This is a genomic window from Muricauda brasiliensis (assembly GCF_003057865.1).
In the GTDB taxonomy this organism is placed as follows: Bacteria; Bacteroidota; Bacteroidia; order Flavobacteriales; family Flavobacteriaceae; genus Flagellimonas; species Flagellimonas chongwuensis.
This window is the reverse complement of the sequence record NZ_QBTW01000003.1, coordinates 57,672-115,342: the sequence shown is the minus strand read 5'-3', so window position 1 is coordinate 115,342 and position 57,671 is coordinate 57,672. Positions and strand designations below refer to the sequence as shown.

The window sequence follows — 57,671 nt, the reverse complement described above, 5'->3', positions numbered from 1 at the left end:
AAAGAACGCAGGATTGCTCAACTACCGTTGGGAAGAATCCACCTCTGGGCCACCACGTAAATATTACGCGCTCACCGAAACAGGCCAATTGTTCCTTAACGAACTCAACGGCACCTGGGACGAACTTAGAAATGCAGTCAATCTGGTAACCAACACAAAATAGTATCAAAAAATGAACAAGACAGTAAATATAAATTTAGCAAATACGCTCTTCCATATAGACGACGATGCGTATAACAAGCTGAGACGGTACTTGGAGTCCATAAAACGCTCCTTTTCCGGTACCAAGGGAAGCGACGAGATCATTGCCGATATTGAGGCAAGGATAGCAGAGCTCTTTCTCGAAAAAATGGAGAACGAGCGACAAGTAATCACCCATAAAGAAGTTGATCAAGTAATCGATGTAATGGGCCAGCCCGAAGATTACATGGTGGACGAGGATATTTTTGAGGACGAACCCAAAAGGAGCTACGCTGAACCTACTCCAGGCAAAGCTAAAAAGCTCTACAGGGATATCGACCACAAATATATTGGTGGTGTCTGCGCAGGTTTGGAACACTATTTGGGCATCGATGCCCTTTGGGTAAGACTCATTTTTATTCTATTGGCCGTATTTACAAGTGGTTTTGGGCTTATCGCCTATATACTACTTTGGATTTTGGTCCCCGAAGCAATTACCACTTCCCAAAAGTTGGATATGCGGGGGGAGCCCGTCAACATCAGCAATATAGAACGCAAAGTTAAAGAGGGGTTTGATGATGTTGCCGACAAGGTAAAAAGTGTTGACTACGAAAAGGTGGGCAACAGGGTCAAAAGCAGCTCCAAGACCTTTTTTGATACTATCGGGGACATTATCCTGTTCCTATTTAAATTATTCGGTAAGTTCATCGGTATTATATTGGTACTGGTCGGTGCGGCAAACCTAATTGCACTGTTTATCGCCATAGTAACGCTCGGCGCATTCGATGCTTCCAATTTCCCGATCATAGACCTTTACAATACTATTATCGAGGCTGGTATAATTCCAGTTTGGGCCACCTTGTTATTCGGTTTCTTCGCCTTTGGGATTCCATTCTTCTTTGTGATGTACCTAGGGTTGAAGATCTTGGTAACCAACCTAAAGTCCATCGGGAACATTGCAAAATTCTCCTTGCTGGGACTTTGGTTGATCTCTATAGGAGCATTGATTGCCCTCGGAGTGAAGCAAGCTGCCGAATTTTCATACACCGGAAGCGTGAACCAAAATGAAGAAGTCAACTTTACTGTTCCATCGGATACCTTGATCATTACCATGAAAGATGCCGATATGGATTACGATCGTGATGATATTCATTTTGGTAGGATGACCTTCGGTTATGACGAAAACGACGACCGAATTTTAATGTCCGACGAAATTGATATCAAAATAAGAAAATCGGATACGGATTCCATCAGTATTAATATTAGAAAGGATGCAGATGGAAGCTCTACACCAGCAGCACGTGACCGTGCTAGGAACATAGAGTACGCCTACACGGTAGATGGCAATGAGATTGTCTTGGACAAATATTTGACCACCGAGATATCGAACAAGGCCAGAAACCAAGAGGTTACCGTAACTATTTATGTACCAGAATCCATGACGGTCCACTTTGATGATAACACAAGCCGATATATTGGTAGGGGAATTGATAACGACCAAGGTTTTTATAGAAGTGGCATGGCCGGCCAACACTGGTTAATGAACAATGATGGGGAATTACAGTGTTTGGATTGCCCCGAAGATGACACCGATGACGATGATTCTGATGGAAATGGAAGAATAATCATCAATGAAGATGGCATAGATATTAACATTCAGGATGCTGAAGATTCCGTTCAATTGAAAATCGATGAAAACGGGGTAAATGTTAAAGCCAAAGAAAAAAGTAACAATTGAGTCACTTAATTCGTCAATTCAGTAGATCATTATTTAAAACGCACACATAAAAACGGACATTTACACTGAAATTATTTTCAGAAAACACTAATTATCACAATCAATCAATACTAAAACAACAATCATGACAACACTAGCAAGATTAGCAATCGCCGCACTCCTATCCCTCTTTGCATCCTCATGCATGATGGATGTGAACTTCGGCAACGGAAAAACAGGTAACGGCGAAGTCGTAGAAGAGAGTCGAGATGTAAAAGAGGATTTCGACGTCGTATCCGCCTCGGAAGGTATCGATGTATTCGTGACCCAAGGCTCTGACTTTCACATTACCGTCGAAGCCGACGAGAACATCATCGACCTAATAGGTACCGACATTAAAGATGGCAGATTAAAAATCCATGCTATTGAAAATATCGGACGTGCGACCAAAAATGTATATGTGACCCTACCGGAAATTACTGCTTTGGAAAGTTCCAGTGGTGCAGACCTTATCGCCCAAAATGTGATAAAGTCCGAGAATATTGAATTGGATGCCAGCAGCGGTGCCGATTTACATGTTGAGATTATGGCCGGCGAAGTTTCCGCCGATGCCAGTAGCGGTGCCGATATTAGAGTATCAGGTCAGGCAGATGCCCTTTTTGCGGATGCAAGTAGCGGTTCTGATATTAAAGCGCAAGATCTAATTGTAAAAAGATGTAACGCTGATGCCAGTAGCGGAGCCGATATTTCCGTGAATGTTTCGGAATCCTTAGTGGCCGATGCCAGCAGTGGAGCGGATATCAAGTACACTGGTGATGCCAGCGTTCAGACCAAAAAATCCGTTTCGGGCAGTGTAAGCAAATATTAATCCAATTCCCTTTACATATGCAAAGGCCCATTGATTTTTCAGTGGGCCTTTGTTTTTATAATGTTTGTGTGAAACCCTATCTTAGCATGATTACAATACCAAAAAACTATGCAGATAAAGCTCAAAAAATATATCCTTCAACTAGCACATACCTTTACCATTTCCAGAGAGTCCCGGGACGAGCAAGACACCTTGATTGTTTGTCTTTCTTTAGATGGAAAAACGGGTTATGGCGAAGCCACTTCCAATCCGTATTATAAAATTACCATTGAAGGGATGATGGCCGAGATAGAAGCGGTCCAAGATCAAATTGAAAATTATGAATTTGACTCTCCCGAAAACTTTTACGAGTTTTTGGAGTCACTCGACCTTCATAAATTTACGCTTTGTGCCTTGGATTTGGCCGCGAACGATCTTTATGGCAAGCTAAAGGGCAAACCGCTCTACGAAATCTGGGGAACTTCCAACGAGAAATATCCAATGACCAACTATACCATCGGAATAGACACCATCGATAAAATGGTGGCCAAACTCCAAGAGAAACCATGGCCGTTGTATAAAATTAAGTTAGGAACTTCGGATGATGTTGCCATAGTTCGCGAATTGCGCAAACACACCGATAGCATTTTCAGGATAGATGCCAACACCGCATGGAGCGCAGAGGAAACCATTAAGAATGCGCCGTTATTGAAGGAACTTGGCGTAGAGTTTTTGGAACAGCCACTCAAGGCCGATGATTGGGAAGGAATGTCCTTGGTGAAGGAGCAATCCGTTCTTCCGGTCATCGCCGACGAAAGTTGTATTATAGAGAGCGATGTGGAACAATGCGGAGGTTATTTTCACGGTATTAACATTAAATTGACCAAATGCGGGGGGCTCACCCCTGCCCGCCGCATGATCAAAAAAGGGCGAGAGCTTGGGTTACAACTTATGGTGGGCTGCATGACAGAGTCTACAGTAGGCATTTCAGCCATTGCACAACTATTGCCACAGTTGGATTATGTGGATATGGATGGTGCCATGCTCCTAAAAGGTGATATCGCCAAAGGTGTTGAAATTTTAGAAGGTGGAAAAGTGGTGTTCCCCAAGTTACCCGGTAGCGGCATAGAATTGCTCTAATGGCCTATCCCATTCAAAGCATACCTGATAGACAAATCCTAGTGAACGGAAAACTCCATTTATATTTTGGGGGTACCTCCTATTTAGGTTTGCAAAACTATGAACCGTTCAAAACATTGTATTTAAAAAATGTATCCAAATACGGACTGCATTATGGGGCTTCCAGAAAATCGAATGTACAATTGGACATTTACGAAGAAGCTGAAAATTATTTGGCGAACTGGGTTGGCAGTGAAGGTTGTTTGATCATGTCCAGCGGCTATTTGGCAGCGCAATTGGTCGTACACAAGCTATTAGCCCAGGGCCATCCCGTATTTGCGGCACCCAATGCCCACACCGCACTATTAATACATGGTGTGGAACAAGCCAGGGACTTTGAACAGCTTTTAAACGCTGTGTCAACGGCAACAGATTCCGAGAAATTGCCTGTAGTTCTTTTTGACACCATAGATTTTTCCGGTAAACAATTTCCTAATTTTCAGGATTTGCAAAAACTGCCTTTGGAAAAGATAATTCTAGTGGGGGATGATTCACACGGTATTGGCATTATTGGAAATCATGGGAATGGTTGTTATCAAACCCTAAAGAAATTGAAGCCGGCGAATCTTTTTGTATGCTGTTCCTTAGGAAAAGCGCTTGGCATACAGGCAGGAGCAGTGTTTGGTGATAAAGCCGGGATTGAAAACCTCAAAAACACTCCCTTTTTCGGGGGGGCAAGTCCTGCATCACCAGCATTTATGGCAACACTGTTAGGAGCCGAACAAATATACTTCGGACGCTTACAAATACTTGAGGAAAACCATCGGTACTTTATAAGTTTATTGAAAAACCACTCCTTTTTCTCGCACATGGAGGGACATCCTACTTTTGAGTTTCAGGATATCGGAATGGCAACAGCCTTGAACAAAGATGGGTTTGTTTTTACCAACTTCAATTACCCTAATGAAAATGGGCCTTTGGTAAGTCGTATTGTGCTTAGCGCCTATCATAACAAAAACGACATTGAAAAATTGATTAGAAGTGTTAATGAGCATGTTAGTTGAGAAGCATTTCTCTTTTATTGATTAATTTGCGGATACCAACACATTTTAAATACTAACTCACAGAATGAAATTTACCCACTCCCTAAAAACTGGAATGCTACACCTAGCATTGACAAGCCTTCTTTTTATATCATGTCAACAAGAGAAAGCCGAAGAAGCAAATAAAGTTGATTCAATTATAAACTCGGTGAAAGAAACCTATGCACCAGACAAGCGCGTAGCTCTTTTTGATATTCAATCTGAGAAGAATTCTTCGGGTTATGTTATAAAGGGCAAAACCAACCTTCCAGAAGCCTTGAGTGCTTTTAAAAAAGAGTTGGATTCCCAAAAAATAGCATACACGGACAGTATTGAGGTATTGCCTTCAAAAAAGTTAGAGGGAATGATTTACGGGGTAATCAATAATTCCGTTGCCAACCTGCGGTCAAAACCTGCCCATTCTGCAGAATTGGTCACACAGGGCACCTTGGGAATGCCTCTAAACGTATATCAAAAAGAGAGAAGCTGGTACCTTATCCAAACTCCGGATAAGTATCTCGGGTGGGTCGATGCTGGTGGTATTGAATTGATGAACAAGGAGGACTTTGATGCCTGGCAAGCAACTGACAAGGCAATCTATACGAATACTTATGGGAAGTCTTACACCTCAGCTGATGTTGGTTCTGAAGTCGTTTCCGATGTAGTTGCCGGGAATATTTTCAGTTTGATTGCCGATAGCGGCAATTTTTATCAAATAAAATATCCGGATGGACGGGAAGCATATCTGCCAAAAGAGGAAGCTAACACTTTTAACGAATGGAAATCCGGCTTGGCATTTACGAAGGAAAGTTTGGTCGAGACCTCCAAAACAATGCTCGGTGTACCCTATTTATGGGGAGGTACTTCCACCAAAGGTGTGGATTGTAGTGGTTTTACCAAAACTGTTTATTTAATGAACGGAATGATCATCCCCCGAGATGCTTCACAACAGATTCATGAAGGAACTTTGGTTGACGATTCAAAAGATTTTGACAAACTGATTGCCGGAGACCTTTTGTTCTTTGGACGCAAAGCCACTGATTCCACTTCGGAACGTGTAATCCATGTGGGAATGTGGATTGGCGACAACCAGTTTATTCACTCCGCCGGAAATGTCCATATAAGCACTATGGACCAAAATTCTGATGATTTTGATGAATATAATTATAATCGCTACCTACGCACCAAACGTATTTTAAATGAAACAGGTGAAGGGCTATTGTACCTGACCAAAGAGGATGTTTTTTAATTCTAGACAAATCTACAAATATCAAAGGCCATCCGATCGGATGGCCTTTTTTCATTAAAATATATAATCAAGTCTATTCGTCCCACCAAACTGGAACTACAGGTTCCTGTTGGTTGGCGAGCACATTTGCTTCGTTTCGGTTCAATTCTGTGGCTGGGTAATTGGCTCTTCTGAACCATTGTCCCTGAAACTCGGTGTCGGCGCTTTCTTCTTCGCTTCTAATCTCTAAGCCGGTGAAAACATCGTCAGAAAAATCATATCGTCTGTAATCCACAAAAGTTTCCGGGTTCAAAAAGTTGTGTATATACTTTTCCTTCATAATATGGTGCAACATAAGAGACCCTTGCCCCACATCCACAGCCCCATCGGTCATATAGTCGGTTCCGTCAACATCGTACATTTCCATACTTGCGGCAATCCCATCCATATAGGCGGAATAGGCGGCCGCCGTCGACCCCATACTTGTTTCATCGCCACCATTGGCCAAAAATTCGGCCTCTGCTTTAATGAACATTACTTCTGCATAGCTTATAAGGATAAGTGGTGAATCTATGCTGGTGTAAAAACCATCCTCTCTAAATCTCGCGTTGGCATCTGTTCCATCTGGAGCTACTCCTGCTCCCCCGCTTACAAATCCTTTATATTCAGCTTCATCTCCATTCTCCGCAAACAAAGGTAGTCTAGGGTCTATCTCTACCAATCCGTCTTGAAAAGGATAATAATCTCCGTTCATAGAGCTTACCAACTGACTTGCAATATCCTTGCTCAAGTTGCCTGTACGTCTTGCCAAGATTTCTTCTGAATACCAAGGATTAATGTTCCTATCATCATAGTACATTGTGAAGTTATCCTCGTTGGAATCAAACCCATTTTCTACCGATGCCAATACCTCGGCGGGAGTAACCACCCCTTTGTTTACCAAGTGTAATTGATAACGTGCTTTTAAAGAATAAGCCAATTTTAACCACTTTTCTGAATCACCTCCATAAATTAAATCAGATGAACCCAGGTCAAAACCCGAATTGTCCGGTCCTCCTAATTTAGAGATTGCACCATCCAGTAGAGCAAAAATCTCTGTATAAATTTCCTGTTGGTCATCAAACTCTGGAAAGTTGTTGTCGGGCCCGTTACTAGCCTCAGAATAGGGTATATTGTCCCATGTATCTGTTGCTATGCCAATATTGGCGGCTAAAAGTATATCCGCTACCGCATCTATATGAGTGGCTCCAACCTCATCTGCCTTAGATTTTATAGCATCTAGATTTGGCAACACATATAGATATACCTGTTCCCAAAGACCGGCTGCAGATGTCTGTCCTGCGGCACCGCCCCCCGTGGTAACAAAATATTGAACATAGTTTCCAAAGGAAAGCTCTGCGGATCGCTGTCCCTCCATAGTACTATGAATTACAGGTGCCATAAGGTCCTGCATCCTTAAATCCTCCAAGGGAGCCGTATTGGATGGCGTGTTTACATCAAAATAGTCTTCACTGCAACCTGTAGCACATACAAGGGAGAACAGTAAAAGTGTTTTTATTATACTTACTTTTTTCATAATTCCTTTTTTTAAAATGCAACGTTCAATCCCAATGTATAACTCTGACTAAGCGGGATGTTCAATCCTGTAAAACCATATACGTTGCTTCCCGCGCTATATTGGTTTCCTTCTGGGTCATATCCATCAAAAGGTGTCCACAAAAGTATGTTGTTGGCACTTGCTGATATACTTACCCTTTCCAAATTGAGGTCCTTGATCAAATTGCTTTTGATATCGTAGGACAATGAAATATTTCTCAATTTCACCCAAGAAGCATCTTGCACCAATACTTCCGACGCCCTGTTATATGCATTTGAGTTTCGGTAATAATTTTGGTCTATGAGAGCTTCCGTTGTATTGGTTACGAAGCCACCGTTTCCATCATCCATTACACCGTCCAAGACTACATTTACATCTCGCTGCAAGGTGCTTAACGGATTACCATTTCTAATGGAGTTTCTTAATCCTGCATCATACAAATCTCCGCCCTTTTTCCATTCTAGCAAAAAGTTAAGACCAATGCCCTTATAGTTGAAATTACTTCCTATGGAGGATATAAAATCCGGAAAGGCATTACCGACAATGACCCTCTCATCCAAGTTGATTACTGGGTAACCTTCTGAATCCAAATACAATTGTCCGTTTTCATAAGTCCATGTGTAACCATACAGATTACCCATTTTATCACCTTCCCTAACTTCCGAGGTTACTCCTGCAAAACCAGAGTCGGCAAATATGATGGATTCTACATCATCTGGGATATCCAGCACTTCCCCTTCACTGGTGGACCAGTTTAGTATTACTTCCCATCTAAGATCTTGGTTACGGATAATGTCCGCGCTCAATAGAAATTCATGACCAAAGACTTCATAATCCCCTGCATTTCTAATAATCCTGGAATAACCGGAAGAATAAGCGGTTCCTACTCCGAATATCTGATCTTTGACCCTGGTATTAAAATAAGCGTAATCCAGCCTTATTCTATTGTCCAAGAACCTGAGGTCGGCACCAAACTCAGTAGATTGGTTTCTCTCCGGAACTATTTCAAATCCTCTGGACGTACTTCTTCGGTAACCACCAACTCCTGCAAAGGGAAAGTCGCCATCCACTACAAAATACTGACCATCTTGCCCAAAATCGGGTCCTTTTCCTACTTCCGCCCAAGAAGCTCTTAGCTTCCCAAAAGTGAATACATCGTTCTCCCCAAATAGGTCGGATACATCGTAGGCCAAACTTACCGATGGGTAAAAGAATGACCTTCCATCCTTGGACAAGGTTGAAATCCAGTCATTTCTTCCCGTAACGGATAAAAACAGTTTATCCTTGTACCCCAGTTTTAATTCTCCAAATAGACCAACAATTCTATTTTGCTCTACTGTTTTGTTGATAAAGTAGTTGGTTGTATTTCCAAGCTCATTTATTCCCGGCACATTCAAGCCTTCTCCGCGAGCCTCTAGGTAAGTTCTTTTTGCATCAGATAACTGGTGACCAACGGTAAGGTCAGTTGTAAAATCCTCTGACCAAGATTTATTGAATGCCGCCAAAAAGTTAGATTCAATTCCTGTAAAATTGATATTCTGCTCCAGAATAAACCCGCCAACTTGTGAACCACCGTCCAAATCCGGCCCTACGTAGCGATTACGAGCATCGGAGTAATTGTCAATTTGTGCAGCATATGTAAAAGTGACCCAGTCCTTCGGAGACCATTTAAGAGTAGTATTACCTATCCAACGGTTTACATCATCTTCCAAACTACTTGTTTCCATCAAATATCTCGGGTTGTCGATAATCCCGAACGAATAATCCCTCTCACTCCCATCAGGATTCATATAATCGTTTATTGGAAATGTACCAGAGTAATAGGACAATGCACTCATAACTGATTTATCACCCCCGTTGGCCCTTCTTCCTCCTGAATTGGAAAAGGCAACCGAGCCTTCAATACTAAAATTATCGGTAACCTTATAACCCGCTTTAAGTCTGAAATTATTTTTTGTGTAATCTGTATTGGGCAATATTCCTTGTTCATTATTATTACCCATAGAAAAGAAATAATCCAACTTTTCGTTGGCCCCGCTCAAACTAAGGTTTAACTGTGAATTGAAACCAGTTCTAAAAATATCGTACGGACTATAAAATCTATCATCAGAAAGGTCAACTATGTTACCTTCTCCCAAATCAATGGAATCAACAGAATAAGCTGGTCCCCATGAGTAAAATGATGTGGCATTTTGCACACGGTTGAATCCTGTCTCAGAATCTGGGTCGTACAAAGTTCTTGGTTGGCCATTAAAACCCTCTCTGTACGTAGTTTGCAATGAGGGCGTTGTCTTAACATTTCTAAAGGTAGTCGAAGCCGTTAGATTTATTTTTGCCTTGCCCTGTTTTCCTTTTTTTGTAGTGATTATGATAGCGCCATTGGCAGCTCTTACTCCATAAAGTGCAGTTGCAGCTGCTCCCTTTAAAATATTGAAACTCTCGATATCCTCTGGGTTTAAATCCCCTGCCCTATTGGAAAAGGCAAATTGCTCCGAGCTGTTTGGCGAATTTGATCCTGCACTTGGCCTAACTTCTCCAGAAAATGTATCGTTGTTCAAAGCGAGTCCATCTACAATGATCAATGGCTGGTTACTTCTATCCGGATTAATTGATGTAACTCCACGAATCAAAATATCAACCCCTCCACCGGAAGAACCGGAAGACCTATTTATTTGAACACCGGCAACACGCCCCTGCAAGCTTTCTACAGGATTCGCCTGACCTGCCAAATTGAGGTCTTCCGTATCAACTTTAGTTACAGAATACCCAAGGGATTTTTGCTTTTGCTCCACCCCGAACGCGGTCACAACAACTTCATCCAACTGTGTTGAATCTTCTTCCAAAACAACATTGACTGTGGTTTCGGAACCTACAGTAACATCTTTTGCCTTCATCCCTATATAGGAAAATCGTAATACTTGCCCGCTTGAGGCACTAATGGAGTAGTTTCCATCAAAATCGGTAGTGGTTCCAATATTTGTACCACCCACCACTATGGTCACACCTGGTAATGGTGTCCCTGATACATCGGACACGGTACCCGTAATGGTTTGACCATATGCGACAATGCATAAGAGCATTGCAGCAAACGTAAAAAACATGCTTTTCATTAGGTTAGGTTTAAGTGAATAAGGGCGAAAAGTGGTTATTTTTTTTTACAAATCAAACATTTTAACAAAGAAATGTTTGATTATTGATAATTTCAGACCATTGAATCAAGTATCTTCAAATAGTAACCCTTTTTTCTGAAAATATATCATAACACACCTTGTTCTTTAGTTTCTGCATTGTACGAGATGTCTTTTGAATATTGTGAAAATGTTAAAGTTAAGCACCCAAAAACTTAATTTTATCAAAAATTATTCCTATCTTTTAGAGACTTATTAAACCTTAAAAGTAGGGCATTATGAAAAAATTAGTTTTACTTTTCACTCTTGTTTTCGTTTTCGTGATAGCAGGAAGTTTCACGGAGCACGAACCAAAGGACCCAACTATTGAAGGAACATGGGAGCTTCAAAGTTTTTACAACTATGACGGGGAAAACGTTATAGATACCATAGAAAAATCGGATGGATACAGACAGGTTAAAATGTACTCCAAGGAAAAAATTATGTGGACCCGATACGTTCCGGACGATCCTAATGGAAGGTTTGGCTATGGATCTTATAGAGTTACGGACAATTCTTTGATAGAAGTAATCGAATATGGTGACGATGATATGATGAAAGCATTGGATACCATGCGAAACTTTACCTTCGAACTTATTCTCAAAGAAGACACCTTCAGCCAAATCACAGTTGATTCTGACGGAAACAGAACATTTTCAGAAAATTACAAGCGGATTGATTAAACACAATTACAATCATGAAAAAAGGCACTGAAATTTCAGTGCCTTTTTTTATATCCAGCATTAAACTTGCTATGAGGCCAACACTTCCTTGCTCTCCACAGCTGCTAAATAGCGCTCTGCATCCAAAGCTGCCATACAGCCTGTTCCTGCCGCAGTTACCGCTTGTCTGTATATTTTGTCCTGTGCATCACCACTTGCAAAAACACCTGGCTTATTTGTTTTAGTGGATTTAGGTTGGGTAATAATATAGCCAGTTTCATCCATGTCCAACTGTCCTTTAAACACATCGGTATTGGGTTTATGCCCTATGGCTATAAACAATCCTGTGATAGAAATCTCTTCTTTCTCTCCCGTTTCATTGTTTACAATTCTTAGTCCTTCCACAACTTGGTCTCCAAGAACTTCATCTACCTCCGTGTTGTAACGGATTTCAATATTATCGATACTGTTTACCCTATGCTGCATTGCTTTGGATGCTCTCATATGATCCTTACGCACCAACATGGTGACTTTGGAGCATATATTCGCCAAGTATGACGCTTCCTCGGCAGCGGTATCTCCTGCACCAACGATGGCCACTTCTTGACCTTTATAGAAAAAGCCATCACAAACGGCACATGCAGATACACCTCCACCTCGCAAGCGTTGCTCGCTGGGCAAATTCAAATATTTTGCTGATGCCCCTGTTGATATAATTACCGTTTCTGCTTCGAGTTCCGTAGAATCGTCCACCGTAATTTTATGGATTCCCCCTACTTCATCACTTAATTCAACTGCCGTTACCATTCCTATTCTTACTTCGGTACCGAAACGTTCGGCCTGCTGCTGCAATTGCATCATCATGGTAGGCCCATCAATCCCTTCTGGGTATCCGGGAAAGTTATCCACTTCTGTTGTTGTGGTCAATTGCCCACCGGGCTCCAGCCCTGTATACATTACTGGTTTTAAATCTGCCCTTGAGGCATAAATGGCTGCAGTATACCCTGCCGGTCCTGATCCAATAATCAATGTTTTGATTCTTTCCACTTGTTCTGTCATATATCTTCTTCCTGAAATGTTACATTACAAAAGTAGGTTTTTTGTACAAAAACTTACACCCTTGGTTTTCTACGCTTCCTAAAAAGATGTGAACAATTGTGAATGAGAAGTTAGGCGTTTATCATTTTGAGCTCATCCAAATAAAAAAGAGCCGTAAAAACGGCTCTTTTCCGAAAAAGTAGGTCAAATTTATGGGAACATATATTTGATCTTAGAAAACCGTTACAACCAAGGGGCTCAACCTCAAAAACCCCTTGGAGCAACGTAAACCTTTTTGCAAATAAGATATTAAGGTTAAGAACACAAAGTACCCCATAATCACCCCATCCTATTTAAGGTTTATAACGAAAGCTTAAAAGCTTAGCGTTAACTGGGACAAACATACAACGGCTATGTGATTTTTTATGGGTACAATTTACGAATGGGGCATTTGGTTTAACGAATGCCCCTTTTCAATTTATATTCGTGATTTTCGAGGTCTGTGTAGGAAGTTATTTACAAAAATAGCAATCTGTTGATTTTCAACAAATTGAATTTTTCAAGCTATTTAGTGCTTATATTTTAACTTTCTTTCGATGGTTTCGATCATTACATTGGCAATGTCTTTTCCTGTGGTATTTTCGATACCTTCCAATCCTGGTGATGAATTAACCTCTAAAAGAAGGGGTCCTTTATTGGATCTAATCAAGTCCACACCGGCAACGTCCAAATTGAATACTTTTGCAGATTTTATGGCCAGTTTGCGCTCTTCGGGGGTTATTTTGACCTTAGATGCCGCTCCCCCTTGATGGATATTCGCCCTAAACTCTCCTTTTTGTGCCGTTCGTTGCATGGAGGCCACAACCTTACCATTAACAACAAAACAACGAATATCATGTCCGTTGGCTTCTTTAATAAATTCTTGAACCAAGATATTGGTCTGTACACTTTTAAAGGCATTGATCACACTCTCGGCGGCCTTATTGGTTTCGGCCAACACAACTCCCTTGCCTTGAGTGCTCTCCAACAACTTAATGATCAATGGGGCACCGCTGACCATACGAATAAGGTCTTTGGTATCCATTGGTGATTTGGCAAAACCTGTTGTAGGTATGTGAATATCGTTTTTGGAAAACAATTGGGATGCAAAAAGCTTGTCCCTTGACCTACCTATGGAATCCGCAGAATTTAAACAATAAACCCCGAGGGTATCAAATTGCCGTAACAGAGCACAGCCGTAAAAGGTAACCGCAGGTTTTATCCTTGGAATAACAGCATCGAACTTGTCTAGAATATTTCCGCCTCGATATCTGATCTCGGGTGTGGATGCATCCAATTTCATATATACATGCTCCACGTTCAAAAAAACCACTTTATGCCCACGCATCTCGCCTGCTTCAATGATTCTTTTATTACTGTAAAGGTTTGGATTACTGGCCAAAAGTCCGATTCTTAACCCCTTTTTTTCGGTGGTATAGGGCTTGTATTTTTGTTCGAGTTGTTCCTCAGTAATATCGCCCTGAATAAAGCTTTCGGAAGGATTCACCAAAAACCTATCGTTCATAGCCTCACGTCCCAGCAACATACGGTACTCCATAGTGTCCCTATTGGCCAAGGTCAGGTCTATTTCATAACTCTTTCCGGCAATGTTGACCGACGTTCTTATTACGGGGCGCTCCTCCGCGATGCCCTGAGAACTTTTTACATTACGGACATCGACCAGTTTGGCCTGACATAATATGGATATGCTTCTATTATCTTGAACGGGATTCACCTCGAACCGGACCCATTCTTCCAATCCTTTGTTAAAAACCTTGATTTTACTGGCTTGAATCGATGATGTTTTTGCGCCGGAATCCACTCTTGCCTTTATGGCCGGAATTCCTAAATCATCAAAACGACACCATTCTTCGCTACCCAATATTTTTAAATCGTCCAAAATAACTATTTATTTAACTGATTAATCTCATTATAAACAGGTCAACCACCTCGACCAAGATCAAAATAATAATGATCCATTCCAGTCTACTGCTTTCCCTATGATCCATAATATTCATGAACAGACTAAGGTTCTCTTTGATTACAATACCTTGCTCCTTTATATTTCGGTACCTTTCCTTGAGGTCAAAGATTTGTTTTAGGCCCTTGTCCAGTCGGTCCAGTTCCAAATCTTCCCACACTACTTCGTGTGAATCAAAAATATAGAGGTTCTCGGAAATTTGGTTGTTGATGTTCAACACTTTTGCAATGTGGCGCTTCAACTTCTTTCCTCCCAAGTCCAATTTGCCATTTTGTTCCAGATAGGTGGTGTGCTGCCGAGTCTCTTTCATGGCTTGTTCCGAAAGGCCGGCAAAATAATCCAAGGCAACTGACTGGGATAGATGCAACAAAGCCAAACGTATACCTTCTACATTAGATTTTGGCAGTATAACCTTATCATTATCTATTGTTGCCTTTTCTCGATCAGAAACGAGTTCCATATCCATGGTCTCCGTAATATCCGATTGACGCCATTCTTCACAAAATGGCTTGATTTCCATCAAAATCTCTGATATTTCGTTCTCAGCGTATCCGAAAAAGGAAACTACACCATATCTGAAAATATAAAGGTAACGTGATGCATCGGAATAAAAAAGTTCATCACGATCTCCATAAACCAGTTCTTTGCTCAAGGCGTTCCTGCAAGCAGGTATGTTGATGCTCGCAGCGAGGTGAAGCGCCATTGCTTTTGATTCCATCTTTAATAAGTTAGTCTAACCAACAAGGTTATTCTTCTTCGGAACTTTCCAGTTCATCGGTATCCAAATCGGAATCTTCGCTGTCGTCATTGTCCGAATCATCAAAATCCTCCATGGCCATTACCAAACGCTTGCTCACTTTTATAAGATAAGCCGTGTCCTCTGTTCTCACTTCAACACATTCCACTACTTCGTTGCTGGCGTTTCTGTATGTTACTATATCATCGTCGTCATAACCATCGGGGAATTTCTCAACAAGAAGGTTGAGTATGTTATTATCCAACTTTTTATAATCAACGATTACACGTTTTAAAACGGGGGTTTGTCCTTTTCTCATGGTTACATGTCTAATAAGTAAGCAAAAATCAAAGGCGCCACAATGGTCGCATCCGATTCTACAATAAATTTGGGTGTATCGATATCCAGTTTGCCCCAAGTGATTTTTTCGTTGGGAACCGCACCTGAGTATGATCCATAACTTGTGGTGGAATCACTGATTTGGCAAAAGTAGCTCCAAAAAGGAGTTTCTGTCTGTTCCAAATCCTGATATAGCATGGGTACAACACAAATCGGGAAGTCTCCTGCAATACCTCCACCTATTTGGAAGAAGCCAATGCCCTTTTCTGAATTATTCATGTACCAATCGGCCAAGAAGGTCATATACTCGATACCTGATTTCATCGTGCTTGCCTTCAATTCGCCTTTGATCACATAACTGGCGAAGATGTTGCCCATGGTGCTGTCTTCCCATCCTGGCACTACAATCGGTAAGTTTTTTTCGGCAGCAGCATACATCCAGGAATCCTTGATATCGATTTCATAGTACTGCTCCAAGATACCAGATAGCAAAAGCTTGTACATATATTCATGTGGAAAATAGCGTTCTCCCTTTTCTTCGGCATCTTTCCATATATCATAAATATGTTTCTGCAATCTTCTAAAAGCTTCTTCTTCCGGAATACAGGTATCGGTTACGCGGTTAAGGCCGTTTTCCAACAAATCCCACTCTTCCTGTGGTGTAAGGTCCCTATAGTTTGGCACTCTTTTGTAATGGGAATGTGCCACAAGGTTCATTAAATCCTCCTCAAGGTTAGCTCCCGTACATGAAATAATGTGAACCTTGTCAGTACGGATCATTTCGGCAAATATTTTCCCTAGTTCCGCGGTACTCATCGCTCCGGCAAGGGACACCAACATTTTGGAACCCTTGTTCAATTGGTCTTCATACCCTTTGGCGGCATCCACTAGGGCTGCCGAGTTAAAGTGCAGAAAGTATTTTTGTATAAATTGTGATATTTCTCCTTTGTTACTCATCGTAATCTTCTAAATTATTTTTGGATTTTTTGAAGTCGTCATCGTCCTCAAAGTTTTCATCCATGAATTCATTATTGTTTGAAAATTTGTAGCTCAACATCTTGTAATACAGTTTCGCTGCTAAAAAGTCGGATGATTTATCATTTTTGTTGGGGCATAACTCCACAATATCAAAACCGACCACGTTTTTTTCTTTAAAGACTCTTTTTAAAAAGTCAAGGGTCTCGTACCAGAAAAGTCCACCTGGCTCCGGAGTTCCCGTTGATGGCATTATCGATGGATCTAGTGCATCGAGGTCAAATGTTATATATACATCATCTGTCATTAGGTCCAATGCAGAGTCCATCCAAAAATCATCGGAAATCATTTCGTGGGCAAAGAAGACATTGTCCCTGTCCATTACCAAGGTTTCGGTATAATCCATACTACGAATCCCAACTTGGACCAGATTTGTGGTTTCCTTGGCCTCGTACATTGCACAGGCATGATTGTACTTGGATCCCAAATATTCTTTTCTAAGATCGGTATGGGCATCTAGCTGAAGTACGGTCAAATCTTCGAAACATTCACTGAACGCCCTTATAGCTCCTATGGAAATGGAATGTTCACCACCTATCATGGTAACCAACTTATTGCGTTTAATGTAATCTTTGACCGTTGTATGAACAGCCTCTACCATTTCTTCAGGGGAATCCAACTCGGTTATCGCATCTGCAAGATAAATTCCTTGTTTGTACACTTCGCTATCGGTCTCGATATCATAAGTCTCCATGTTTTCGGAGGCTTCCAAGAAAGCTTCTGGACCTTTGTCCGAACCTTTGCCCCAAGTACTGGTACCATCGTAAGGAACGGGCAACAATACCACTTTAGCCTTTTCGGCCGAACCGTATTCCTTTGGAATTCCGGCATAAGTTTTTTCTGTTTTCATTTTTATTTTTAATTCCTTTTTCAATTTTTGCTTGGCTCCTGAAGGTTTTCTGCCGCTACCAATACATCAGAATCTTTTTTGCTTTCATAGCCCAATATGGACAAAAACTCGCCTGCCGTTTGTTGTTTGGCGAATACCGATGTAGTTATGTTGCCATCCTCATCCTTATTGATCAAAATATGTTTAGGGTGTGGAATTAAGCAATGCTGTAGGCCTCCAAAACCTCCAATAGTCTCTTGGTAAGCCCCTGTATTGAAAAAACCTATGTACAGTGGTTTATCCTTTCTATATTTTGGCAAATAAATGGCGTTCATGTGCTGCTCCGAATTGTAATAATCATCGCTGTCGCAGGTTAGGCCACCTAATAGGATACGCTCATATTCATCGTTCCACCTATTAATTGACAACATGATGAAACGCTTACTAATTGCCCAAGAATCGGGCATGGTGGTAATGAAGGACGAATTGATCATATTCCATTTCTCCCTATCGTTCTGTTGTTTTTGATAGAGCACTTCATAAATATTTCCTCCACTCTCACCTACGGTAAAGCTTCCGAACTCGGTAAAAATATTGGGGACTTCCACTTCTGCCTCATCACAGGCCTGACCAATTTGGTGAATGATCTCATCCACCATATACTCATAATCGTATTCAAAGGCCAAAGAATTTTTTATGGGGAAACCACCGCCAATATTAAGACTATCCAATGTTGGGCAGACCTTTTTAAGGCTTATATACACCTTTAAGCATTTCATCAATTCGTTCCAGTAATACGCAGTATCACGGATTCCTGTGTTGATAAAGAAATGAAGCATCTTCAGCTCCACCTGCTCATTTGGTTTTATAGATTGGTTAAAGAATGGAACTATGTTCTTGTAACCTATCCCCAATCTTGATGTATAGAACTCAAATTTTGGTTCTTCTTCCGAGGCGATACGGACACCAATTTGGAACTTGCCATCGATTTGTTCGCTCAAGAGATTGATTTCCTCATAATTATCGATTATCGGAATACATTTTTTGTGTCCATTGTTAATTAGACGAGCTATGTTCTGAATGTACTGATCTCTTTTGAATCCATTGCAAATCACATAATTGTCCTTGGTGATTTTTCCAGTCTTTTTTAGATGTTCCACAATATTTATATCAAAAGCTGAAGAGGTTTCGATATGGATATCATTTTTGAGCGCTTCATTCAAAACATGCTCAAAGTGCGAACTCTTGGTACAATAGCAATAATGATATTTACCAGCATATTTATGCTTTTTTATAGCCGAATTGAACCATCCCTTCGCCCTTTGGATATTATCCGATATTTTGGGTAGATAGGTAAACTTTAAGGGAGTCCCGTATTTTTGGGCAAGTCCGTACAGGTCTATACCATGAAATTGTAATTTGTTGTCCTCCAATTGAAATTCCTCTTGTGGAAAATCGTAGGTCTGCTCGATAAGATCGATATATTTTGTTTTCATTTAAATTTCGTAATTGTATTAAAAGATAATGAGAAAAATAGAAGTCTAAAAATCAAAATTTCTCAGATACGAAATTCAAATACGGTATATGGTACAAAATAGGGATTCCGTGAAAAATCACGGTTATAATGATGTAGTTCTTCGAAAGTCAGCCCGTGTATTCGGTGTCTTGATCTTAAGACGGCTTTTTGGGTAGACTTTCTTATCCCCAAAAGCCCGAACATGAAAAAATTCTTCAAAGCTTATAGGCAATGAACCCTAATTCTTCGGATTCATTTTATGGGGGCAAACATAAATAAAAATCCAATACTGCAACTTTTTTTGCATATTTTTTTAATTACGATAACTATTTGATTACATGAGTTTTATATGTGTTTAAAATTTATTTTACATCATTTCAAAATAAAAATGGCCAGTAATTTGGAAATTACCGGCCATCTTAAACAGATTATTTTATGCTTGTCTATATCAACCCACTAATGGTGGTTTGTCATTAATAAACGGCTGCTTGTAATAACGCCTTCCTGTAGCCTTATACAAAGCATTGGACAACGCTGCAATTGCAGGCGGCAAGGATGGCTCTCCCAGACCTGTTGGGTCAATTCCATTGTCTACAAAATGAACCTCGATATTTTTTGGAGCTTCGGAATTACGGATAAGTCGATAGGTATCAAAATTGGACTGCTCTGGCTTACCATCCTTAAATGTCATGGCACTGTATGTAGAGTGTCCTATTCCATCGATCATACCACCTTCTATCTGGTTTTTGGCCGCCAATGGGTTGATTACGATTCCACAATCCACCGCACACCAAATATTATCTACCCTAGGTATATCTCCGCCATCTTCCAATTCTATTACTTGAGCCACATAAGAGTTATGGCAATAGTAAGCCGCCACACCTCTGGCTTTTCCAGTATCGGTTCCCCAATTGGCTTTTTCTTTGACCAATTTAAGTACTCCAGCATATCGTGCAGGGTCGTAATCGTTGCTTTCCGGGTCACCAACTGGATTGTTTATGGCCCTATCAAATAGTTCCAATCTGAAATCCAATGGGTCTTTGCCCGCAGCTTCGGCCACCTCATCAATAAAAGCTTGTTCTGCCCCCGCAATAAAATTGGAACGGGGCGCTCTCCAAGCACCTGTGGTAACATTGGTCTGTAAACTATGTTTTTCGGCCAGATAATTGTCCACTGCACCTGCCGGGAATCGGTTTTCAAAAATCAAATCATCGTTGGTACCGGCTCCCCTCACATGCCAGGCAATCAAATTGCCTTCATCATCAAGTCCTGCTTTGAACTTAACTTTGTATGATGGTCTATAAGTACCTTGGGTCATATCGTCCTCCCTTGAGTATACCAATTTAACAGGAGCGTTCATTTTTTGGGAAATCACAGCTGCTTCTATCACAAATGGGCCATAGAGTCGGCGACCAAAACCACCTCCCATACGGGTCATCATAATATCTATTTTTTCTACTGGCATTCCCAAACGCGCAGCTACTGTTTTCTCGGTAAACTCTGGTGTTTGTATAGGTCCCAGCAATTCGGCTTTCTCAGGTGTGACATGCGCAAAGAAGTTCATCGGCTCCATGGTATTGTGTGCCAAATAAGGTGCTGAATATGTACTCTCCACAATTTTCGCGGCAGTGGCAAAAGCTGCATCCACATCGCCATCCTTTCTTGCGGGTGTTTCCGTTGGTTTTTCCAACAATGCCGCCAATTCCTCTTCATGGTACGCAGTACTTTCGGCAGTTGAATCTTGCTCCCAATCTACTTCTAAAGCCTTTTTTGCCTGCATGCATTCCCAAGTACTGTTCCCAACAATGGCAACCAATTCGGCAATACCCCCTTGATCGGACCATTGCTTTTCAATGCCTTCGGGATATACTTCAAAATGGAAAACATCCTTAATTCCGGGCATGGACTTAACCTCATCGGCATTCATTCCTTTATATTTCATACCAAATGCTGGCGGGTGCACGATCATGGCGGTCAACATACCTTCTTTATAGACATCGAGACCAAACAATGGTTTCCCTGTAACTAATTTGGGCCCATCCACGTTTTTCTTGTCTGTTCCAATTATGGAAAAAGTTCCATTGTCTTTCAATTGCACCTCTTCGGGCACTTCTATACTTGTGGCAGCGGAGGCCATTTCACCATAGCCAGCTGAATTTCCACTGGCTTCGTGGGTCAGGACACCATCTTTGGTTGTGATTTCGTCTACAGGAACTTCCCAAGCTTGGGCAGCGGCTTCCTTCAACATTTGCTTTGCAGTGGCCCCGGCCATACGCAGACTTTCCCATCCTTGTCGGATAGATTGGCTACCACCGGCCAATTGACGGGTAAATATATCCGTGTTGAGCGGCGCTTGTTCTACTATTACATCTTTCCAAGCTATGTCGAGCTCTTCGGCAACAATCATAGGCATGGATGTTTTAACGTTTTGGCCGATTTCAGGGTTTGGCGACATTATGGTCACCATACCGTTATCACCTACTTTTAGAAAACCGTTCAGGTCGAACCATTCTTTGGGTAAATTATTTACCTGTTCGGGAGTCATTTTACAAGAAGCCAACCAGCTGAAGCCTATCACAAGCCCACCACTAGCTAATCCTGTATTCCGAATAAAGGCACGTCGTCCTATTTTAGTCTTTACAAGTGTCATTGTACTAGTTTTATGGATTATGATTTAGCCGCTAGTTTTACGGCTTTTTTGATTCTTGTGTAAGTTCCACAGCGGCAGATATTACCGTTCATGGCCATTTCAATTTCTTCGTCAGTTGGATTTGGATTTTTTTCAAGGAAGGCAGAAGCTGTCATAATTTGACCTGCTTGACAATACCCGCATTGTGGCACGTCTACTTCCAACCAAGCTTTTTGTACAGGGTGGTCTCCCTCTTCCGATAAGCCCTCGATTGTAGTAATTTCTTGGTCTCCTACAGATGAGACGGTCAACATACAGGCTCGAGTTGCCGTGCCATTCAAATGAATTGTACAAGCACCGCATTGTGCGATTCCGCATCCGTATTTTGTCCCAACTAAATTTAAGTGATCTCGTAAAACCCAGAGCATTGGAGTGGATGGATCCACATCAACCTCTTGTTTTGTTCCGTTGATGTTAAGTGTATAAGTTGCCATAAAGTTGATTAATTCCTTTGAAGTTAAATATTTCTGCGAACAATTTTGGAAACTCTCTTAAAACACCCCTAAAAATTAACATTGTTTTTGGGTTTTTTGAGCTTACTTAAAATGGATATAAATAACTGGACGGCATTATTGGTTCCAAAAGTCAAATAATCGGATAATGATAGATGATTTAAAAGTCTTGATTTCAATACTTCAACCGGGCAAAAACAGGTAAATGGTCGGATGGGTATCGTGTATCCTTGGAATCACTCAAAATGGCACTTTTTAAAACCTCAAATTCATCGGAGACAAAGATGTAGTCAATTCTATTTTTAACCGGTTTGTTAAATTCAAAACCATTAAAGGTTCCATCTGGCCCGAATGCATTTTCGCCTGCTGCCATATGGGTATCTTTCATTTTGGTCAAAATTACTTGAACACCAGGGCTATCACTTTCCAGATTAAAATCTCCTGTGACCACTACCGGATAATGCTCCGTGTTCAATTCTTTTATTTTTGCAAGAATGAGCTTGGAACTTTCTTCACGCGCCTTCACTCCCACATGATCAAAATGGGTGTTGAATACTATAAATTTTGTACCATCTTCCTTATTCTGAAAAATCCCGTAAGTACAAGTTCTTGGCAAGGCCGCATCCCATCCTTTGGATGGTTCTTTGGGAGTTAAGGATAACCAAAATGTAGATTCTTCAAGTAGCTCAACCCGTCCGGTATTGTAAAAAACGGCTGTATGCTCCCCTCTTTCATCACCATGATCTCGGCCCACACCAAAATAAGCGTAATCCTTCAATCCTTGATCAATTTCTTTTACCTGATGAATCAATCCTTCTTGAATACCAAATACATCAGGATTGTAAAAATTGAGTTGCGAAATGAGAAAGTCTTTTCGGTTGTCCCAATTATTGGGGGCATCATCCGGATTATCGTATCGGATATTATAAGAAATAATGTCAATGGTTTGACTTTTAGCAATTGAAACAGAAAGCATTGCAACTAAAAAGAGTACTAATTTTTGCATTGGTATAGGGTCATCAAATTATATTAAAGATATGCAAGCTATCCAATTTCTGAAGTATAGATGTTATTATATCTTTATTTTAACGCTTCGCAAATCTGTTCCACTCCATAACATGATAACTATCAGAAAAATAAAGTGGAATTTATGTTTCCTTAATCTAAATTAATCGTTCAACAACCATCTTACCTTTTTCATAATATCTTTTGGTAATCCCTTAATCTTCGATAGCTGGCCAGAGGTCTATTTTAGCCTGCAAATCTTTTACAAACAAACCATTATCAATCACAACCAGTATTGCCTAACGGGCAATCCATCCAATTCAAATTATGATATTACACCAACAATTAAATTCCTTAATTCCCGATTGGGATAAAAAACTAGGAAGGACAATGCGGCTATTGGGGATAGTGATCGCAATTATTACATCTGAAGCACTATACGCACAAACTCCCTCCGATGGGCTTATGATGCCTTCCAAAAACATCTGTGTTCTTCTCTCTTATGACATGGGCACTTTTGATAGATATTGGGAAGGTTCCTATCTACGGTCCAATGAGACCATAGCTACTGTTGACCGAAATATGGTACTTCCCATGGCTGCCATAGGTATTTTGGACAACTTAAATTTTTATGTGAGCCTACCTTTTATCAGCACCGAATCTTCAGAACCTAATGGAGGTTTTTTTACCGGGGCCAGAGGGTTTCAGGACATTGGTTTTGCCTTGAAATACAGGCCAATTCGAACGGAATGGGGACCTGGTCGGATTTCCTTCTTGGGAACCGCAGGGTTTAGCACTCCCTTTACCAATTATCTTTCCGATTACCGGCCTTACAGTATTGGTGCAGGAGCGCCGGAGTTTTCCCTGAGGGCAATAGCTCAATATGAACTTAAAAATCAACTTTATTTCCGTGCTTCTGCAGCACACCTGTGGAGAGGGTATACCGAGGCAGAACGCGATTATTATTATAATGATGGGAGCTATTACACGGCTTGGATGGATGTCCCCAACGCATGGACCTATGAAACCATTCTGGGAAAGTGGTTGTTCGACACCTCCTTGAAGCTGGAATTGAGTTACTCCAGCCTCACCTCTACCAGTGGCGACGACATTAGAGCCTATAACGCGGCACAACCTACCAACAAAGTTGAAGTTGACAGATTGGGGTTCTCGGCTCAATACTATTTTAAGTCCATTAAAGGATTGGGCGTCGTAGCCTACCACAATCGAGTAATTGATGGACGAAACGCACCAAAATTGAGCAATACCGGCTTTGGACTGACCTATCAATTCAACGTAATCAAAAAACAAACTGATGAAGAAAATACGCAATAATATAACTATACTGCTTTTGGCCGCATTGGTCATCAGCTTAACATCCTGTGAAAAGGATACCCCGCAATACCTACCCTATGAAGGATACACCTATGCCGAACTTAATACAAATGGCGGAGATTGGGTTCCCGTGCTCCAATCTTCCGGCGATGCGATAGACATTGCAGCCCCCATCGCAACTGATTCGCAGGAATATTTGAATGAAATTCAAGAATTGAAAGAGGCCGTGTCAACCATGACTTCCAATCAAAGAAAAGCTATAAAATATTGGACGAACAACCCTGCGATTCGTTGGAATGAAATAGCTCTGGAACTCATTGCCAAATACAATTTGATTCCCGGACCCAATGCCGATGGCACCTACACATTGCCAAACCCATCCAATCCAGAAGGTCCGCCTGCATTTCCATTTGCCCATCCGCCGTATGCCAGTAGAGCCTTGGCCTATATGTCCGTGGCACAGTTTGATGGACTTATATCTGCATGGCATTACAAATACGAATACAATCGGCCAGCTCCATTTCAACTGGATGAGACCATTGATTATGCCTATGAAGAGAATGACCTTCCATCCTACCCTTCCGACGGGGCCGTAGTTGCAAGGGCTTCCAGAAACATTCTTTCTGCTATGTTTCCTTTGGAAGTGGAATACCTTCAAAAAATGGAAGAGGAACATCTTGTAAGCCTGTTGCTATCCGGTGGCAATGTTATGAGCGATATTACTGCAGGACTGGAAATAGGTGATGCCGTGTCGGAAACGGCGTTGACAAGGGCATCCAACGATGGAATGAAGAACGCACAAACACCGAAGGCCGTATCCGATTCCATCAAACAAGCTGCCTATGACCGGTTTGGTTGGGCCTGGGACAATCTGGAAATACCTGTACGACCCGTAGGGCTAACCCCTCTGTTTGGCAAGGTGACCATGTGGAGTATTGATGATGTGGAAAGTGTGCGCCCCATTCCACCTCCACAATTGGATTCACAAGAATTTTTGGACGATGTGGAACTTTTAAAGAATCACGCCAAAAACATGACAGATGAAAAAAGAAGGATTGCCAACTTTTGGCAAGATGGATTGGGCACCTACACCCCTCCAGGGCATTGGAACCGTATTGCCAACGAGTTTATGGTAGAATACAAACTCAACCCCTTGCAAACCACTAGAACACTTGCCTATATGAATATGGCCATAATGGACGCCGGTATCAGTTGTTGGGACGCGAAATATTATTACCACTACCCAAGACCCATTCAATTAATTGAAGGTTTTGAAACTATAGCTGGAACTCCAAATTTCCCTAGTTATACATCTGGACATAGTGTTTTTTCGGCTGCGGCCTCCGAAGTTTTGGCCTATGTATTCCCAAACGAAGCGGCCACAGTAAGAGCTTGGGCAGAAGAAGCGGCCATCTCACGTGTGTATGGCGGCATACATTGGAGTTTTGATGCCACAGTTGGAACGGACCAAGGTCGTGAAGTAGCTCAATACACCATTGACAGGGCAAAAGCAGATGGCGCAGACGAGTAGTTTAAAAAAAAGGATACACTAAACACTGACCATGGTATATAAAAAAGCCCGATCATATATGATCGGGCTTTTCCTATCTGATTTTACTCTATCGGGGGCCTCTCTTATTCTTTTAAGAATCTTTTACTTTTTTTTGGAGTGGCCTTGAACTCTTTTGGATTGCCTTAAAATATACCTGCAAACTAACCAAAAAACTGTTGGAAATACAGAGGCTCGGAAATCCTTTACTTTAATTTAAAAGTTTCCTTTAGCTTGGCATCCGAATTGGTTCCCACAAAAATTTCAAAATCACCCGGTTCCGATACAAATTCAAGCTGGGCGTTGTAGAATTTTAAATCGTCTGCCGAAAGTGTAATGGATACCTCCTTGCTCTCTCCTTTTTTAAGCATCACTTTCTCAAAACCTTTCAATTGGCGTTTTGGCGGTGTAATACTTCTTACCACATCTTTCAAATACAATTGAACCACTTCTTCCCCATCGTAATCCCCTGTATTTTTTACAGTTACGGTAGCGGAGATTGATTCGCCCTGAGCGATTTCTTTTTTGTTCAATTTGAGGTTCCCGTACTCAAATGTGGTGTAGCTTAACCCATACCCAAAAGGTAAAAGTGGTGCATTGGGCGCATCCAGATAGTTGGACCTAAACTTTTGAAACTCTCCACTTTCCGGTGCTGGTCTTCCGGTAGCTTTTACGCTATGATACACAGGAATCTGTCCAACATTTACTGGCCACGTAGCGGTCAACTTCCCCGATGGATTGTAATCCCCAAAAACCACATCGGCAATAGCATTACCAGCTTCCACACCCGGGTGCCAAACCTGCAAGATGGAAACAGGCATATCAAATTCTTCTGGAATGGTCAGCGGTCTACCGCTCATCAAAATCAAGGCAACTGGTTTTCCAGTCTCCACTAATGCTTTTATCAATTTCTTTTGACTTTCTGGAATGGAGATATCAGTTCTGCTGGATGATTCTCCACTCATTTCGGTCGCCTCACCGACCACTGCAACAACCACATCCGAAGTTTTTGCCAATTCAACAGCTTCTTGAAGCATATCCTCAGGGGAACGTTCATCTATTACTATTCTTTCCCCAAGTGAATTCACATTCTTGGCAAAATCTGCATCATCGGAAATATTGGCGCCCTTGGCATACTCAATTGTAGCGTTTGATGCCACGTTCTTAAATCCTTCCAAAATGGTCACGGCCAGATTAAAATCTCCGGTAGGCGCCCATGTTCCCAGCATATTTTCCCTGCTATCGGCCAAAGGCCCCACCAACGCAATCTTGCCTAGTTTGTTTAGGGGAAGGATGTTGTTGTGATTTTTTAACAATACGAAGGAACGGGTGGCCAATTTACGCGCCAAGTCCCGGTTATCCTCTGTCAATATATCTTTTTTAGGACGCTTGGCATCCAAATATTTATAGGGGTCATCAAACAATCCTGAAATGTATTTGGCTTCCAAAACCCTGCGACAGGCATTGGTAATATCTAGTTCAGTAACTTTCCCTTCATCCAGGGATTTCTTCAAAGTGGTCAAAAAACCTTCACCTACCATATCCATATCCAATCCTGCTTTTAACGCTAGGGCGGAAACTGCTTGCAAATCACCCAATCCGTGGGGAATCATTTCATTGAGAGAGGTATAGTCTGATACTACAAACCCTTCAAATCCCCATTGGTCCCGCAATAAATCGGTCAATAGCCATTTGTTCCCTGTAGCGGGTACGCCGTCCACATCATTGAAAGAACTCATCACGCTGGCAGCCCCTGCATCGATGGCAGCCTTGTAAGGCTGCATATATTGGTTGAACATTTTGATTTTGCTCATGTCCACTGAATGATAGTCCCTTCCGGCCTCAACAGCTCCGTATAGCGCAAAGTGCTTTACACAGGCCAAGATGGTATGGGCCGCTGCAAGGTCGTCCCCTTGATATCCGGTTACCATGGCCACAGCTATTTTTGAACCAAGATATGGGTCCTCTCCTGCCCCTTCGGAGATTCGCCCCCAGCGTGGGTCACGTGCAATGTCCACCATAGGTGAAAAATTCCAGTTGATTCCATCTGCGGTTGCCTCGCGTGCAGCCATTTGAGCGGCTTGTTTTACCAAATCCATATCCCAACTGGCAGAAAGTCCCAACGGAATTGGGTATGTGGTCTTATACCCATGGATAACATCCGACCCAATAAGCAGTGGTATGCCCAATCGGCTATCGTTTACCGCAATTTCCTGCGCTTTCCTAACCCTATCCGGGCCTGCTACACCAAAAAGGCCTCCTACTTGCCCGGACTTTATTTTTGAACCTACATCTTTACTGACCACTTCCCCAGTGGCCACGCCGCCCCCAGGCGTTAATAGATTCAACTGACCTATTTTTTCTTCAATGGTCATTTTGCCCAATAGTTCTTCCACTTTAGGGATTCTTTCTTGTGCCCTGGTGCCAAGAAAAGAAAGCCCGATTAGGGCGAATAGGAGATTTTTATAGTACATGATCAGGTTGTTTTGAGATTTTGTTTATTCTGATTTTACAATGGGAGTCCTTTCGGAAATGCCATTGTTGTTGAATGCTTCGATTTGAAAATAATAGGTATCGGTACGGTCCATTCCTGAAAAATAATACTCGTTTGTACCATATACCATGATGCTTCCGTACAGCTTGTCCTCATCTTTGCCAAAATAAATGACGTAACCATCCGCTAAATCATTTCGTTTCCATTTTAGCCAAGAGTTCCGGCGCTCACCAAACTTTTCGGGTTGTGCCCGTAAGACCACAAATTGTTCCACAGGTTGTGGTTTTGCCCCATTTCCCTTTCCAAAAACTCGGAAACCGCTCAAGGCAAATTTTCCGGTTGGCATTTTAATATTTTCCAGTTTCAGGTATCGAGCCTTGGCCGGTTTTTCAAATTCGATATAATCATGGGGCACATCGGTCTGGTTATTGCTCTTATCGACCAAAACGGACCATTTTTTGCCATCATTGGAGCCGTAAATCTTGTATTGATGGTATACGCCTTCTGATTTCCCCAAAAACTCGGCATCTTGGTCCGCATAATTGATTTGTATGGCGTTAATAGTAGATATCTCACCCAAATCTGTTTGAAAATATTCTCCTTTATCAGCAGTTTCAGCACTCCAGTAAGATCTCATATTTTCATCTACTGCATTATTGGGCTTGTAACCGCCCAATGTGGATGAAACAGTTACGGGCTTATTATAATTCAGCAACATCCAACCCGTAAATAGTCCTTCTATATGGTCGGCATCATTCTTTGGCAAATAAGTGGGGTAATCCCCGTAGGCAGTATTGCAGTACATCACATCGTCTTGATCAAAGCCGGCGGGCCAAATCCCCAGTCTTCGCTCAAAACTGTTCTTATTGTTCAAGATAATGGTAGATACATGCCACCAATTGCCAAAATTGTCCTGATAGGTTGCTCCATGGCCAGCGCCCCTTGCGAACCCCCCAGGTTTATAGGAAAACGGATTGTGTTTTTGATAAGCATACCCCTCCAATGGGTTGTCACTTACATAAACACCATCGGCATAGCCGCTAAATTCAGTTCCCGGCGCTCCATATTGCAAATAATACTTGTTATTGTGTTTGGTTACCCATGCGCCTTCCATAAAAGGTTGAAGAAAAGTATTGTCGTTGTGTTCACCGAAACGTTCCCAGCCATGATCTTCGGGTGCCAATTGCATCAGTGGTTTTACGTAACCTTCGGATTGCATGGTTTTGGTATTGATCTCGGTTCCCAAAAGCGGATAAAGGTTACTGGACCCCCAATACAGGTATAAATCGTCGGTTTCTTCCTCATACAAAAATGCGGGGTCCCATGCCCCAACTTTTAGGGAATCGACTGCAATTTCCCAGTTATCCTTCGTGGGGTCCTTACTTTTCCAAAGAGAGAATGCCGGACCATGGGTAGAGCCTATCAAATAAAGTTCATCCTTCATCACAAAAGCCGCAGGTGCACAAAGCTCATCGTAAACCTTGTTGCGTTCCCTCAAAAATTTACGGGGTATGAATTTCCAGTCATACATATCATCGCTCCACCAATATCCCCATTGATTGGTCGAAAAAAGAAAGTATTTTTCTTTAAAGTTTACAATGACGGGGTCCGCTGTTGCCCTATGTTTACCTTGTGTTGCAAAATTGGGGATGGGCGTATACCCATAATCAATATTGATAGGGTTGCAATAGGTTTTTTGCTGTGCCGATATCATCTGTATTGAACCCAGTACAGTTAAGGCACCCAGACATATGGACAAGATCTTTTTCATTTTAGCTAATGCTTTTTCTGATGTGAGAACAGCCATGGCAACAAATCAGGCTCAGCAAATGCTGGGTCCCAGCTATTATGATTGGCAAAATCGTACATGGTGAATTTTGGATATACCCCTGCTTTTAAAAGTGCGGAGACCATTTCCAGGGATTGTAATGGATGTACCACATTGTCCTGAGCTCCGTGAAAGACCCACAATGGGGTATTTTGGGCATAATTGGACACGGATTCCGGTTCACCTCCGCCACAAATAGGAATAGCCGCCGCGAACGTGTGAGGTTTTCTACTCAATAATTCAAAGGTTCCCATACCTCCCATGGACAGCCCCATCAAATAAACTTGATTATCGTTGGTGTATGGTTCGGCAATCGTTGTTTCCAGTAACTCCATTACCATTTCCAATGGTTTAGTAGGGCCTTCGCCATATTTAAAATCCAAGTTGATGGGATATGAACTTCTGTCCACATCTACACTTGCCCAATAACTATCTGTTGGGCACTGTGGAAAAATTACCACAGCTGGATATTTTTCCTGTAAATAATCCGTTGCGAAGAGTTTGCCTCCGTTCCACAATTGCTTTTCATTATCGTTACCTCGCTCTCCGGCCCCATGAAGAAAAAGAACAACAGGATAATTCCCGTCTTCTTTAAAATTCTTTGGATACATAATGCGATACCTTAAGGTATCATTCCCATCAATCAAGATTTTCGCTTCATATTTGGACTGCCATTGAGCAGAAACCAAAGTACAAGCAAGGAACATCAGAAAAAATGATAATTGTTTTGTCATATCAAAATCCAAGTTTGATCAAACCATTTTGAACGTCTTCGTTACCCATGAACAAATCCCAAAGCAATCCGGTTCGATAGTTTTCAATCATAATGATTTGCGGACCTTGGTCTATGGCCAAATAAGCTTCAGCCACCCAATCATATTCTGGGCTAAAGGCATCGTAAAAACCGGCAGGTCCCAACAAATCTGCTCTATTTCTATAAAAATAATGCATTGCTGCCAAAGATTCTTCCGGTGCGTAAGGAATTGAACTAATGGCCGCTGTTGGCGAAATTACTCCGGTATCGTTACCTGGGCTATGGGCATTATATCCTATACTCCCATCGTTATTTCGAGAGTAACTTGCAGTTAGCCCCCAACAATCGTCTCCGTAGTCTTGATAGTATCCAGGATTGGCCACACAATATTCATAGTTGATCATTGTATGGTTCACGTTCACATCCCAATAATCAACATAATCATCGGAAAGATTTCTAGGGTCGAGTCCCAAATAGGAATAATGGGCCCAAAAAAGTGGTCCGCCAAATTGCTCATCTCCATTATGTCTTACCAAAAGTGGATAACCATATTGGGTATTTCCCGATTGGATTCCACCATTTGATGCCCAACCGTTAGTATATACTTCTTTATCAATGGTAAAATCCGCAGAAGCAGCGGCCATTATATAGGTAATCAATACCTCGTTGTACCCTGTTAGAGGCATATTGATAGCGAAGTTATGATTCGGGCTCCAGTGCCAATACAACACATTTTGATTTTGTGTATACCAATCCCACTCGACTCCTTTCCACAAAGCATCTGCTTGTTGGGCCAACGCTTGTTCTATGTCCGTCCCATTTTTGAAATATTCCTTTATACAAACCAGACCCTGTGCCAAGAAGGCGGTCTCTACCAAATCACCTCCATCGTCCAAATCGCTAAAGGGTATCACATTACCTGTAGCACCGTTCATCCAGTGTGGCCAAGCCCCATGAAAGCGGTCTGCATTCTCAAGAAAATCCAATAAAGTAATCAAACGCTCAACGGCTTCGGTCCGAGAAACAAATCCCCTCTCTATGCCCACCAAGATAGCCATAAGTCCAAACCCTGTACCGCCTGCCGTTACCACTCCCTCACTATTTGCGGGGTCGTTGGGATGATATCTTTCCCTTGCCCCACCGGAGTTGGCGTCGGCATAATCCCAGAAATATTTAAAAGTCTCCTCTTGGGTCAAATCCAGTAATTCCTCATCTGTGATGGTAGGTTCTTCCTCCTCCTCTTCGGAACCACTTCCTGGCAATTCCGGCTCTGTTGGGATATAGGTATAGTCATCCTCTCCCCCACAGGAAATCATCAGGCTGGAAAATAGTATGAGGTATATTGTTTTCTTAATCATCTGAATTGGTTATATCGGGGCTTTCAAAACCCAAATTTTTCAATCCTTTCTGGACATCTTCATTGGCCATGAACAGCTTCCAGAACAATCCGCTTCGATAGTTTTCTATCATCACTGGAATTGGACCTTGATCTATGGCAAGGTATCTTGGCAAGTACCAATCGTCTTGCAAGCTAAAAGCATCATAGGGTCCGTATTTGCCAATGAGACTGTCCTGCTCATTGTACATATATCTCAGAAACCTTTGGCTTTCATCTGGTGTGTAGGGCATTGAAGACAACGCTGCCGTAGGCGAGATTACCCCTAGGTCCTCTCCGGGGCGATGGCCGGCATAGCCATTAATGGAATAACTGGAAGTAAGTCCCCAGCAGTCTTCGCCATAACCTTTATAACCCTTCGGATTGTCTACGCAATACTTGTAGTGAATCAATGCGTGGTTTTTATTGAGTTTCCAATAATCACCAAACTGGTCTTTGAGTCCTTTCGGATTTAGGCCCAAATAGGAATAATGTGCCCAAAATAGTGGCCCCACCGGGGCATCGCTATGTTCAAAATGGTTCATTTCCGTTTCCAGACCATAATAGGTGGTATCCTTGGTAATAGCTCCATCTACCCCCCAACCTTTTTCATAAACCGATTTTTTTATTGGGTGTGTCGGGGAGGCTGCCGCCAACACATACATGATCAAGGCTTCGTTGTAACCGCCTACGGGAAAGTTCATTTCCCATTGGTACTCGGAGCTCCAATGCCAATACAATACATCCTCGCCATTTTTAGTATACCAATCCCATTCAACATCTTCCCAAAGTTGTTGTATATTTTGGGCCAATTGCTGTTCGCGTTCATTGCCATCCTTAAAATAGGCTTGAACGGTCAGCAACCCTTGGACCAAGAAAGCGGTCTCCACCAAATCCCCTCCATTGTCCTTCTTGCTAAAAGGGGTCACTTTGCCCGACGGTAATAACCAATGCGGCCACGCTCCATGGAAACGATCGGCATTATCCAAAAAATCAACAATGCGCTCGTAGCGTTCCAAGGCCTGTTCACGGGTGATAAATTCTCTTTCCACACCTACCAAAATGGCCATCAATCCAAAACCTGAACCGCCTGTTGTAATGATATCCTTGTCATGATTCGGGTATATACCATCCATATGGATACGTTCCCTGGCAAGTCCAGAAACCGGTTCGGCCCCATCCCAAAAGTAGTTGAAGGTCTGGTATTGGACCGAATCGAGCAACGCCTCATCGGTATAAGCCAAACTATCCGAATAACTTTCAGATGTTGATTCTTTACTTTTTTCCTTAGTTTTTTGGCCATTGCACCCTATAAGTAGGGTGACAACGGCCAATGGTAATAAAATTAACCTCATAAAAATAACTAAACTAACTAACTCAAATATTTTGACGTGCTACAAACAAGTAGCTCATTAATTGTTCATGACTTCCTGTACCTCTTCTTGGGTAAGGGATTTATTATAGAACCGTAGTTCATCTATCTGACTTTCGTCCGATAAATGGCCCCACTCCGTAAATGTTGGTGCTCCGGAACCTATACTGAAGAAATCACAATCGGACCAATCGATACCTGATATGGTATTTTGCCCCACTGGTTCACCATCTATATAAACCACAGCATTTGAACCGGAAATTGTAATGGCCAAGTGCATCCAATCTGTAGCAACCAATGGGTCAACGTCGGCGTTTTCTCCACCATCTACCCATGCATCTGCCGTGCCATCACCTACATTTAGCTTGAAGCGTTGCATTCCGCCTACATTCTCCCTAAAGAAACGGAACCCGCTGGTTCTAAGGTTCTGAACTTCTGGATAGCCTGCATTTTCGGTATCCTCGGGTCCTGTTATCAAAATACCTGCGTTATTTTCGGTCACATTCATTTTATACCACATGGTGGCACTGAAGTTGTCCGATGTCAATCCCTGTGTAGGGAATGTCAAATACGAATCTACAGCTCCGGCGTAGGCATCTGTGCCTTCTACACTTTCTCCCGCAAACCCTGGGTTTCCAACTTCGGTGGCCTCAGTTTCCCTGAACATTTCCATGTAGTCTCCATCAAAAGGCATATAGAAGAATTCACCGTCAAAAGTTGGAGGGTATGATGAAACAAATTCTCCTGAATCATCGGCCATAATAGTTTGAATTTCTTCTTGGGTGATTGCCCGATTAAAGATTCTAAGCTCATCCATCAAACTTTGGTCGGATAGGTGGTTCCACTCTGTAAAGTTGGGTGCTCCAGACATAATGGAGAGCACATTACAATCCGTCCAATCGATGCCTGGAAATGCGTTTTGGCTCACTACTTGTCCATTGATGTAGACAACAGCTTCCGAACCTGAAATAGTGAATGCCAGATTGACCCACTCACCGGTAGAAGGATCTACATCCGCCATTTCTCCACCATCAAACCATTCTGCTCCTTCACCATAGCCTGCGGTAAGTTTGAATCTTTGCTCACCACCAGCGTTTTCCCTGAAGAAAGCAAAACCTTTATTACGGTCGTTGGTAGTTCCATCGGTCATTGGAGGACTCATGGTCAATATTCCGGCACGGTCTGGAACTGAATTTATTTTTAACCAAAATACCGCACTGAACTCAGGGTTTGTCAAGCCATCGGTTGGCAAGGTTAAATAAGCACCTTCTGCTCCTGCGTAAGCACCGGAACCGCTAAGACTTTCTTCTTCACTTGCAAATGATGGGTCACCAACAACGGTCGGGGTTTGGAAAGAAATTAGATCTATCCAATCTCCATTGAAGGGCATATACAGTATCTCTCCCTCGTATTTGGGCAAATATGGAGGTTCCTTGGAAAAGTTTACCGTAGCTGAAGTAGACTTTCCATCCAAATCCGTTGCGGTTACGGTCAGCTCATGCTCACCATCAACCAAACCTTCAAATACCAAATTGTTTACAAGTACCCTACGATAATCCACGAACCCGCCATTATAGGTAGCAATAGTACTTCCATTCATTTGTACGCTGATGGAGCCTACTTCTATATCGTCCGTGACCTGAAAGGAAATCGGCACATCCGTAGTTTCGGCCGGCACCTGAATTACGCTTCCTGCCACCGGAGCACTTATGGTTACCTGCGGTGCGGTTTCATCTACACCGGCATCCACAGCGGTAATGGGGTCAATTCCTTCATTACAGGACACTACGAGCAGTGCCAGTAACATTATTATGGATTTAACTATATGTTTCATCTTGTGTTGTTTATTTAGTTTGTTTAATCGTTGCCGTTACTACCTGTAAGTGTTGGAAGTGCATCCACCTGTTCTTGTGGGTAGGGCAAATAAGCTCTGTCAGCTGTAAATGTTCTACCGTCATAGCTTAGTTCGGAGTAGTTTTCCAAACGGACCATATCATAGTAGCGAATTCCCCATTCCATTCCCAATTCGGCAAACTTTTCGTCCATAACCTGATCAGAGGTAACGCCTGACAATGAAGACAATCCTGCTCTAGAACGTACCATGTTGACGGCCTGATCAGCTGTCATTCCAGAACCACTGGCACCTCGGGTCAATGCTTCCGCGTACATCAATAGGATTTCGGCATAGCGGATTACGATCATGTTTTTACCTCCCCCATAATCATTTCTTTGATCCGTTAATTGAACGGAAGGAAGGTAATGTTTACCACTTGCAAAACGTGCCCGTGAATAATCGTTTATCTGATCACCATCCCGTGTGGTAATATAGGAACGGTCATCGCTTATTTGGATATCCATAAAAGCTGGCAAATTGGTATAGGCCGGGTCTTCAGCAACTTCCTGTACGCCTCTTGGAGAGAACAATACGCTGGTTTCCAAACGTTCAAAATCCTCGCGATCTAGCATAAACTTGATGAACTTGATGCTGGGCTCGTAAAAGCCCCAACCTGGGGAAGCATTTTCCCTAGCTGGTGTCCAACCAGATGGTCCGAATGGTGCATATAAGTGGTAAAACTCATCACTGGTACTGGAACCATAATCTGAAAACTGAAATTCCATTAGGCTTTCATCGCTCAACTCCCCTGGTTTTTTGAACAAACTGTAGAAATCTGGATACAATGAAAATCTATTGGAGTTGATAATGGCCGCAGATGCATCTGCCATTCCTTGATAATCTTCCAACTCCATCATTGCCATGGCCTTAATGGCGTAAGCTGTATAGCGTGTTACCCCTCCTGGAACATCGGTACGCTCGTTCGGTCTCAAATTTGGCAGCATTGGTATGGCCTCGTCCATTTGGTCGGCGATGTACTGCATCATTTCGTTCTTGGATGCCGGACCGTCCATAATCTCTGCGTCAGGCTGGGTAGACTCAATAATGAAAACATTTTCCCAAACCCTTGCCAGGTTAAAGTGCAACCAAGCTCTCATCACCTTTATCTCGGCAATATATTGATCAGCAGTTACTTGATTTTCTTCACTTGCAAATTCCTTGAAGCTCTGAATCAATTCAATTTGAGTATTAAGTGATACCACGTCCCCGTAATGGGCATTCCAAAGTTGGTTGAACATCCAATAACCTTGGTTGTATATAAAAAGGTCTGCATCGGTTAAACCATCCTGTGCATCACCTACACCACCTGCATTAACATCATCCCCCCTTACAGATAATAGGATAGGCTCTTCCCAACCACGGGTAGCCATTACGTGATATGACCCTACCAATGCCTGAATCATATCTTCGGTATCGGTGTAGTCCAGGTCATCCGCATTGAGCTGACCTTCCCTGTCTTCAAATTTATCTGAGCATGATTGGACAAAGAGTATCGCAATCAAAACAAATGTTACTTTTAATATTATGTTTTTATAATTCTTCATTGCAATTTCTTTTATAGTTTAACATTAATACCAAAGGTGTAGATTGCTGGAACTGGATATGTTTGGCGATCCACTCCATCCGATACTTCTGGATTGAATCCGTTGTAGCTGAACAATGTCAACGGTCTCTCGGCGGTTAATGTGAATTTAATATCAGGTGCGTTGCCCTTTAACTTATCGCCTCTTAAGGTGTAAGCCAATTGAATATTCTGGATTCTGAAGAAATCTCCATCCTCTACCCAAAAATTGCTCAATCTCTGGTTCCAGCCATCCCTTAAACCTGCTGATGATGGATAAGTATTACTGGTTCCCTCACCATGCCAACGATTCTTGGCCAAATCGGCATCCATATTGGTATCATTGGTAAACAAAATCTCTCCTCTTTTTCTGTTCAAGATCTTGTTGCCGCTCTGTCCGTAGAAATTCATGGTAAATCCAAAGTCCTTATAATTAAGCCCTATGTTACCCCCGTAAGTGAATTTTGGCAAAAAGGAGCCTAGAACCATTCTATCTTCATCGGTAATGGTTCCATCACCGTTTGCATCGTTATAAATGAGGTAACCTGGCTGAATATCCTGTCCGTTGGCAATTGCATTTTGTGCGACAGGGTCTGCATCAATCTGCGCCTGGTTCTGGTATACACCGGTAGTTTCGTATCCGTAGAACGCATAAAGCGGTTCGCCCACCAACGTTCTTTGACGGAACTCAGCAGAACCTGAATCGATATACCCTTTTTCGTCCTCAATTTGAATGGCCTCGTTCTTTACTGTGGTAAAGTTGGCCCCTACGGTATAGGTGAAATCGGATGTAATTTCATCGCTCCAATTTAATGCCACCTCTACTCCAGAGTTTCGTATGACACCTGAGTTTCTTGAGATTGTCTTGTCTGCTATTGGAATGTAGACGGGCATAATGGCATCTTCAGTATCCCTGATGTAATAGTCCGCCTCTAACGACAAGCGATTATTTAAAATATTCATATTGAAACCAAAGTCCAACTCTTCCACTACCTCCCATGTTAGATCGGTGTAAGTACTTGTTGCCGTAATACCGGTATTTGGGGTATCTCCCAAATCCACAGTTTCGTTGGAAATAGTATTGGCACCGGCACTTGCAGGAACGTTATCGTTACCCAATCTACCCCATGCGGCCCTCAACTTTAAGAAATCAAAGAAGCCCACATTCTCCATAAATGGTTCTTGCGAAATTACCCAACCAGCACCTACAGAAGGGAAATAACCCCATTGTTCTTGCGTAAATTTAGATGACCTGTCCGCTCTAAATGTTCCGTAAAGCAGATATCGGTTCTTAAAGTTGTACGACACTCTACCAAAATAGGATTGTCCATAGATTCTACCGTTGTCCTCTTCCACATTATTATTGAACGATAAAGGGTCGGCAAAATCCAGAAACCATGATGTTTCATAATTGATTCCCGCAATGTCGCGACCAGTAGCCTCGAACCTGTTTGATGCTTCGTCCCTAAAGGAAGTACCCGCCATTACCGTTACGTTATGGTCTTCTGCGTAGGTATCCGTATAGGTAAGCACGTTATCCCAAATTTGATTGTAGTAGTTGTTCTGCTTTCTGTTTATATCAGAAATTCGTTGGTCACCATAACCCATATTATAAGGTAGATTCACATATCTTTCTTCCAAAGCGGAGAAATCCACATTGTAGGTAGTCTTAAACGTAAGCTTGTCTTTTATAAGATCGGTCTGCAAATAGATATTGGCCAATAACTTGCGTATTTTCAACCTATCATCGTTGTAGACCATATCGGGAAATGGATTCTGTGTACTCCTATATCCGAATGCTTGTGCATTTGCGTAGCGCGTAGGAGTTGCTTCTGTATTTAAATCATCGAACACTGGTAAAATAGGTACGGCAAAATAAGCTTTGAACCATGCAGCATCCTCAGCGTTTTGCTGTGTAGCGTTACTGAACACAGTATTCACCCCTACTTTTAAATTATCGGTAACATCCACATCGAGCTTGGAACGGATATTGAATCGCTCGTACTCGTTGTTCATATCCAACAAACCTTGTTGTGAAAAGTAGTTTGTACCCAAGGAATAGGAAACATTTTCTGTACCACCGGTTACACTTAAACTGTGGTTCTGAATAAGTCCATCGCGGATAATCTCATCGTACCAATCTGTATTCACATTGGGTACGTTTGGATTGACCCTACTTCTACCATAACGCTGCATTGCATTTAAGATAAACTGAACATCAGCTGATGAACCAGATTCCACGGCCATGGTCACAAATTGCTCGGCGTTGGCCATTTGCAACACATTTTGCGCACGTTGTATACCTGTATAACCGTTATACTCTATAGTAGGCTTCCTGTTTTTTCCTCCAGATTTTGTTTCGATGATGATTACACCGTTCGCTGCCCTTACCCCATAAATAGCAGAAGAAGAGGCATCTTTCAAAACGTTCATCGACTTGATATCGTTCGGGTTCAAAAAGTCTATATTGCTGTAGAACATACCATCAACAACATATAAAAGACTGGTAGCATCGGAATATGTACCCAGACCTCGAATCCTAACCGTAGGTGATGCTCCTGGGGAACCTGGCGTTACAATTTGTACACCTGCAACCTTGCCCTGTAAAGATTGTACGGGGTTGGCGGAAGGTGTTTTTTCAATTTGCTCGGCATCCACTGTGGCAATGGAACCTGTTAAATCTGCCTTCTTCTGGGTACCATAGCCGACCACAACAACTTCATCTAGACTTTGCGTGTCTTCCTGCATCGTCAAGTCGATAGTTGTTCTATTATTAATAGGTATGGTTTGAGAAGTAAAACCTACATAACTAAACACCAACGAACCATCTCCCGGAACGTTGTCCAAGGTATAGTTTCCATCAAAGTCCGTTTGTATTCCTGTTGTAGTACCCTCAAGCACTATACTTGCCCCAGGCAATGGTTGCCCTTGATCATCGGTTACCGTTCCCGAAATCGTTATATTGTTTTGGGCCAAAACGACGGCCTGAAACAATAAAAATGACATTAGCAAAAGTTTGCTTTTAATTTTCATAATTGTGCAAAAATAGAGTTAGATTTTTACTAAATTAATAAAGAGTGTGCCGATAGCAGGCTGATTGGAATACATAATAAATACATCATTTTTAAAATGCTTTGAAACCCTTGTTTCACAGCGTTTGCAGTATCCAACACATGTTTTGATGTAAAAAATATTAACATAGTGATGTAGTAATGATGTAATCTGTTTTAGAACTTTTAATAAACTTCTTGGAGCGTTTTTAAACTCTTAAAAAGTGATGAGAAAGTTGGAAAGGTTGTCCGAGCTATCCATATCTAGCTTTTTCCTGAGACGGTATCGATGTATTTCCACACCTCTAACCGTTATGCCCATCAAGGGTGCAATTTCCTTTGTAGAAAGATTCATTTTTAGGTAAGCACATAACTTTAGGTCTTTTGGGGTCAAGGAGGGGTAAGACTTCAATAATCGCTCAAAAAAATCTTGGTGCAATTCCTTAAAATTCACCTCAAATCGTCTCCAATCTTCGGTATCCTCAATGGAACTGTTCAGCTTTTTGATAAATGTTCGGTATCGCTGTGAATTGGAGAACTTATCCTTGTTCATAATAAGCATATTCTTCAATTCCAGTATCATTTCATTTTTTCGTGCAATGTTCAATGTGGTGCTAGCCAATTCATTCTGCTTTTGCTTCACTTCTTTGGCCAGTTCTTCTTTTTCCATCTTGGCCATCCTCTCCTGCTGCTCGTGATGTAAACGTTCTTCCAACTCCCTATGCTTTCTTTCCAATTTTCTCCTATTGTATCTTCTCACCAAATAAATTGCAAGAACAGCCAATGCCAAATAAAGAAAGAGACTCCACCACGAAAAAAACCAAGGTGGGGATATAGTGAAATTCAATTGCTTGTATTCAGAAATGCTATTATCCATACCCGAAGTGGCAATTTTAAAAGTATACTCACCATAAGGCAGGTTTTGAAAATTGATGGCCCCACTCTCCACGTATTGCGAATATTCCTTTGGCCCTTCCAACCTATAATAATAATGGGGATATATGTATTCTGGTGATGCTACCTCGATGGTTATGGATTGGGAATTTCTAAAAGGAATGTCTATGCTGTTCCCCTGTACCGAATGCTTGCTCTCTTGATCTTTTAAAACTATAAAACTCGGAACCGGAAGCTCTTCTTGCCCGGATATTCCCTTTAACCCTGGTGCATTAATTTTGGCAAATCCGTCTATAAGGGTAATGTAGGATGTACTGTCATTCACCTTTACCAAATTTTGTGAATCAGGTGCCAATCGCTCTCGCAGCGGCAAATCTGTAAGCATTAGACTGTCTCCCTTCAAATCTGTATAAATAATGGCTTTCTGTTCATCATCGTGCACAAACCAAAAATATTCTTGATCAAAAAACAGCAGTTCCTTGTTTTTATAATCTTTGAATTCCTCAAATTTTTCAATTTTGTCGCCAATCGGGTTGTAGGCATACCAATTCCCTTCACTATTAAGTACAATATGGTTCTTTATATTATAGAGCTTTACATTGTACTCGCTTGGGGCCTCTTCTTGGTTGAACTTCTGGATTCTATCTACCTTATTGTATTGGGCTTCATTAAAATGAATTCTAGAGAATCCTTTATACGGATGCGCCGTCCAAAGTATGCTTGGTGTTTCAAAGCATAATTGCTTCACTGGTTCATCCATCCCTTCTATCTTAACTACTTCCCAAGTTTCATCATCATGTTTTGTAAACATGGCCACACCATTATAGGTTCCTTGGACATAGGTAGATTTTCTATCCGGTACTTTTATCATCTGATAACCACCGGCAACTTCGCTAATCAGTTCAAAACTGTTCTCGGACACCTTGAATGTTCCCCTTGTATGTCCACACAGCAAATCGCCCTCGATTACATCTAGGTCCCACACATGTCCTTGGGAGCCGTTAACGAACTTTAGTTCACTACCCTCAAAATAAAAGACCCCTGTATTGCTTCCCAGAAACAATTTACCATTGTACCAGGCAATATCGTAGACCATGCCTAACAATCCTGTATAATCTGTAAAGTACGTTATAGGATTATTAAGCCTCACGCGAGCTAATCCATTGTCCAACCCCAACCAGAGTAAATCTTTGTACAATAATGAAGAAAGCACCGTGTTGTTCTGAAGACCGGATTCACGATTTAAAATACTGTACTTGCCCGTTTCGGAACTGTAGAGATACATGCCGTTTTTAATGGTCCCAAAGCCTAGCAGGTTTTCTCCCAAAAGGGTTATTTTGTTCAGTTGATGCTCCTTGAGCTCTTCATTGATAAATGTCCGCCAGGGAAGCAACTTTTTCCCATCATATAAAAAACATCCACTTAGTTTGGTACCCACCAGTAAGTTACCTTCAAAAATGGCTATGTCATTAATGGTTTTCCCAACCAATAAATCTTGATCTGACAATGGCTCGTACGAATCCCCTTTTACTTCAAAAAGTCCTACGGAACCACCGGCCACAATCAATTTCTCATTGAATTCGATAAGATCGGACACCACAAAGGGTGGGTCAACAACGGTTATCTTATCCTCTGAATAAGAATAAATCGCCGAAAAGGAACGGAACATTACCCTGCCATCCGAAGAAGGGAAAATTTCCCAGAATTCTTCACTTGTAAAGGTATGGTCCTTAATAAGGTGCGTCAATGAAGTATAACCCAGTTCACCAAACTCATTTTTGGTCCAATAGCCAAATTCTTCGTAAGACCCCGTGTACACCCGGTCCCCAATACTTTTAACCGACCTGATTATTGTATTGTTGGGCAGTTTGTTCAATGTCCACTGTTCACCATTATAATGAAGCAGCCCTTTGTTGTTCGCCACGAACAACTCCCCATTTTCATTGATGGAAACATCCCAATTTTTTGTGCCTCCCTTATAATCCAGTAACTGATAATTTTGGATAGGTGGCAACAACTGTTGTCCACTGACTGATGCACAGACCAATAGAAACACAATTGATGTAACCCTGAATATAATCGGCATTCTCGTTAATTTATCTGGTAAAGTTCCTTCTAAACAATGAATTTACAAAACTGCCCTTTGAAATATAGCTTACCTAAAGCCCAATACCTCTATATTACAATTTTATCGTTCTAAATGTTAAATTGATTCTTGGAGCACCTATCTTTTTTGTTGGCGGCAAACGGTGGAGCCAATGTGTTTGTGTTTCACCCTTCATTACCAGCAAACTTCCATGATCCAACCATAACTCTACCTTTTCCTTGGATTCCTTGTGTTTGAATGTGAATTTACGTTCCGCTCCAAAACTTAAAGAAGCTATTGCACCGTTGGGTTTAAGTTCCCTTTCATCGTCAGTGTGCCATCCCATCCCCTCTTCTCCTGAATGATATAAATTAAGTAAACAGGAATTATAGGTCTCATTCGTTCGGCTTTCGGTCAGCTTTTTGAGTTCGATAAGCTCAGGGGTCCAAAGCAATGCTCGCTTTGTGCTCTTGGAATATGTATATTCAAATGGTTCGTCTCCATACCAGCCCACCTTCCGTTTGGTAATTATGCGCTTACCGAACATATGGACCGTATCAGGTTCCCATGGAATGGTATTTTTTAATTGCTCAAAAAAGAAATCAGCCTTTTCTTGGGCTAGAATGGGTCCAAAGTAATTTACGGTGCCGTCTTTGGGCAATATATTATGATTGGGGTCTATCTGATTCGTGAATAAATCCATCTTTTATATTTGAGCCTTTTTAATAGGAAAGCCTTTCTTGACTTTTGGCCAATATCTCGGCCACCCGCTCCCTTAGCGCCTCTGGTTCGATTATTTTGGCATAGTCTCCGAACATCAAGTACCAACGGGAAAATCCGTTTTTCCAATCCGTGGTCATGAACGTCATTTCAACTTGGTCTCCCTTTATCTCGCTGGATACCAATCCATAGTATTTAGTCTGGCCCTGAATATACTTGGCCACGGATTTATCCACCACTATTTTTACTTTGGTTTTTGAAACCTCCTCTTTTTTGCTCCTGTGCTCGTCAATTGTGCCATGCTCCAGCAAAAAATCAAGCGAGGTTCTTGCTATCTTATGGATTCTATCCGTTCTAAAATGACGATAATCCGTCCGCAGGTGGCAATAACCCAAAATGTACCAAAATCCGTTTTCATTAAACAGCCCTACGGGCTCAATGTATCGTTCCAATGGTGTTTCTTCCCGTAATGATTCGTATCTCAAAAACACTTGTTTCCGTTCTGCAATGCTCTCGAAGAGAATCTCAAGGGCATTGGGCACTTTATCGTTGAACAGAACCTGCCCGGGCACTATGGACACTTGGGATTCCAATGCTTCCACCCACTCCTTTTCCTTGCCCCGCAGAACCGATTTTAGTTTAAACATCGCAGACTCGTAATAAGCGCCAAGAGATTTATCCGTGAATTGCTGCATCAATTTTTCGGCCGCTACAAAACTTCCCGCCTCCTCGCGGGTAAACATCACCGGGGGCAATCGATATCCCTCCATGATGGAATATCCTACCCCGGCCTCACTAACAATGGGAACCCCGGAGGCCTCAAGGGTCCTGACATCCCTATAAATGGTGCGCAAGCTCACCTCAAAGCGATCCGCAAGTTCCTGCGCTTTTACAATCCGCTTGGTCTGCAACTGTATTAAAATAGCAACTATCCTATCAAAACGTTTAACGGTATCCATTCCCATAATTGCGTGAGCTATCTCCCAAAGATAGGATTTCAATCCGTGGATGGAAGATGTTTTCCTGCTCATATTATATCATTTATATGCATTGTCTCCATCAAAATTATTTGGAACATATGACAGCAGTTTGTCAACAGTATTTTTTTTGAATTCAATTTTTACTACTGACACGGGGCTGTCACACCCCCCTTCTAATTTTGTTTTCAGAAACAATAAACCTTTAAATCACAATTACATGGAAAACACCATTAATGAACAGACAACGAGACAAGTAATGACACCTGAACAGTTTTTGGAACAGTACCAAGGACACAGAAGACTTACCCGAAGGGTTATCGAGGCCTTTCCTGAAAAAGAGTTTTTTAATTACAGTATTGGAGGGATGCGTCCTTTTGCTGAAATGACCAAAGAACTTTTTGCCATTGCCGTTCCCGGACTTACTGAAATCGTATCAGGAAAAACCGTTGAATTTGACGAACACCGCGACTACGGTAGCACCAAAGCCGATTTTTTAAAAAAATGGGACCAGGACACCGAAGAAATCAATAAGCTTTGGAGCCAAATAAGCGTCAAGAGGTTCCAAGAGGAGATAAAACTTTTTGGGCAGTATGAAGGTACCGTGTTATCCAGCATACAGTATTTCGTGGATAACGAGATTCACCACCGTGCGCAAGGTTATGTTTATTTACGTGCCCTTGATATTGAACCTCCTTTTTTTTATGACCGAAGCTAAATTATGATGACTGTCCATGTTTTTAAGACATCCGTAAAACGAAAAGGAGAAGTGAAACAGCTTCGTCCGTGGCTGAACAGGCTGGTCGATACCAATGGCTGCTGGAATTTTGACCTCGAAGATTGTGACAATATCCTGAGAGTCGAAACCAAAAACCTGAAGGCTCCAATAATTTCCACGCTCTTACAAAACAATGGTTTTCATTGTGAAGAATTGCACTGAGCAGTAAACAAAAAGCCCCTTTTAAAAGGGGCTTTTAAATTATAGATTAACTTTTCCCTTAAGTTCGTTGAATTGGGCCAACAATTCTTGGTAGCGGTTTTTTTCCTCTTGTCCTGGTTCTTTGTCCGCGCTGCTCAAAATGTAGTACAAATACGAAATTTGAGCTACCATAACCACTTCAGGATAGGCTCCTTCATCGTTTTTTAGCTCCTTTAAAGCATCTTTATACTTTTGAAGTTGGGCTTCGTTCGCATTTGACTTTTCCAACTCCTTAATCTTCTTTTCTACCTTATCCTGAAATTGTCGTGCTTCCGATAATAAATCAATTACCTTAAACTGAAGTTCTTGTTGCTCTTTCATGTTAGCCAAAGAAATTCCGTCTTCTTCAAGCTTCGGGTCCATGAGCACTTCAAAACTTTTCTCGAAGGATTGTTCACCCACAGTAAGTTTCGCGGTGTACTTTCCAGGCAGTACCTCAGGTCCGTTCCCGAAACTTCTTCTTTTGTTTTGGTCCCAAGCTCCTTTCTGCTGCATGTTCCACTCAAAACGATTGAGTCCCTTTTTAGCTTCCAATTTCTCGTTCATGTACACAAAAGTCATGCTAAGACTCATGTCCTCGACCAGCTCCGTAGCCGCCTTCAATTTTGTGGAATCGCTCACAATGGTCGAAACCTCTTTTCCTTGGGCATCCAAAATCTGTAGGCTAATCCCTTCCTCTATATCCGATGGTAGGTAGTAATCAATAATTACGCTGGTTGATGGATATTGCGGGAAATCTGCACCGCCCCATGGAGTTTGGTATCTATAGGTGTCATCAGGTTTAAACAGAACTGGAGTCTCTCCCAATTGCGTGATGTTTTCGTCATTTAAGGTAGTAATCTTGTCCAAAATCCAGAAACCACGACCCATGGTACTTAAAATCAAGTCTCCTCGGAACAAAATGATATCGGTAATCGGTGTCACAGGTAGATTTTGTTGAAAGCTTTTCCATGTTCCTCCATCATCAAAAGAAATAAACATTCCGTACTCGGTACCGGCATACAAAAGTCCCTTACGTACGGGATCCTCTCGCAATACCCTCGCCGTATGGTCGGATGGTATACCATTGGATTCGGTACTGACCAGCTCCCAGCTTTCGCCGTAATTATCAGTTTTATAAAAGTAAGGCGTGGTATCTCCCAACAAATGTCGGTCCACGGCGATGTAAGCCTTTGCAGGGTCAAACTGTGATGGTTCCACGGACTCTACCCTACCTCCCTTGGGTAATTTTTTAGGTGTAACGTTCTTCCAAGTAGTGCCGCCATCTTTCGTAACTGAAATAACACCATCGTTGGACCCTGTCCATATCACACCTTTACTGATTTTGGATTCCCTGATGGAATAAAGCGTACTATAATATTCTTCACCGGTAATGTCCCTTGTAATGGGGTTACCAGAAATAACTTGTTTATCAGGGTCGTTCTCTGTTAGGTCTGGAGATATGATTTCCCAGTTTTTACCTCCATCATTTGTTTTGTGAAGGAATTGGGAGCCCATGTACACCACTTCAGGATCAAATGGGGAAACATGGATGGGCGCCACACGTTGGAACCTATACTTTAAATCTTTAGGATTATGCCCGTAAATGTTGGATGCCCCGATGGAATATTCACGGCTCTGTCCTGTTTTTTTACTGTACACGCTAAAGCGTCCCTTACAGTTGTTGTAAACGATATAATGATTGCCCGGCATCGGGATTACAGGCCCAGTTTCACATCCTCCAACATCCATCATTATACTTCCATTGGCGGGAGAAGTTGCCGTAGGCGCCATACTTGGAATGGCTATCGTTGTATTATCCTGCTGTGCTCCATAGACCCAGTAAGGATATTGATCATCCACAGCAACTTGATAAATCTCTGCTGTTGGCTGGTTGTATTGGGTAGACCATGTTTTTCCTCCGTTGTGGGATATATTGGCCCCACCATCATTACATTGAATCAATAGGTCTGGATTATCCGGATTTAACCAAATATCATGGTTGTCTCCATGGGGAACACTCATACGCCTCCACGTTTTTCCTCCATCCGTGGATTTTATCAAAGGGTTGGCATTCGAATACACAATATCAGGATTGGTCGGGTCCAACTCAATGTTGGTATAATAGAAAGGACGATTCACCAATCGTTCATCATCAGAAACATGCTCAAAGGATTTTCCCTGATCTACTGATTTGTACAATCCTCTATCCTTACCCGGCGCTTCCACAACCGCATAAAGTATTCTGGAATCGACCGGCGAAACGGCCAAATCAATCTTACCAATAAGTCCCGTTGGAAGCCCATCCTTCAATTTCTCCCAATCTTTTCCACCGTTCACGGATTTATAGATTCCACCTTCACTGTTCTCCCCACCTGAATCAATGGTCCAAGGGGTTCGTCTTGCTTTCCAGGCAGCGGCATAGACGACATTGGGGTTTCCGGGAAGCAATTCCAAATCGGCAAAACCTGTCTCTTCGGAAACGAACAAAACTTTTTCCCAAGTTGCACCTCCATCAGTGGTTTTAAATATTCCTCTTTCCTTATTGGACTTAAATGCATTTCCGATGGCGGCTACCCAAACAATATTGCTGTTGGTAGGGTCTATTTCCACGGCACCTATCTGACCTGCATTTTCCAGACCAATGTGTTCCCATGTTTTTCCGGCATCAATGGATTTGTACATGCCCTTGCCTTCGATGATGTTGCTACGGATACCATCGGACCCCGTACCTACATAAAGAATATTGGGGTCGTTAGCTGCAACTTCAATGGCACCGATTGAGGGCGTTTTAAAAAATCCGTCGGAAATATTGTTCCAAGAGGTTCCGTATTCTTCGGTTTTCCAGACACCGGCACCAGTAGCGCCAAAATAAAAAGTACCCGGCAACATGGCTGTTCCGGTAACGGTGGTTACCCTACCTCCCCTAGCGGGACCTATGGTACGGTATTCCAAGGCTTCAAAATCTTGTGCAAAAGTGGCACAACTCAACAAAAATGTAAATAGGAAATAAAAAGAACGATGTTTTAAGGTCATGAGTTAGTTAGAAGTTGGTTTATTGCCAAATCTACTAAATACCTAGAAAATCTAAAATGTATGGCATAGGAATTACGGGCTTTATGATTGACCACGAAGTTATTTGCGAATTTTATAACCCGAAACCCTTATTAATCCATCCTTTCATATTTGTAACTACACCCTTCAATACAAAGCACACTGGTCGGGGACAACAGAAAATGGTCATCTTCAAATTCGATATGAAAAGTAATCAAGCCTTCTTCGTTTTCGGCTACCAGCTCCATATCCTCACAATCATAGTCCAGCAACAGGTTTTCTCCATCAAGGGTATACCCGTCTTCTTTACATTCTGGGTAATTGGTCGAAGTGAAACTGCCATCCGATAGGAATTCTATCTCTTCCCCATCTTCGACATCTACCCAATATTGTGGCCCACCGGAGCTAATGTATGCCGCGGTCAGTTTCCATTTCCCTAAAATGGATGTATCCGTTGGGTTTGGAGTATCAGTATCATCATTGTTACATGCCGAAAATTGGCCCAACAATACAAGGATGAGCAAACTCGAAATTAACTTTTCCATAAATCCTTTTTGTTAAAGATGGGAATATTTCAATACGTTGCGTTAAATGGCACTAATCCAAATCCTTCAAAATTCTCGACATGGTGGTGCCCTTTCTAAAAATATGGTGCTGTGTGGCAGTAAAATAGTCCCTGAACACCTGATTCAAAACATGATTTTCCGTACTGGCCAAAATACCCAGACTTGGGTACGTGCTCAAAATACATTGTGAAAGGAGTTGTACGGATTTGGAAGCTTCATGGTGAACAGTATTGATGTATTTTTCTGAAAACGTGTGGCCCTGCTTTATGCTTCTTTCGATTTCAGTTGCAAAATCAGAAAGAAGAGCATCACACTTTCCAATGTAAACTTTCAGTTGATCGATATCTTCTGTTGAGCCACCTAGGATTGTAGCCTCTTCCATAAAATGTTCTGCCATCCCCAAATAGTTGACCCACAATGTAAGGTCGGCAAACAAGGAAAAATGCACCTTGAAAACTGGATGCGGCTGATGCACCTTATTGTACACAAAACTATACTTTTCATGCACCCATTGCTCTTCGACCTTAAAGGAATGGGTGGCTGTTGCCTTGAGCCCCATGGTTTCCCAATCCTCTATAATTTCTACTTGGTTTGCATGGAGCAAAAACGAACGAATCATGGGAGTGCCATCGTTTTGGATAACATCTTGGCCATTCTCTTGTATCTTCGCATTCAAAGTAAAGTGGGTAAGGTACGGTGCCCCAGTTGCATATTTCCAAGTTCCTGAAATAACATATCCATCCCCATCTTTTTCAGCGGTTCCAAAGACCCCGCCACTTCCCCCGAAACAAACAGGTCTTTCGGCGTCGATAAAAATATCGTCGGCTACCTGCCTGGGTAAATTACCTACAAAAAAGTTGGCCCCGCTGCACAAGGTAGCCGTCCAGCCTAGACTCCCATCCACTTTGGCCAGTGACCGTAGCTTTTTCAAACCATCGGACAAGGACATTTCCAGACCCCCATAACACTTGGGCACCCAAAGGTTCCACAGATTTTCTTCGGCTACCCATTGCAAAACCTCATCGCTAAAAATCGGTTTTTTAAAATCAAACTCGCTAAGCTCCTGCATAGGTCTCGTTGCTTTTCTTATCAATGATTTTTTTCCATTTGATGTATCCCGAAATTGCAACGGTGAACAAAAAAGCGGTCAACCCAGCATAGATATAGAGCTCTTTATATATCAATAACGGAATGGACATGATGTTGCTAATATTCAGATAGACCCAATTTTCAATCTTTCGTTTGGCCATCAACCACATACCGGCCCATGCAAAGGCGCAGACCACGGCATCCCAATACGGCACGTCGGAATCTGTATGCTGTCCGAGCCAATAGGCCATCAAAATAAAACACCCCACTACTATACCGATGGCGATACCGTGCTCTTTTCCTGTTGAATACGAAATGGGCGCTTCCTGTTTTTGTTTTCCCATCTTCCAATAAAACCAGCCGTAAATGCTCATCACCAAATAATACATATTGAGCAAGATATCCGCATATAATTGGGATTGATAGAGCACCCAAATACTGATTAGAATGGCAATAATGCCGAAAAGATAGTTGTGGATATTGTTCTGTCTGGCCAAAAGAACCTGAACCACTCCAAAAAGGGTTCCGATCCATTGTAGAACTACAAGTTGTGTACTATATTCCATTGTTTTGAGTAACCAACGTTCAAAAAATCATGGGGTACCCAAATTGGAATACGGGCAATATTTGCCTAAATCCCTACGCCAGCATTATCTGGATCAGGTGCGAAGTACTCGACTTCCGGGTATGATCTCAGCCCATTTAGGGCACCCCATGTTCGGCGAAGGTAAAAATTATACTTTAAAGTAATGGATGTTCCAAGGCAGATTCACATAAACTTCCAAGGATGTTAATTACCCATGCGTTTAAAAAAGTACCAAGAAACAAAATGTTTCTTGGTACTCTTCATGTGTTAAATATTGATATTCAGATAGACCGAAAATCTGCTTTTCACCTCAACCTTGCCATTGTTTAGATCTTGGGCAACGGGCAACATAGAGGACAGGCCGAGTGCATATTGCCTGTAATTTACCTCAACCCCCAACCTACTGAACAGTGCATTACCACCCGTATCATGTACTTCGAACCCAAATTCCTTATTTTTCTCAAAATGTTCCCCGCCGATTCCAGCTTGGGGCGTTAACGCGAAATTGGTTCCCAAATAATATGTTTTATAGGCATTTAAGGCATAGTTGAACTGGTTTCCGAAACGATATTCTTTATCATTTTTGGTTTTGATGGTGTAGTTGACCATGGCAGAAAGACCCCAATTTCGATGGGTAACGCCGTAATTGGCTCCCAAAACATAGTCCCAACTACCAGTGCCCAGCTGAAAACTTGGGTTGACACTTCCTTCAAGGTTTTCCTCCTCAAACCTACCTGTGGGCATTTTTACACCGCCCCCCAATTGTAAAGTGTGCTGTGGCTTAATGGAAATGATACTGTCCGGTGTTTGTTTTAGGATTTGATAAAACCCGAGAACCGTGGCATCACCCAGCCCATTGATATGCTGCTTCGTATCATCGGCAAACTCTCTGGAATGAAATTGATACGGCATCACCGCATTGATGATCAACCTACGTCCAACCGGAATTTGGGTCCATAATTGGACGGTATTGAAGTTCTCATCGATCCATGGAGAATTGGAGAAAATACCATCCCGTGACCTATAGCGCTGTCCAATGTACCGAAGTCCTATAAAGTTATTGTTCAGTCCGGTGCCAAACCCCATACTTCCGCCATTGCCGCTACAACCGCAAACATCACAGAAATCGTCAAATTCCATCAAAGAGGACGAAATGGTCCGGTAACAAGGTCTTGCGGGCATTTCACTTGCTTGCATTACATAAATGCCCATTATAATCAGTAAAGCTATTGTTATATATATTTTCATAAAATTAGTATTCGGCGAAACGTTCGTCATTAATAAATTCGTCGTCGGTAAGTGTCCCCAGAAATGCAATCAAGGCCAATTTTTCTGTATCATTAAGGGAGATTCCTAGACCCTCTTCGGTTTTGAGCAAGGGGTCTAGAGTGGGTGAATCCTGTACACCGCTTTGATAAAAATTGAGTACGGATTCCAAACTGCCGAACCTGCCATCGTGCATATAGGGTGCGGTGAGCGACACATTTCTTAGACTGGGCACCTTGAATTTATAGTTATCGTTGGCACTCCCGCTCACTTCGGCACGTCCAATATCATTTATACTTGGATTTGGTGGAAGTCCATTATTCCTAAAACTTCCATCGGAAAAAAGGTCCGTAGTATGGCAGCTTGCACATTTTTCCTGAAAAACATGCATCCCTTGGAGTTCTTGCTTGGTTAAGGCCACACCGTCTTCTTTTCGCACATATTTGTCATATTTTGAATTATAGGAAACCATCATCACCATAAATTGGGCAATCGCCTTCAAAAAATTTTCGTGGTTGACTCCCCCTTCTTCAAAGGCAGCCTCGAATTCTTTTTGGTACTGACTATCGGCCTTTAATTTTTCCAACACACTCGTCATGGTCTCACCCATTTCAACTTCGTTTGTTATAGGAATTATGGGGAATAGGTCCAAATGACTGGTTGCCCCGTCCCAAGCAAATTCTCGAAAAAAGGCCATATTGGCCAAAGAAGGGGTGTTACGGGTTCCTTGCTTATCGTCTATTCCATGGCTAAATTGATGACCGTGGTGTGTAAAGGAGAATCGTTGCTCATGACAAAAACCACATGAAATGAACCCATTGGCAGATAGTTTTCCATCGTAGAACAACTTTTTACCCAGTTCAAAACCATATTTGGTCGGTGGATTTTCTTCCACATTGTACACCATCGGTGGAAAATTGGTGGGCATGGTAACGGACAAACGTTCATTATCCTCTATTTTGATATATTCTCCATCATTATCATCACAGGCTCCCAACAATATCAGTAGGGTCGCCAAAAAAAGATACCTTGTTTTCATGTTTTTGATTTAAGGGCTGTCCGTAAAAGGACAGCCCAAAGTATCTTTTAATGTGAGCTTCCATCTCCATTGTGAACATGGTCCACACTGAACATATTCGCGGTATTTTCAGCAATCTTTGGTGATTTTTCCTCGCTCACCATGATCACAGCCTGTTCTGCCAGTGATATTTTGTTGTCCCCGTCCAAAATATCACCTGCATTGACCACTAGATGAATAATTGGGGTCATTTCATCGCTTACCAAAGCTTCGGTGCCCAAACTCAAGGTTGTCTCCTTATAGTTATCCAAGCTGGAGCCGTGGCTTCCCATATGAATTTGAAAATACGTGTTTTCTGGTACTGTTGAGGAGGTGAACGTACCTTCAAAATTTAGGAACTTATATCCTGCTTGCCAAGACCACATCATGTCAGTACTTTCGGCTTCGGTCAACAAATCACCTTGGCCTTCTGCCCCCAAAAGGTATTTTTCTTGATCCACTCCTATACCAAAGGTCATAGAGGTATACCTCCCGGCGGGAACATCCATCAAAACCACTTCGGTGTTACCAGTTTCTTCGCTTGTTATGAAATAGCCATCCTCTTTAGGGTAAGTAAACACATTACCCTGGGTATCGGTGAGCCTAAAATTGCTCACTATGTAATTAAGGCGGTTTATGGTCAAGCTCTCAGCTTGGGAGTTGGTGTACGAAGAACCCAAAATAAGGTCGTCTCCTGCAACACTATTGTCAAATTCAATTTTGACCATTCCCGATCCCGTTAGTTCGTCTCCGGGCGAATCGTCATCACTACAAGAGATTACAAAAACAGATAAGATCAGTAAGGTGGATAATTTATATAATGATTTCATTTTAAATTCAAATATTAAGGTTTTGGGAAATCCATTATGGTAGTTGGATTTCCTGCTAAAAATTAAATGCAAGGAACTGATGATGTGCAACATATGCATCACCAATTACCATTGCGCACAAGACCATGGTTCCCAATCGGGAAATAGCCTTAGAACCAATAAAATTTGAATTAACAGTTGGGAGGGTGAAAAACAGATTGAGCGAACTGCCGAGGGTCTCTTGGGCTGAATTCAGGCAACTCGTTCCTTTTTAAAATATGTTTAGCAAAATCACAGAAAAGAATATCCACAAAGCCAATGGGGTATTCTTCTAGATTGATAGATGGCAAGTTTTGCTTTTTCTCTTCCTGTTCCTCTTGTAACATTTTGGCCAAATAACACTTTCCGTTACAATTCAACATGGGCTTGTCCTTGTTCACACAAAGGTATTCCGCAATGTAATCTTGGTTCACCACATATTCGAACACGGGCATAACAGGCCGTAACATGGCCATTATATATAAAAGTGTGAATACTATGGGAAGACTGCGGTTCGTCAACGAAAACGATTATTTGGTATTGCAAAGATAAAACAGGATAGTTGCAATCTTAAGAAGATCATGCAAATTAATTTTCTTTTTTAAGCGGCCAACAATTCCTTTTCCAATGCAATAAAATGGGTCGGGGCTCCCTTGGAACCATAGATTGGAAAGATGTCAATTTGGCAACGATAGGCTTCCCCATTCTTTCTATAATTTATTATGGCCCCTTTATAGCGATGATGGGACAAAAGCTGCTCTTTAATCTGCCTTTTGATCATTTTTGATGTTTCGGCTCCTTGCAGAAAACTAGGTTTTTTTCCCAATGCATATTTTTTATGGTAGCCGGTCATTTCTGTAAAACCATCATTTACCCATACGATAGCCTGATTCAGGTCGGTAATCACCAAGGCATCATAATCCTCTGTCTTTATAATTTGTTGAATGTTGTGGTCAATATCGTTTCTCAAGAGTGATTTGATTTGCTTCAAATCAACTTCTTTTTTGAGTTGCAGCATCAACTTGTGATAGCTTTCCAAATAAAAATCGAAACTGAGCAGGGGTGAAATACGGATGTTACTGTCGTCTATCATGATTCATAGATTAAGGGGCCAATACGCATATCGGCCCCGATTAGTTTTAATTTTAATTTGATGGTTGGCCGACAGTTTCCCTCATCTGCTGCGCTGCAGAGACCATTATTTTAAGGGCACTGATGGTTTCCTCCCAACCTCTGGTTTTTAGCCCGCAATCGGGATTCACCCACAATTTGGATGCTGGAAGTACATGTTCTGCTTTTTGTAATAATTTGATGATCTCCTCCTTGGACGGAACCCTTGGGGAATGGATGTCGTACACTCCCGGACCAATATTGTTGGGATAATCAAACTCCGAAAAAGCATCCAATAGTTCCATTTGGGAACGGGAGCATTCTATGGTTATCACATCGGCATCCATATCCGCAATGCTCTGAATAATGTCGTTGAACTCGGAATAACACATGTGGGTATGAATCTGTGTGGAATCTTTCACACCGCTCGTGGACAATTTAAAGGCTCCTATCGCCCAGTTCAAATACTTTTCCCAGTCCTTTTTACGCAAGGGCAGACCTTCGCGAATTGCTGGTTCGTCTACTTGGATTATGCTGATGCCCTCCTTTTCCAAATCAAGTACTTCGTCCAAAATGGCCAATGCAATTTGTTCGCAGGTCACGGAGCGTGCCTGATCATCACGGACAAAGGACCATTGCAAAATGGTTACCGGCCCAGTGAGCATTCCCTTTACCGGCTTATCGGTCAATGATTGTGCAAACGATGTCCAGAAAACCGTCATGGGAACAGGCCTTGAAACATCTCCGTAAATAATAGGCGGCTTTACACAGCGTGAACCGTAACTCTGCACCCAACCGTTTTGGGTAAACGTAAAGCCTTCCAACTGCTCTCCAAAGTACTCTACCATATCGTTGCGTTCAAATTCTCCATGAACGGGAACATCTAAACCGATTTCTTCCTGTAAACGAATGGTCTCGGTTGTTTTTTCCATCAAAAAATTCACATAAGCTTGCTCTTGAAGCGCTCCTTTTTTAAACAAGGACCTATTCCTTCTCACTTCTTGGGTCTGCGGAAAGGAACCGATGGTTGTGGTAGGAAAAAGTGGTAATTGTAGATGCTCTTCCTGAAGAATCTTTCGTTGATCGAATGAGGACTCTCTATTGTAATCCTTGGCTTCCAACTGTTCCAGCCTTTGTTTTACCTTGGTTTTATGTATTAGTTTGGAATTCCGTCTCTTTTCCATGGAAGCGACATTGTCCAAAAATAGCTGTTGGGACTTGTAGTCAGGATTGTTCGCCAGTATTTTCAAACTTTGGAGCTCATCCAATTTCTGTTTGGCAAACGCCATCCAGTCCTTTACTTCAGTTGATAGAACCTCTTCATTTTGCTCCAGATTTAAATCATTGGGAACATGAAGTAACGAACAGGACGGTGAAATAATGATACGTTCTTCCCCTAATTCTTCTTTAGCTTTCTCAATAAGCCGCAAGGAGGATTCAAAATCATTTTTCCAAACATTACGTCCATCAATAACACCTAATGACAAGGTTGTATGTTCTTTGAGCTTTCCCGGTTCCAAAACTTTATCCAAATCATCCGCTCCGCGTTTTAAATCCAAATGCAGGGCGCAAACAGGTAGATTTAGGACTGTATCGAGGTTATCCCCATAATCGCCAAAATAACTGGCCAAAAGGATTTTTAGGTTTGGAAATGCTTCTGTAAGTCCATTATAGACTTTACCGATTGCTTCTTTTTCTTTTTCTGAAAGATCTGTAGAGAGTATGGGTTCATCAAATTGAATCCACGTTGCTCCGGCATCTGCCAGCATTTTCAAAATGGAATGATAGACCGGGATTAGTTTTGGTAAAAGATCAAGTCGATGAAAGCCTTTCTCCTTTTCCTTGCCCAACAATAAATAAGTCACTGGCCCCAAAAGCACAGGTTTTGTCTGAATGCCCAGGTTTTTGGCTTCCTGAAACTCTTCCACGACTTTTTGGGAAACCAATTCAAATTCTTGGTCTCTTGTAAATTCTGGAACAATGTAATGGT

General features: G+C 41.9%; 44 protein-coding genes (2 of these 44 cut by a window edge). 11 read left to right on the top strand and 33 right to left on the bottom strand.

Annotated features, from left to right (window positions below; translation table 11 throughout):
* The 6 genes from DCK90_RS02215 to DCK90_RS02190 all read left to right on the top strand — a co-directional run.
* Positions 1-163 carry the end of a PadR family transcriptional regulator gene (locus DCK90_RS02215; protein ID WP_108244547.1) on the top strand. It extends 167 nt beyond the left edge of the window, so 163 of the gene's 330 nt are visible here — the last part of the coding sequence; its start codon lies beyond the left edge, outside the window; it ends in the stop codon at positions 161-163.
* Positions 164-172: 9 nt separating this feature from the next.
* The gene (locus DCK90_RS02210; protein WP_108244546.1) at positions 173-1,918 is read left to right on the top strand and encodes a PspC domain-containing protein; all 1,746 of its coding nucleotides are present in this window, start codon (positions 173-175) and stop codon (positions 1,916-1,918) included.
* Positions 1,919-2,042: 124 nt separating this feature from the next.
* Complete coding sequence (locus tag DCK90_RS02205) at positions 2,043-2,765, top strand: head GIN domain-containing protein (protein ID WP_108244545.1); 723 nt, start codon at positions 2,043-2,045, stop codon at positions 2,763-2,765.
* Between the two features lie 108 nt (positions 2,766-2,873).
* On the top strand, positions 2,874-3,884 hold the full coding sequence (locus DCK90_RS02200; RefSeq protein ID WP_108244544.1) for a dipeptide epimerase: 1,011 nt from the start codon (positions 2,874-2,876) through the stop codon (positions 3,882-3,884).
* Complete coding sequence (locus tag DCK90_RS02195; RefSeq protein ID WP_108244543.1) at positions 3,884-4,927, top strand: PLP-dependent aminotransferase family protein; 1,044 nt, start codon at positions 3,884-3,886, stop codon at positions 4,925-4,927. The genes DCK90_RS02200 and DCK90_RS02195 overlap by 1 nt, the downstream gene beginning before the upstream one ends.
* 64 nt (positions 4,928-4,991) lie before the next feature.
* The gene (locus DCK90_RS02190) at positions 4,992-6,194 is read left to right on the top strand and encodes a C40 family peptidase (RefSeq protein ID WP_108244542.1); all 1,203 of its coding nucleotides are present in this window, start codon (positions 4,992-4,994) and stop codon (positions 6,192-6,194) included.
* 73 nt (positions 6,195-6,267) lie between these two features.
* On the opposite strand, the gene DCK90_RS02185 is transcribed toward DCK90_RS02190, so the two are convergent.
* The gene (locus DCK90_RS02185; protein ID WP_108244541.1) at positions 6,268-7,749 is read right to left on the bottom strand and encodes a SusD/RagB family nutrient-binding outer membrane lipoprotein; all 1,482 of its coding nucleotides are present in this window, start codon (positions 7,747-7,749) and stop codon (positions 6,268-6,270) included.
* A gap of 11 nt (positions 7,750-7,760) precedes the next feature.
* Positions 7,761-10,880, bottom strand: coding sequence for a SusC/RagA family TonB-linked outer membrane protein (locus tag DCK90_RS02180; protein WP_108244540.1), 3,120 nt, complete (start codon positions 10,878-10,880; stop codon positions 7,761-7,763).
* A 296-nt stretch (positions 10,881-11,176) separates the two neighbouring features.
* Between DCK90_RS02180 and DCK90_RS02175 the strand changes: the two genes are divergently transcribed.
* Positions 11,177-11,620, top strand: coding sequence for a hypothetical protein (locus DCK90_RS02175; protein ID WP_108244539.1), 444 nt, complete (start codon positions 11,177-11,179; stop codon positions 11,618-11,620).
* 69 nt (positions 11,621-11,689) lie between these two features.
* Here the strand turns inward: DCK90_RS02175 and trxB are convergent, their stop codons facing one another.
* The 10 genes from trxB to DCK90_RS02125 all read right to left on the bottom strand — a co-directional run bounded on the left by trxB (position 11,690) and on the right by DCK90_RS02125 (position 23,259).
* Entirely contained in the window at positions 11,690-12,658 is a 969-nt protein-coding gene (trxB, locus tag DCK90_RS02170; protein ID WP_108244538.1) for a thioredoxin-disulfide reductase, read from the bottom strand.
* A 547-nt stretch (positions 12,659-13,205) separates the two neighbouring features.
* Positions 13,206-14,576 (bottom strand): 30S ribosomal protein S6--L-glutamate ligase, encoded by a 1,371-nt coding sequence (gene rimK / locus DCK90_RS02165; RefSeq protein ID WP_108244537.1) that lies wholly within the window; start codon positions 14,574-14,576, stop codon positions 13,206-13,208.
* Positions 14,577-14,589: 13 nt separating this feature from the next.
* Positions 14,590-15,375 (bottom strand): RMD1 family protein, encoded by a 786-nt coding sequence (locus DCK90_RS02160; protein WP_108244536.1) that lies wholly within the window; start codon positions 15,373-15,375, stop codon positions 14,590-14,592.
* Between the two features lie 28 nt (positions 15,376-15,403).
* Entirely contained in the window at positions 15,404-15,712 is a 309-nt protein-coding gene (locus DCK90_RS02155; protein WP_108244535.1) for a hypothetical protein, read from the bottom strand.
* 2 nt (positions 15,713-15,714) lie between these two features.
* On the bottom strand, positions 15,715-16,689 hold the full coding sequence (locus DCK90_RS02150) for a deoxyhypusine synthase family protein (RefSeq protein ID WP_108244534.1): 975 nt from the start codon (positions 16,687-16,689) through the stop codon (positions 15,715-15,717).
* Positions 16,682-17,617, bottom strand: coding sequence for an agmatinase (speB, locus tag DCK90_RS02145; RefSeq protein WP_108244717.1), 936 nt, complete (start codon positions 17,615-17,617; stop codon positions 16,682-16,684). The genes DCK90_RS02150 and speB overlap by 8 nt, the downstream gene beginning before the upstream one ends.
* Positions 17,618-17,637: 20 nt before the next feature.
* Complete coding sequence (locus DCK90_RS02140) at positions 17,638-19,092, bottom strand: arginine decarboxylase (protein ID WP_108244533.1); 1,455 nt, start codon at positions 19,090-19,092, stop codon at positions 17,638-17,640.
* 468 nt (positions 19,093-19,560) lie between these two features.
* On the bottom strand, positions 19,561-21,762 hold the full coding sequence (locus DCK90_RS02135) for a xanthine dehydrogenase family protein molybdopterin-binding subunit (protein WP_108244532.1): 2,202 nt from the start codon (positions 21,760-21,762) through the stop codon (positions 19,561-19,563).
* Positions 21,763-21,779: 17 nt separating this feature from the next.
* Positions 21,780-22,235 carry a (2Fe-2S)-binding protein gene (locus tag DCK90_RS02130; protein WP_108244531.1) on the bottom strand — a complete coding sequence of 152 codons (456 nt, stop codon included), beginning with the start codon at positions 22,233-22,235 and terminating at the stop codon, positions 21,780-21,782.
* A gap of 193 nt (positions 22,236-22,428) precedes the next feature.
* Positions 22,429-23,259: an endonuclease/exonuclease/phosphatase family protein gene (locus tag DCK90_RS02125; RefSeq protein WP_108244530.1), complete on the bottom strand. Its 831-nt coding sequence runs from the start codon at positions 23,257-23,259 to the stop codon at positions 22,429-22,431.
* Between the two features lie 326 nt (positions 23,260-23,585).
* Here DCK90_RS02125 and DCK90_RS02120 point away from each other — a divergent pair, with 326 nt between their 5' ends.
* Complete coding sequence (locus DCK90_RS02120) at positions 23,586-24,593, top strand: transporter (RefSeq protein WP_199912637.1); 1,008 nt, start codon at positions 23,586-23,588, stop codon at positions 24,591-24,593.
* Positions 24,574-26,124, top strand: coding sequence for a phosphatase PAP2 family protein (locus tag DCK90_RS02115; RefSeq protein WP_108244529.1), 1,551 nt, complete (start codon positions 24,574-24,576; stop codon positions 26,122-26,124). Before DCK90_RS02120 ends, DCK90_RS02115 begins: the two co-directional genes overlap by 20 nt.
* A 224-nt stretch (positions 26,125-26,348) precedes the next feature.
* On the opposite strand, the gene bglX is transcribed toward DCK90_RS02115, so the two are convergent.
* The 11 genes from bglX to DCK90_RS02060 all read right to left on the bottom strand — a co-directional run bounded on the left by bglX (position 26,349) and on the right by DCK90_RS02060 (position 45,135).
* On the bottom strand, positions 26,349-28,616 hold the full coding sequence (gene bglX, locus DCK90_RS02110; RefSeq protein WP_108244528.1) for a beta-glucosidase BglX: 2,268 nt from the start codon (positions 28,614-28,616) through the stop codon (positions 26,349-26,351).
* A 24-nt stretch (positions 28,617-28,640) separates the two neighbouring features.
* The gene (locus DCK90_RS02105; protein ID WP_108244715.1) at positions 28,641-30,407 is read right to left on the bottom strand and encodes a discoidin domain-containing protein; all 1,767 of its coding nucleotides are present in this window, start codon (positions 30,405-30,407) and stop codon (positions 28,641-28,643) included.
* A gap of 5 nt (positions 30,408-30,412) precedes the next feature.
* The gene (locus DCK90_RS02100) at positions 30,413-31,198 is read right to left on the bottom strand and encodes a carboxylesterase family protein (RefSeq protein WP_108244527.1); all 786 of its coding nucleotides are present in this window, start codon (positions 31,196-31,198) and stop codon (positions 30,413-30,415) included.
* 1 nt (position 31,199) lies between these two features.
* Positions 31,200-32,576, bottom strand: a complete 1,377-nt coding sequence (locus DCK90_RS02095) for a glucoamylase family protein (protein ID WP_108244526.1) — start codon at positions 32,574-32,576, stop codon at positions 31,200-31,202.
* Positions 32,569-33,948 carry a glucoamylase family protein gene (locus DCK90_RS02090; RefSeq protein WP_108244525.1) on the bottom strand — a complete coding sequence of 460 codons (1,380 nt, stop codon included), beginning with the start codon at positions 33,946-33,948 and terminating at the stop codon, positions 32,569-32,571. Before DCK90_RS02090 ends, DCK90_RS02095 begins: the two co-directional genes overlap by 8 nt.
* 57 nt (positions 33,949-34,005) lie before the next feature.
* On the bottom strand, positions 34,006-35,799 hold the full coding sequence (locus DCK90_RS02085) for a LamG-like jellyroll fold domain-containing protein (protein WP_108244524.1): 1,794 nt from the start codon (positions 35,797-35,799) through the stop codon (positions 34,006-34,008).
* Between the two features lie 23 nt (positions 35,800-35,822).
* Positions 35,823-37,403 (bottom strand): RagB/SusD family nutrient uptake outer membrane protein, encoded by a 1,581-nt coding sequence (locus DCK90_RS02080; RefSeq protein ID WP_108244523.1) that lies wholly within the window; start codon positions 37,401-37,403, stop codon positions 35,823-35,825.
* An 11-nt stretch (positions 37,404-37,414) separates the two neighbouring features.
* Positions 37,415-40,426, bottom strand: a complete 3,012-nt coding sequence (locus DCK90_RS02075) for a SusC/RagA family TonB-linked outer membrane protein (RefSeq protein ID WP_394339692.1) — start codon at positions 40,424-40,426, stop codon at positions 37,415-37,417.
* A 261-nt stretch (positions 40,427-40,687) separates the two neighbouring features.
* The gene (locus tag DCK90_RS02070; RefSeq protein ID WP_234414570.1) at positions 40,688-43,450 is read right to left on the bottom strand and encodes a helix-turn-helix and ligand-binding sensor domain-containing protein; all 2,763 of its coding nucleotides are present in this window, start codon (positions 43,448-43,450) and stop codon (positions 40,688-40,690) included.
* A gap of 94 nt (positions 43,451-43,544) precedes the next feature.
* Positions 43,545-44,153 (bottom strand): alpha-ketoglutarate-dependent dioxygenase AlkB family protein, encoded by a 609-nt coding sequence (locus tag DCK90_RS02065; protein WP_108244521.1) that lies wholly within the window; start codon positions 44,151-44,153, stop codon positions 43,545-43,547.
* A gap of 19 nt (positions 44,154-44,172) precedes the next feature.
* Positions 44,173-45,135 carry a helix-turn-helix transcriptional regulator gene (locus DCK90_RS02060; RefSeq protein WP_234414590.1) on the bottom strand — a complete coding sequence of 321 codons (963 nt, stop codon included), beginning with the start codon at positions 45,133-45,135 and terminating at the stop codon, positions 44,173-44,175.
* A gap of 232 nt (positions 45,136-45,367) precedes the next feature.
* Here DCK90_RS02060 and DCK90_RS02055 point away from each other — a divergent pair, with 232 nt between their 5' ends.
* Both DCK90_RS02055 and DCK90_RS02050 read left to right on the top strand, forming a co-directional pair.
* Entirely contained in the window at positions 45,368-45,865 is a 498-nt protein-coding gene (locus tag DCK90_RS02055; RefSeq protein WP_108244519.1) for a DinB family protein, read from the top strand.
* Positions 45,866-45,868: 3 nt separating this feature from the next.
* Positions 45,869-46,087, top strand: coding sequence for a hypothetical protein (locus DCK90_RS02050; protein WP_108244518.1), 219 nt, complete (start codon positions 45,869-45,871; stop codon positions 46,085-46,087).
* 39 nt (positions 46,088-46,126) lie between these two features.
* Here DCK90_RS02050 and DCK90_RS02045 read toward each other — a convergent pair whose 3' ends face one another.
* The 10 genes from DCK90_RS02045 to metE all read right to left on the bottom strand — a co-directional run.
* On the bottom strand, positions 46,127-49,141 hold the full coding sequence (locus DCK90_RS02045) for a hypothetical protein (RefSeq protein ID WP_108244517.1): 3,015 nt from the start codon (positions 49,139-49,141) through the stop codon (positions 46,127-46,129).
* Positions 49,142-49,272: 131 nt separating this feature from the next.
* The gene (locus tag DCK90_RS02040) at positions 49,273-49,704 is read right to left on the bottom strand and encodes a hypothetical protein (RefSeq protein ID WP_108244516.1); all 432 of its coding nucleotides are present in this window, start codon (positions 49,702-49,704) and stop codon (positions 49,273-49,275) included.
* A gap of 52 nt (positions 49,705-49,756) precedes the next feature.
* Positions 49,757-50,794, bottom strand: coding sequence for an acyl-CoA dehydrogenase family protein (locus DCK90_RS02035; protein WP_108244515.1), 1,038 nt, complete (start codon positions 50,792-50,794; stop codon positions 49,757-49,759).
* A complete protein-coding gene (gene pnuC / locus DCK90_RS02030; RefSeq protein ID WP_108244514.1) occupies positions 50,781-51,380 on the bottom strand; it encodes a nicotinamide riboside transporter PnuC in 600 nt (199 codons plus the stop codon). The genes DCK90_RS02035 and pnuC overlap by 14 nt, the downstream gene beginning before the upstream one ends.
* Before the next feature lie 287 nt (positions 51,381-51,667).
* Entirely contained in the window at positions 51,668-52,648 is a 981-nt protein-coding gene (locus DCK90_RS02025; protein ID WP_159075742.1) for a transporter, read from the bottom strand.
* 4 nt (positions 52,649-52,652) lie between these two features.
* Entirely contained in the window at positions 52,653-53,705 is a 1,053-nt protein-coding gene (locus DCK90_RS02020) for a cytochrome-c peroxidase (RefSeq protein WP_108244512.1), read from the bottom strand.
* A 47-nt stretch (positions 53,706-53,752) separates the two neighbouring features.
* Positions 53,753-54,553 carry an MbnP family protein gene (locus tag DCK90_RS02015; RefSeq protein ID WP_108244713.1) on the bottom strand — a complete coding sequence of 267 codons (801 nt, stop codon included), beginning with the start codon at positions 54,551-54,553 and terminating at the stop codon, positions 53,753-53,755.
* Between the two features lie 170 nt (positions 54,554-54,723).
* Positions 54,724-55,047: a hypothetical protein gene (locus DCK90_RS02010; RefSeq protein ID WP_234414568.1), complete on the bottom strand. Its 324-nt coding sequence runs from the start codon at positions 55,045-55,047 to the stop codon at positions 54,724-54,726.
* Between the two features lie 125 nt (positions 55,048-55,172).
* Positions 55,173-55,664: a PAS domain-containing protein gene (locus tag DCK90_RS02005; protein WP_108244511.1), complete on the bottom strand. Its 492-nt coding sequence runs from the start codon at positions 55,662-55,664 to the stop codon at positions 55,173-55,175.
* A 52-nt stretch (positions 55,665-55,716) separates the two neighbouring features.
* Positions 55,717-57,671 carry the 3' portion of a 5-methyltetrahydropteroyltriglutamate--homocysteine S-methyltransferase gene (metE, locus tag DCK90_RS02000; RefSeq protein ID WP_108244510.1) on the bottom strand. It continues 367 nt past the right edge of the window, so the window shows 1,955 of its 2,322 coding nt (coding positions 368-2,322); the start codon falls outside the window, past its right edge; it ends in the stop codon at positions 55,717-55,719.

Excerpts from the sequence above, each read along its gene's own strand:
- DCK90_RS02085 (WP_108244524.1), bottom strand. The coding sequence starts at position 35,799 with ATGAAACATATAGTTAAATCCATAATAATGTTACTGGCACTGCTCGTA.
- DCK90_RS02020 (WP_108244512.1), bottom strand. The coding sequence starts at position 53,705 with ATGAAAACAAGGTATCTTTTTTTGGCGACCCTACTGATATTGTTGGGA.
- DCK90_RS02180 (WP_108244540.1), bottom strand. The coding sequence starts at position 10,880 with ATGAAAAGCATGTTTTTTACGTTTGCTGCAATGCTCTTATGCATTGTC.
- DCK90_RS02040 (WP_108244516.1), bottom strand. The coding sequence starts at position 49,704 with ATGGAAAAGTTAATTTCGAGTTTGCTCATCCTTGTATTGTTGGGCCAA.
- DCK90_RS02175 (WP_108244539.1), top strand. The coding sequence starts at position 11,177 with ATGAAAAAATTAGTTTTACTTTTCACTCTTGTTTTCGTTTTCGTGATA.
- DCK90_RS02055 (WP_108244519.1), top strand. The coding sequence starts at position 45,368 with ATGGAAAACACCATTAATGAACAGACAACGAGACAAGTAATGACACCT.
- DCK90_RS02140 (WP_108244533.1), bottom strand. The coding sequence starts at position 19,092 with ATGAAAACAAAATATATCGATCTTATCGAGCAGACCTACGATTTTCCA.
- DCK90_RS02015 (WP_108244713.1), bottom strand. The coding sequence starts at position 54,553 with ATGAAATCATTATATAAATTATCCACCTTACTGATCTTATCTGTTTTT.
- DCK90_RS02210 (WP_108244546.1), top strand. The coding sequence starts at position 173 with ATGAACAAGACAGTAAATATAAATTTAGCAAATACGCTCTTCCATATA.
- DCK90_RS02080 (WP_108244523.1), bottom strand. The coding sequence starts at position 37,403 with ATGAAGAATTATAAAAACATAATATTAAAAGTAACATTTGTTTTGATT.
- DCK90_RS02045 (WP_108244517.1), bottom strand. The coding sequence starts at position 49,141 with ATGACCTTAAAACATCGTTCTTTTTATTTCCTATTTACATTTTTGTTG.
- DCK90_RS02070 (WP_234414570.1), bottom strand. The coding sequence starts at position 43,450 with ATGCCGATTATATTCAGGGTTACATCAATTGTGTTTCTATTGGTCTGT.
- DCK90_RS02160 (WP_108244536.1), bottom strand. The coding sequence starts at position 15,375 with ATGGAATCAAAAGCAATGGCGCTTCACCTCGCTGCGAGCATCAACATA.
- DCK90_RS02095 (WP_108244526.1), bottom strand. The coding sequence starts at position 32,576 with ATGATTAAGAAAACAATATACCTCATACTATTTTCCAGCCTGATGATT.
- DCK90_RS02205 (WP_108244545.1), top strand. The coding sequence starts at position 2,043 with ATGACAACACTAGCAAGATTAGCAATCGCCGCACTCCTATCCCTCTTT.
- DCK90_RS02010 (WP_234414568.1), bottom strand. The coding sequence starts at position 55,047 with ATGGCCATGTTACGGCCTGTTATGCCCGTGTTCGAATATGTGGTGAAC.
- DCK90_RS02065 (WP_108244521.1), bottom strand. The coding sequence starts at position 44,153 with ATGGATTTATTCACGAATCAGATAGACCCCAATCATAATATATTGCCC.
- DCK90_RS02185 (WP_108244541.1), bottom strand. The coding sequence starts at position 7,749 with ATGAAAAAAGTAAGTATAATAAAAACACTTTTACTGTTCTCCCTTGTA.
- DCK90_RS02135 (WP_108244532.1), bottom strand. The coding sequence starts at position 21,762 with ATGACACTTGTAAAGACTAAAATAGGACGACGTGCCTTTATTCGGAAT.
- DCK90_RS02120 (WP_199912637.1), top strand. The coding sequence starts at position 23,586 with ATGATATTACACCAACAATTAAATTCCTTAATTCCCGATTGGGATAAA.
- DCK90_RS02155 (WP_108244535.1), bottom strand. The coding sequence starts at position 15,712 with ATGAGAAAAGGACAAACCCCCGTTTTAAAACGTGTAATCGTTGATTAT.
- speB (WP_108244717.1), bottom strand. The coding sequence starts at position 17,617 with ATGAAAACAGAAAAAACTTATGCCGGAATTCCAAAGGAATACGGTTCG.
- DCK90_RS02130 (WP_108244531.1), bottom strand. The coding sequence starts at position 22,235 with ATGGCAACTTATACACTTAACATCAACGGAACAAAACAAGAGGTTGAT.
- DCK90_RS02075 (WP_394339692.1), bottom strand. The coding sequence starts at position 40,426 with ATGTCATTTTTATTGTTTCAGGCCGTCGTTTTGGCCCAAAACAATATA.
- DCK90_RS02200 (WP_108244544.1), top strand. The coding sequence starts at position 2,874 with ATGCAGATAAAGCTCAAAAAATATATCCTTCAACTAGCACATACCTTT.
- DCK90_RS02195 (WP_108244543.1), top strand. The coding sequence starts at position 3,884 with ATGGCCTATCCCATTCAAAGCATACCTGATAGACAAATCCTAGTGAAC.
- DCK90_RS02060 (WP_234414590.1), bottom strand. The coding sequence starts at position 45,135 with ATGGGAATGGATACCGTTAAACGTTTTGATAGGATAGTTGCTATTTTA.
- DCK90_RS02105 (WP_108244715.1), bottom strand. The coding sequence starts at position 30,407 with ATGAAAAAGATCTTGTCCATATGTCTGGGTGCCTTAACTGTACTGGGT.
- bglX (WP_108244528.1), bottom strand. The coding sequence starts at position 28,616 with ATGTACTATAAAAATCTCCTATTCGCCCTAATCGGGCTTTCTTTTCTT.
- DCK90_RS02090 (WP_108244525.1), bottom strand. The coding sequence starts at position 33,948 with ATGAGGTTAATTTTATTACCATTGGCCGTTGTCACCCTACTTATAGGG.
- DCK90_RS02150 (WP_108244534.1), bottom strand. The coding sequence starts at position 16,689 with ATGAGTAACAAAGGAGAAATATCACAATTTATACAAAAATACTTTCTG.
- DCK90_RS02100 (WP_108244527.1), bottom strand. The coding sequence starts at position 31,198 with ATGACAAAACAATTATCATTTTTTCTGATGTTCCTTGCTTGTACTTTG.
- DCK90_RS02115 (WP_108244529.1), top strand. The coding sequence starts at position 24,574 with ATGAAGAAAATACGCAATAATATAACTATACTGCTTTTGGCCGCATTG.
- DCK90_RS02005 (WP_108244511.1), bottom strand. The coding sequence starts at position 55,664 with ATGATAGACGACAGTAACATCCGTATTTCACCCCTGCTCAGTTTCGAT.
- DCK90_RS02050 (WP_108244518.1), top strand. The coding sequence starts at position 45,869 with ATGATGACTGTCCATGTTTTTAAGACATCCGTAAAACGAAAAGGAGAA.
- DCK90_RS02025 (WP_159075742.1), bottom strand. The coding sequence starts at position 52,648 with ATGAAAATATATATAACAATAGCTTTACTGATTATAATGGGCATTTAT.
- trxB (WP_108244538.1), bottom strand. The coding sequence starts at position 12,658 with ATGACAGAACAAGTGGAAAGAATCAAAACATTGATTATTGGATCAGGA.
- DCK90_RS02125 (WP_108244530.1), bottom strand. The coding sequence starts at position 23,259 with ATGCAAAAATTAGTACTCTTTTTAGTTGCAATGCTTTCTGTTTCAATT.
- pnuC (WP_108244514.1), bottom strand. The coding sequence starts at position 51,380 with ATGGAATATAGTACACAACTTGTAGTTCTACAATGGATCGGAACCCTT.
- DCK90_RS02190 (WP_108244542.1), top strand. The coding sequence starts at position 4,992 with ATGAAATTTACCCACTCCCTAAAAACTGGAATGCTACACCTAGCATTG.
- DCK90_RS02035 (WP_108244515.1), bottom strand. The coding sequence starts at position 50,794 with ATGCAGGAGCTTAGCGAGTTTGATTTTAAAAAACCGATTTTTAGCGAT.